We start from the raw sequence: 57671 nt of genomic DNA, 5'->3' as shown, positions 1-57671 counted from the left end.
GGAGCGCATGTACCGCACCGGCGACCTGGTCCGCTGGGACCGGCACGGCCGGATCGAGTACGTCGCCCGCGCCGACCAGCAGGTCAAGATCCGCGGCTACCGGGTCGAACTCGGCGAGGTCGAACGGCTGCTGGCCGAGCACCCGGACGTCGCCCGGGCCGCCGTCCTGGCCCCCGCCGACGCCGCCGGCCAGCGCCGCCTGGTCGCCTACCTGGTGCCCGCCGACGGCCGGCCGGCCCCCGGACCGGCCGAGTTGCGGGGCCACCTGGCCCGCTCGCTGCCCGGCCACATGGTGCCGGAGAGCTACACCGCGCTGCCGGAACTGCCGCTGAACGCCAACGGCAAGCTGGACGTCAAGGCCCTGCCCGCCCCCGCGGCCACCCCCTCGGCCCGCGCCCCGAGGGCGCCCCGCACCGAGCCGGAACGGCTGCTCTGCGCCGCCGTCGAGGAGGTCCTGGGCACGGGCCCGGTCGGCCCCGAGGACTCCTTCTTCGCCCTCGGCGGGGACAGCCTGAAGGCGATCCGGCTGGTCAACGCGGCCGGCCGGGCCGGGCTGCCGATCAGCCTCGGGGCGGTCTTCGAGCACCGCACCCTGGAGGCGCTGGCCGCGGCCGCCACCACCGGGGGCGGCGCGGTCGACCTGCTCGGGCCCGTCCTGCCGATCCGGCCCACCGGCGGGCGGCCCCCGCTGTTCTGCGTGCACGGCGGCCTCGGCTTCGCGATCCCGTTCGCGGCGCTCGCCGAGCACCTCGACCCGGAGCAGCCGGTCTACGGCCTCCAGGCCCGCGGCCTGTCCGACGACGGCCCGCTGCCGACCGACCTGGGCGACGTCGCCGAGGAGTACCTGGCCCGGGTGCGCGCCGTGCAGCCGCACGGCCCGTACCACCTGCTCGGCTGGTCCTACGGCGGCGTCGTGGCGCACGAGATGGCCGTCCGGCTGCACGCCGCCGGCGAGCGGGTGGCGTTCCTGGCCAACCTGGACGCCTACCCCGACGACGCCCTCGGGGCCCGGCCCAGCGACGCCGAGTTCCTCGCCGACTTCCTGGCCGAGGCCGGGGTCGACGCGGCGGAGCCGGAACGGCTCACCCCGCAAGGCGTCGCCGCGCACCTGGCCCGCACCGAAGGCCCCCTCGCCGCGCTCGAACCGGGTACGCTGGAACGGCTGCTGGGGGTCATGCGGAACAACCTGGAGCTGTTCCAGCGGTTCACCCCGGGCCGCTTCGACGGCTGCCCGATGACGCTCTTCGTGGCGGCCGGCGGCGACACCCGCCCCACCCCGGAGGAGCGCGCCCTCAAGGTCAAGAGCTGGGAGCCGCACGTCGGTTCCGCCGTCCTCGCGCACGACGTGGACAGCGGGCACCAGCAGCTGCTGCAACCCGCACCGGCGGCGGCGATCGGCGTGGTCGTCGAACACGCCCTCGCCGCCCTGGCCGCGGACCCGACCGGAACCCCGGCCGCACCGGCCGCCACCCCGACCACCTGACGCCCGATCAACCCGGCACGTCCCGAGATCCCGAGACCTGGAGAACAGTCATGGCGAACCCCTTTGACCGCGAAGACGGCACCTTCCTCGTCCTCGTCAACGCGGAGGGGCAGCACTCCCTGTGGCCGTCCTTCGCCGCCGTCCCGGAGGGCTGGTCGGTGACCCTGGAGGCCACCGACCGGGCCACCGCCGTCGCCCACATCGAGGGCAGCTGGACGGACATGCGCCCGCTCAGCCTCCAGCAGCAGGGCTGACCGGCCGGGCCCGCGCCCGGAATCCGGAAGAACGCCGCCGGACGGCTCCGACCCCGCCGCCCGCCGCACCCCCAGGGCCTTCGCCCGACGGTGCGGCGGGCGGCCGTTTTGTCCCCGACACCCCTCCCCACCAGGCACGCGACACCCCGCCAGGACCCGTCAGTGAGCGGTCAGTTGGACGTCATCGACCCGTCATCGGGCCTGACTAATTTGCTGCCCAGAGGCCCGGTTTCCGGGCACCCCAGGGCACCCCCACAGGGCGCCCGCGAAAACGGAGGAAAACGAGCATGACGACGGTAGCGCCGGAGCGTCTCACCCGGATCCGCGAGATCATCGCCGAGAACATCGACGTGCACACCGAGTTCGCCGACACCGCGCTGTTCGTCGACGAGCTGGGCGCCGACTCGCTGAAGCTCATCGACGTGCTCAGCGCCCTGGAGATGGAGTACTCCATCGTCATCGACATGAACGAGCTGCCGAAGATGGTGAACGTGGAGGCCACGTACCAGGTGACCGCGACGGCCGCCGGCTGGTGATCGGGGCGGGTTCCGGGACCGGAACCCCCGCCCGCAGGCATCCCACTGCTTAAGGAGTCCCATGTCCACCGCACAGTCACCAGCGGCACCCCGCGCCGGCGTGCCGGCCGACCGCCGCCGGGTCGTCCTCACCGGCCTCGGGGCGATCTCCAGCATCGGCACGGGTGTCGAGGAGTACACCGCGGGGCTGCGGGCCGGCCGCTCCGGTGCGCGGCCGATCACCCGGTTCGACACCGAGGGGTTCGGCCAGAACATCGCCTGCGAGGTCCCCGACTTCGAGCCGGAGCGCTGGATCCGCAACGTCCCCCTCGACGACATGGGCCGCGCCGGGCAGTTCGCCGTCGCCGCCGCCCGGATGGCCGTGGAGGACGCCGGGCTCACCGAGGCCGACCTCGGCGAGCGCCAGGCCGTCATCAGCGTCGGCACCACCGACGGCGAGGGGCACGACATCGGCGTGCTGGTCGAGCAGGAGCTCGCGGCCGGGGACCCTGAGGCCATGGACCCGGTACTGTCCCGCCGGATCAACGCCGGCCGGCTCACCACCGTCATCGCCCGCGAGCTGCGGATGCCGAACGTGGAGCCGACCACCATCACCACCGCCTGCGCGGCGGGCAACTACTCGATCGGCTACGGACTGGACGCGATCCGCTCCGGCGAGGTCGACATCGCGCTGTGCGGCGGCGCCGACGCCGTCTGCCGCAAGGCCTTCGCGCTGTTCAAGCGCTTCGGCGCGCTCACCCCGGACGTGGTCCGCCCGTTCGACAGGAACCGCCAGGGCATCCTGACCGGCGAGGGCGCGGGCATCCTCGTCCTGGAGAGCCTGGAGTCCGCCCTCGCCCGCGGCGCGCACATCTACGCCGAGGTGCTCGGGTACGGCCTCAGCTGCGACGCCGCCCACCCGACCGCGCCGAACCGCGACGGCATCGCGCGCGGCATCCGGCTCGCCCTGGACGACGCCGGGGTCGAGCGGGACGAGATCGACTTCATCTCCGCGCACGGCACCGGCACCAAGGCCAACGACAAGACCGAGTCGGCCGCCATCGTCGACGTGTACGGCGACGCACCGCCGCGCACCGTCGCGGTGAAGTCGATGCTCGGCCACTCGATGGGCGCGGCCAGCGCGCTCGGCGCGATCGCCTGCAGCCTCGCCATCGAGCACCAGTTCATCCCGCCGACCATCAACCACGTGGAGACCGACCCCGACTGCCCGCTGGACGTCGTGCCCAACCAGGCCGTCGACGCGGAGGTCCGGATCGTGGAGAACAACTCCAGCGCCTTCGCCGGCAACAACGCCATCCTGATTCTGGGCACGTACGGAGAGCGAGTCTGACGATGACCACCGCAGCCACCCCGGCGGCCCTGCCGCCGGAGACACTCGTCATCACCGGCTGGTCGGCCGTGTCGCCGTACGGCCTGACCCGCCAGGACTTCGCGTCCGGCGTGCGCGCCGGCGCCAAGACCGCCGTCAAGGCGGACGCCGCGCTCGGCACGCTGCCGTCGCCCGACGTCTGCCTGGTGCCCGGCTTCGACATCAAGGGCCTGCTCGGCCCCACCGGCACCGCCAAGATGGACCGGCTCACCGCGCTGGCCCTGGTCGCCTCCGACGGCCTGCTCAAGGACGCCGACGGCAACCGGGTGGTGGAGACCGACGACCGCACCGGTGTGGTCCTCGGCATCTCGATGGGCAGCCTGGAGAACGTCACCAACTTCCTCAAGCAGTCCTACACCAACGCGCTGCCCTTCCACGTCGACGCCGGCCGCATCCCCTTCGGCAGCCTCAACCACGCCGCCGGCGCCACCGCCATCCGGCACGACCTCAAGGGCCCCAACACCACCGTCGCCGGCGGCCGGGTCAGCGGCCTGCTCGCCCTCAACTACGCGCGGCGCCTGATGGGCCAGGGCCGGGCGACCAAGTACCTGGTCGGCTCCGCCGAGGAGTTCTCCGCCGCGCACGCCTGGATCGAGCACACCGCCGTCGCGGCCGGCGACTCCACGCCGCTGCTCGGCGAGGGCTGCGGCCTGTTCGTGGTCGAGCACGCCGGCACCGCCCAGCGCCCGGCGCTCGCCGCGGTGCTCGCGGTGGAGACCCGCGTCGACATCGACGACGACCCGAAGGCCGCCGTCACCGCGTGCGTGCAGCGCGCCCTGGCCCGCGCCGGCGTCACCGCCGACGAGGTCTGGGCCGCCGTCCCGTGCGCCGCGCCCACCGCGGCCGGCCGGGCCGAGTACGACGCGCTCGCCGCGCTGCTGCCGGCCGAGGCACTGGGCCGGGTCCCGTCCATGGAACTGCTCGGCGACACCGGCGCGGCCTCCGCGTCCTTCCAGATCCAGGCGGTGCTCGGCGTGGCCGGGACCGACCCGGCGGCCCGGGGCCGGATCGCCCTGGTGTCCGCCGTCGACCGTGACGGCGCGGTGGGCTGCGCCGTCCTGAGACTCTTCGGGGAGCACGCGTGATCGCCCTGGTCAGCGGCGGGTCCCGGGGCATCGGCAAGGCCATCGTGCTGCGCCTGGCCCAGGACGGCTACGACGTCGCCTTCTGCTACCGCTCCAACGCCGAGGCAGCCGAGCAACTCGCCAAGCAGGCAGGCGAGTTCGGCACCCGGATCACGGCCACCCAGTGCGACGTGGCCGACCCGGAGCAGGTCCGCGACTGGTACAACCGCACCGAGCGCGAGGTCGGCCCGGTGGACGCCGCCGTCACCTCGGCCGGCATCACCCGGGACCGCCCGGTCATCCTGATGCCGGAGGACGACTGGAACCAGGTCCTGCGCACCAACCTGGACGGCGTGTACCACGTGTGCCGCGCCGCCGCCTTCGCGATGAGCAAGCGCCGCAGCGGATCGATCGTCAACCTGTCCTCGGTGTCCGGCATCTACGGCAACCTCGGCCAGGCCAACTACGCCGCGTCCAAGGCCGGCATCATCGGCTTCACCAAGTCCCTCGCCAAGGAGTGCGGCCCGCGCGGCGTGCGCGCCAACGTGGTCGCGCCGGGCCTGATCGCCACCGACATGGTCGGCGACATGTCCGACGCCGCGGTCGAGCGGATGCTGAAGAACGTCGCCCTCGGCCGGGCCGGCAAGCCCGAGGAGGTGGCCGACCTGGTCTCCTTCCTGCTCTCCGACCGCGCCGCCTACATCAGCGGGTCGGTCTTCGAGATCCACGGCGGCGGCACGTTCTGATGGGAGCACGCATGCAGGGGGCCCAGGGACTGCGCGACCACTACGACGCGATCGTCGTCGGCAGCGGCATCGGCGGCCTGACCACCGCCGGCTACCTGGCGGCCGACGGGCGCAGCGTCCTCGTCCTCGAACAGCACGACATCGCCGGCGGCAACGCGCACGTGTTCCGCCGCCGGCGCAAGTACGAGTTCGACGTCGGCACGCACTACCTCGGCGACTGCGGCCCCGACGGGCACTTCCCGGCGATCCTGGCCGGCCTCGGCGTCCTGGACCGGGTGCGGTTCCGGCCGATGGACAACGAGCAGGGCTTCGACCGGATCATCACGCCCACCGCGACCGTCGACGTGCCGGCCGGCTGGGACGCCTACCGCGACCGGCTGCGGCAGGCCCTGCCCGAAGAGGCCGACCGGATCGCCGGCTTCCTCGAACTCGCCGAGAACGTGGCCGGCTCGACCCGCGCCGGCCTGAACGGCGTCTCCCTGGTCGACCTGTTCCGCAAGTCCCCGCAGACCATGCGCTGGTCCCGCCGCACCTTCGCCGACGCCCTGGGCCACTTCGGCCTCTCCGCCAAGGCGCGCACGCTGCTCGCGGCACAGGCCGGCAACTACGGCACCATGCCCGACGGCATCAGCCTGGCCCACCACGCCTCGATGATGGACCACTACCTGCGCGGCGCGTACTACCCCGAGGGCGGCGGCCAGGCGATGGTCGCCGCGTTCGTCGAGGCGCTGGAGGCGCACGGCGGCGAACTGCGCACCCGCTGCGACGTCCGCCGCATCCTGATCGAGAACGGGCGCGCCACCGGCGTCGAACTCACCGACGGGCAGCGGGTCTCGGCCCCGCTGGTCATCTCCAACGCGGACTACCGGCGCACCGTCCTCGACCTGTGCGGCGGCGAGGACGCCTTCCCCTCCGAGGTGGTGGCCCGCACCCGCGCGGCGACCATGCGCGGCTCCTTCGTCTCGGTGTACATCGGGCTCGACACCGAACTGCCGGGCCTGCCCAACGCCAACCTCTGGTGGCACGACAGCGACGACATGGAGGGCGCGCACGCCGCCATGCTGGAGCGGTACGCGCGGGACGGCTCGATGGACTCGGTGCCGGCGCTCACCTTCTCCTTCGCCTCCCTCAAGGACCCGGGCGCCGCCGCCGTCTGCCCGCCCGGCCACAGCAACTTCCAGCTCATGACGGGCCTGCCGCCCGGCTACGGGTTCTGGGGCCTGGAGAGCGGCCCGGCCGACGGCGAGCCCTACCGCCGCAACGCCGCCTACCTCGCCCGCAAGCAGCAGCTCACCGAGGTCATGCTGGCCACCGCCGAGAAGGTCATCGGCCCGTTCCGGGAGCGCGTCACCCACCTGGAGACGGCCACCCCGCTCACCCACGAGCGCTACATCCGGGCCACCGGCGGCACCCCGTACGGCATGGCCAGCTGGGGCGGCTCCAGCCAGCGGCCGGACGTGCGCACCGAGGTCGAGGGCCTGTACGTGGTCGGCCAGAGCGTGCGCTACGGCAGCGGCATCGCCGCGGTCGCGAACAGCGGCATGGCCGCCGCCTCCGACATCATCGGCCGCGCGCTGCTGCGCGAGGTGTTCGGCGGCGCGGTGCTCGGCGACCCCTCCCGGCTGCCCGAACGCGGCCCGGACTGGGACCCGCTGGTGGTCTCGCGCGGGCGGGCGCGGCAGCGTGCCAAGGGCCTGGCCCGCATCGGCTGACCCCTCCCCCTCCGTTTCCTCACCCTCCGATCCTCACCCCTCCGATCCTCACCCCTCCGACCAGGAGCACTGTTCCCATGAATCAGGTACCTCCCTTCGCCGTGGTCTCCGGCGCCCAGGTGCACGAGGCCCTCAACGGGCACGAGGACGAGGTCGTCGCCACGGTCGAGGCCGCGTACCGGCTGCACGGCGAGGGGCAGACGGTCAACCCGGACTCGTACTTCCTGCGCTTCCCCGACCGCCCGTCCTCCCGGATCATCGCGCTGCCGGCCTCGGTCAAGGGCGAGGTCGGCGTGCACGGCATCAAGTGGATCTCCAGCTTCCCGGACAACGTGGCGGCCGGCCTGCCGCGCGCCTCGGCCGTCCTGATCCTCAACGACGCCGAGACCGGCTACCCGTTCGCCTGCCTGGAGAGCTCGATCATCAGCGCGGCGCGCACCGCCGCCTCCGCGGCCCTCGCGGCGGCCCGGCTCGCCGACGCCCGCGGCGAGCGCCCGACCCGGGTCGGCTTCTTCGGCGTCGGCCTGATCGCCCGCTACGTGCACACCTACCTCGCCGCCAACGGCTTCGACTTCACCGCGGCCGGCGTCCACGACCTGTCCGCCGAACACGCCGAGGGCTTCTCCGACTACCTGCGCCGGGCCGAGGGCGAGGGCGTGGAGATCACCGTCCACGACAAGGCCGAGGACCTGATCCGCTCCAGCGACCTGGTGGTCTTCGCCACCGTCGCCGGCGAGCCGCACGTGACGGACCCGCAGTGGTTCTCGCACAACCCACTGGTGCTGCACGTCTCGCTGCGCGACCTCTCCCCCGAGATCGTCCTCGACTCGTGGAACGTCGTCGACGACATCGAGCACTGCATGAAGGCCGGCACCTCGCCGCACCTGGCCGAACAGCTCGTCGGCCACCGCGAGTTCGTCGCCGGCACGCTCTACGACGTGCTCACCGGCACGATCACCCCGCCGTCCGACCGGCCGGTGGTCTTCTCCCCGTTCGGCCTCGGCGTGCTCGACATGGCCGTCGCCAAGCACGTCTACGACCGCGTCCTCGCGGCCGGACAGCTGCACACCGTCCCGGACTTCTTCCACGAGCTCAAGCGCTACGGCTGAGCCCTCCCCGCCCCGTCCCGGAGGCCCGCCCGCGCTCCCGGCGCCGGCGGGCCTCCGGCCTTTCCCGCCGCCCCGCCCCCTCCACTGACGGCCAACTGACACCGCGCTGACCGAACGGCCCCCCGGCCCCCCGACGCCTTGTCCGCGCCATGGACGGCCGCCCAGAATCACCCGCATGAGATCCTTTGCCAACCTGGCCGAGTTCACCGGGGCGACCGGGGAGCACCTCGGCTACAGCGAATGGCTCGACGTCACCCAGCACAGCGTCGACCAGTTCGCCGACGCCACCGGCGACCTCCAGTGGATCCACGTGGACCCGGAGCGCGCCGCCACCGGCCCGTTCGGCGGGACCATCGTCCACGGCTACATGACGCTCGGCCTGCTGCCCGCGATGATGCGCGCGATCTTCGAGATCCACAACGTCGAACTGGGCGTCAACTTCGGTCTGGACAAGGTCCGCTTCCCCCGCCCGATCCCGGTCGGCGCCCGGGTCCGCGGCGGCGCCAAGGTCACCAGCGTCCGCGAGACCCCGATGGGTCACCTGGCCGCGGTCCGGATGACGGTGGAGGTCGAGGGCCAGCAGCACGCGGCCTGCGTGGCGGACACCCTGTCCCTCTTCGTCGCCGCCCCCGACACCGCCGAGGGCGCATCGGACGGCTTCTGAGCCCGCCCGCCGACGTCACCGCCGCCGCCAGGTAGAAGAACCTCCCCCTCCGGTCGCGCAAGAGGGGGGTTATTACTACCGATTTCGCCGCGCCGCCCCCGCCAGAATGGTCACACGGCCACCACGGCCGGGGCACAGCGAACGGCACCAGAGAGGAGCGGGCCATGGACCGCACGATGAAGCTCGGGGGAAGCCCCTCGGCGGTCGAGATCAGGGGATTCTCCGTCCCCGCCGGATTCACCGGACTGCGGCGGGCACTGGCCCTCTGCTGGATGTCCGTCGCGGCCTTCGGGCGCTCGCTCGGGGTCACCGGCGCGATCTCCCTGGTCGGCCCCGGCCTCGGCCTGGTGCCGCGGGCCATGGAGCGCGTCCGGGCACTGGCCGCCCGCCAGCGCGGCCTGTCCGAGCGCTGGTCCGGCGTGCAGATCCCCGGCCCGCCCAGCGGCCTGCCGGCCGCCCCCGAGGGCGCCTCGGGAGCCGTCGCCCGCTACCGCTGGATCATGAGCGACCCGCAGACCAAGCGGGAGTTCACCTGGGTGCTCACCGACCCGATCGTCGGCGGCTTCCTCGCCTTCATGCCGATCGCCGTCCTGCTCAGCGGCTTCTGGGGCATCTTCCTGGCCTTCTTCGGCGTCCCGCTGTCGACCCAGTGGGACGGCCTCTGGTACCAGTTCATCCCGATCGACGGCCAGGCCACCGCGGTGCTGGCCGGCGTCCTCGGCGTCCTGCAACTGCCGCTGGCCCTGTGGATGGCCCCCCGCGCCATCCGCAAGCACGCCCGGTACACCCACTCCATGCTCGCCCCCAGCGAGCAGGAACTGATGGCCAGCCGGATCGAGCACCTCACCACCACCCGCAGCACCGCCGTCGACACGCAGATGGCCGAGATCCGGCGGATCGAACGCGACCTGCACGACGGCGCCCAGGCCCGCCTGGTCGCGATGGGCATGACCCTGGACGCCGCCGAACACCTGCTGGAGACCAACCCGGAGGCCGTCCGGGCCCTGCTCATCGAGGCCCGCCAGTCCTCCTCCAAGGCCCTGGAGGAGATCCGCAACCTGGTCCGCGGCATCCACCCGCCGGTCCTCGCCGACCGCGGACTCGCCGACGCGGTGCGGGCGCTGGCCATGGTCTGCCCGGTCCCCACCGAGGTCGTCGTGGACCTGCCCGGACGCCCCGAGATGCCCGTCGAGTCCGCCGCCTACTTCGCGATCTCGGAGATCCTCACCAACGTCGCCAAGCACTCCGGCGCCGACCGGGCCTGGATCGACATCCGTTACGATCACGGCATGCTGCGCATCACCGTGACCGACAGCGGCCGCGGCGGCGCCGACGCCACCCGGGGCACCGGCCTGCGCGGCATCGAGCGACGACTCAGCACGTTCGACGGAGTCCTGGCCGTGAACAGCCCCGTCAACGGCCCGACCATGGTGACGATGGAGCTTCCGTGCGTATTGTCCTCGCCGAAGATCACTTCCTCCTGAGGGACGGCCTGATCCGCCTCCTCCAGGCCTACGGACACGAGGTGGTGGCCGCCGTCGACAACGGCGCCGACCTCCTCGCGGCCCTCACCGAGCAGCAGCCGGACGTCGCGGTCGTCGACGTCCGGCTTCCGCCGAACTTCACCGACGAGGGCCTGCGGGCCGTCCTCACCGCCCGCCGCACCATGCCCGACCTCCCGGTCCTGCTCCTCTCCCAGTACGTCGAACCGCTCTACGCCCGCGAACTCCTCGCCAGCGGCGGCCGCGGCGTCGGCTACATGCTCAAGGACCGCGTCACCAACGGCTCCCAGTTCCTCGACTCGATCCGCCGCGTCGCCGACGGCGGCACCGCGATGGACCCCGACGTCATCTCCCAGCTCCTCGTCCGCAAGGAACGCGACGAGAACGTCGGCAGCCTCACCGACCGCGAACGCGAAGTCCTCGAATGGCTCGCCCAGGGCCGCTCCAACGCCGGCATCGCCCAGGGCCTCTTCATCACCGAGAAGGCCGTCGCCAAGCACATCAGCAACATCTTCACCAAGCTCGGCCTCCTCCCCACCGACGGCGACAACCGCCGCGTCCTCGCCGTCCTCGCCTACCTCGACCAGTAACCCGCCCCACCCCGCCCGCCTCCGCCGGCCCGCGAGCGGCCGGTTCAACCGTGGCGGGCGCCCGAGTCCCAGACCCAGGCCGCGATGCCGACCCGGTTGTTCACCTTCAGCTTCCGCTGCACGTGGGTCATGTGGGTCTTCACCGTGCCGGCCGAGATGAACAGCGCCTCCGCGATGTCGGCGTTGGTCAGGCCGTCCGCGACCAGCCGCGCGACCTCTAGCTCACGCGGCGTCAACTGCTCGATCTTGGGCGCCTTCTTCTGCTTCGGGCCGGCCAGGCTTCGCAGCAGCCGGGTGGTGATCTGCGGGCTGATCAGCGAGTCGCCCTCGACGGCGGCGCGCACCGCCTCGATCAGCAGCGGCGCACCGGAACGCTTCAGCAGGAAGCCGTACGCGCCCGCCTTCAGCGCCGAGTGGACGTACTCGTCGAGGTCGAAGGTGGTGACGATGACGACCCGTACGCCCGGGCTCTCCTCGGCCAGCCGGCGGGTCAGCTCCAGCCCGTCCATCCGCGGCATCCGGATGTCGGCGAGCAGGACGTCCGGCCGCAGCGTCCGCGCGATCTCGAGCGCCTCGTCACCGTCGCCCGCGACCGCGAGCACCTCCATGTCCGGTTGCAGGTCGAGGATGTGTCGAAAGCCTTCCCGCACGGTTGCCTGGTCGTCAGCGATCACGATGCGTGTCGTCATGGGCTGATCCTCGCACGGGGTAGCATCCGAGCACATGACAAATCAACTGGCCAGGATCGGACGCCCAGTTGGCGCGGCGTTCCTCGCGGCGGTCGCCATCTCGGTTGCGGTGTGGGCGGGTTCACCGGTTTCGACACTGATCCGGGGCTCGACGACGGCGGCAGTGCTGGCCGCCGCGGTCCTGATCGTGTGGCTGCCGGGGCAACCGCGGACCCGAAACCTGGTGACCGTCCCGGTGGCCTGCGCGATCTCGCTGTACGCGACGTTCCGCTACGAGGGCCCCGCCGACAACACCTCGGGGCTCTGGATCCTGGTCGAGTCGGTCGCCCTGCTGGTCACCGTCATGCCCGCGGTGCGCGGGTCCGCTCCGGCGGTCGCCGCCCTGCTGGGGCTGCTCCTGCTGGTGACCGTGACCCTGCTGCCGCTGCGGATCGCGCTGACCCTCGACCCGCCGGCCGGGCCGCGCGAGACCATCGGGCTCTGCGTGGTCTGGGGCCTGGCCGCGGTGGCCGCGGTGGGGGCGTCCTGCTACCTGCGCTCACTGGACAGCCGGCGCAAGCTGGCGGTCACGGAGGAGCGGCGCGCCCAACGGCTGCACGTCGCCCGGGATCTGCACGACTTCGCCGCGCACGACGTGACCGGGGTGATGGTGCTGGCGCAGGCGGCCCAGATGCTGGCCAAGGAGTCGCCGGAGAAGGCGCTGGCGCTGCTCCCGCAGATCGAGAGCGCCGGCATCCAGGCGCTGAAGTCGATGGACCGGACGATCCGGATCCTCAGCGAGCTGGAGGAGGACCGCCGGCCGGGCCGGGGCGGGGAGGAGCCGGCGGCGGACGATCCCGAGGAGAACGCGGCGGCCCGGCCACACTCGCTGGACGAGCTGCCGGACCTGATGAACCGGTTCGAGCGCACCGGGATGATCCCGGCCCGGCTCGAACTCTCCCCCGGCGCCGTGGACGGCCTGCCGGAGCAGGTCGGCGCGGTCGGCTACCGGGTGGTGATGGAGGCGCTCACCAACGTCCGCCGGCACGCCCCCGCCTCGCCCAGGGTGACGGTCACCGCCGAGCGGGTGGCCGACGGCGGCGCCCTGCGGGTCCTGATCTACAACGAGCCGGTTCCGGCCGGCGCCCGGGCGGACGCCGCGGCGGCGGTCGACCGCGAGGGCGGCGGCACCGGCATCCGGGAGCTGCGTCCGCGGGTCGCGGGGCTGGGCGGCGAGCTCGCCGCGGGGGCCTGCGCGAACGGCGGCTGGCAGGTCGCCGTCCTCCTGCCGCTGGACGGCGTCCCGGCCGCCCGCGACGTCGGCGACGGGGCGGGCGGCCCGGCCGGGCACGCTCGGGGCACTCTCACCCGTTCGGGCGATCAGTCCTCTCCGGGTTGACCGACGTCCCTCACCTGATCGGCGGACGGCAGCCGCAGCGAGCCCGCCGCCGCGCCGGCCAGCCCGAGCATCGCCAGGCCGACGGCGCAGCCGAGCATCGCCTCGGTGCCGCTCAGCCACTGCGAGAGCAGCCCGCCCAGGGCCGCGCCGCCGGCCTGCGCGCCACCGTTGAACAGGTTGGTCGCCGAACTCAGCCGGCCGCGCATGCCGTCCGGGGTGAGCAGGATCTGCTGCGTACCGACGACGGTGTACGCGGTCGGCGCGAGGAAGGCCATAGCGGCCAGGAAGCCGCCCCAGACCAGCGCGCCGCTCGTGACGGACATCAGCGGGACGAGCACCGCGAGCAGCCAGATGATCCCGACCACGGCCTGGTAGGGCGTGATCGAGCGGGAGATCCGCGGCGCCGCGAGCGCGCCGATCAGGCCGCCGACGCCGAACATCGCGGCCATCGTGCCGACCTTCCCCGGCGAGGCCCCGTTCTGCTCGGCGGCCACGATGACGACCAGGTAGAGCGCCTGGAACAGCAGGTTGAGGCCGAGCAGCAGCAGGGTGGTCAAGCGCATGAACGGCTGGCGCACCAGGAAGGCGAAGCCGGCCACGATGTCACGCGGGATGGTCGAGATCGGGGAGGGCTTGCGCTCCTGCTTCGGCAGCCGGACGAACAGCAGCGTCACGAAGGCCACCAGGTGGGCGACGGCGTCGGCGAGGAATGGAACGGCCCGCCCCAGGCCGAACAGGAACCCGCCGCCCGAGGTGCCGACCAGCTGCCCGAGGTGCATCCGCGCGGTGTTCACCGAGAGCGCCGTGGGCAGTTGCCCGCGGGTCACCACCAGTGGCAGCGAGGCCCGCTCGGCCGGGTCGAACAGGCTGGTGGCCGCCCCGGCGACGGCCGCGGTGAGCAGCAGCAGCCAGGTGGTGACGTGCCCGGTGGCGGCGGCGAGCGCGAGCAGGCCGAGCATCACCGCCCGGACCAGCACGCAGACCACCATGATCTTCTTGCGGTCCCAGCGGTCCACCAGCGCACCGGCCGGCAGCCCGACGGCCACCTGGGCCACCGCGTTGACCGCGCTCACCGCGCCGGCCACCCCGGGGGAGCCGGTCGTGGCGAGGGCGAGCAGCGGGAAGGCGATGGTGGAGACGTTGAGACCGGTCTCGGAGGCCGTGGTGCCGATCCACAGCAGGTGGTAGACCCGGTTGCGGCGGAGCGGGAGCTCCGGTTCCGTGACGGCCACCGGGCGGTCGGCGGCGGGTGCGAGCTCGCTCATCCCCGCACCTCCCGGCACTCGTCGGCGATCGCGCGCAGCACGTCGGCGAACTCCGCGGCCAGCCGCTCCACCGTCCCGTGGTGGTGGACGGCCGGGGAGTAGTACCAGGTGAACTCCAACCGTCCGTCGTGGATCCCGCCGACGATCTCCAACACGTGCTCCATCCGGTCGTCCGGGCCGAGGTCCTGGCCGATCGCGCCGTGCACGGTGTGCACGAGCCCGCTGCCGGGCCCGCCGTCGCTGCGGTGCCGGCCGAGGAAGTTGAACACCACGTCCGGGTCCGGCCCGGTGAGCGGGGTGTCCGGGTGCAGGTGGCGCAGCGGGCCGTGGCCCAGGCCCTTGCCGGGGACGGCACGCAGCTGCCGCCGCACGACGCGGGTGAGGGCCCGCCAGTCGTCGCCCTCGGGCACGGTGAGGCGGACGGGGTGCACCGCGGTGAACCAGCCGACCGTCCGGGACAGGTCGACGTCGTCGAGCAGCCGCTCGCGGCCGTGGCCCTCCAGGTCGACGGTGACCTCGTCCTCGCCGGTCCAGCGGGCCAGCACCCGGGCGAGCGCGGCGAGCGCGATCTCCTCGACCTTGGTGCGGTAGACGGTCGGCGCGTGCTCGGCCAGCTGGGCCGAGTCTTCGGCGCCGAGCCGCACCCGCACCTCCCGGCCGCCGCCCACGGTGGCGACGCCGTCGAGGTCGCGGGGCACCGGCCGGGCGGCGCCGACCCCGTTCCAGTGGTCGAGCTCGTGGTCCAGCCCCCCGGAGCGCACGTGCTCGACCAGGCGGGCGGACCACTCCTGGAAGGTGGTGCTCCGCGGGCCGAGGTCGACCGGCCGACCGGCCGCCGCCTGGGCGTGGGCCGCGTCCAGGTCGTCCAGCAGGATGTTCCAGGACACGGTGTCGACCACCAGGTGGTGGACCGTCAGGAACAGTCGGTCGCGGCGGCGTCCACCGGACTCGAAGAGGACGGCGGCGAGCAGTGGGCCGCGGCCCAGGTCGAATCCGGCCTGGGTGGCGCGGGCCTCCCGGTCCAGCAGCGCGCCCAGTTCGCCGTCGGGGGTGGCGGAGGTGTCCACCACCCGCAGCAGCGGCTCGCCGGCCCGGTAGGGCGGGTTCTCCTGGGCCCAGCCGTCGCCGGTGCGGGTGTAACGCATCCGCAGCGCGTCGTGGTGCTCGACCAGGGTCTCCAGCGCGGCCGTGAGCGCCGCGCGGTCGGCCGGCGCGCCGAGCTCCAGCAGCACCGACTGGTTGAAGTGGTGCGGGTGGTCGTGGGTGTCGAAGAACCAACGCTGCACCGGGGTCAGCGGGACGGGCCCGACGGCCGGCGGCCGGCCCTCGGCCGCGCCGTCGCCGACCTCGGTGGCGACGGCGGCGAGTTCGGCCACGGTCTGGTGCAGGAAGACGTCCTGGGCGTCCAGCCGCAGCCCGGCCCGGCGGGCCCGGGCGACCACCTGGATGCTGAGGATGGAGTCGCCGCCGAGGTCGAAGAAGCTGTCTTCGACGCCGACCCGCTCGACGCCGAGCGTCTGCGCCCAGATCCGGGCGAGCAGTTCCTCCTTCCGGCCGCGCGGCGCCACCCGGGCCGCCACGGCGGTGTCCGGTCCGGTCGGCGCCGGGAGCCGGCGCCGGTCCACCTTGCCGTTGGTGCCGACCGGGAGCTGGTCGAGCACCTGGACGGCGGCCGGCACCATGTAGCCGGGCAGGGCGCGGGCCACCGCGTCCCTGAGCACCGCGGGCGAGAGCTCGGAGGCGCCCGACCGGGCGCCCGGGGCCACGTACGCGGCCAGCAGCTCGCGGCCGCCCTCCGGCTTGAAGACCACCACGGCGGCGTCCCCGACGCCGGGCTCGCGCAGCAGCACGGCCTCGATCTCGGAGGGCTCGACCCGGTGGCCACGAACCTTGAACTGCGTGTCGGTGCGGCTGACGAACTCCAGCTCGCCGCCGGCCACCCGGCGGACCAGGTCGCCGGTGCGGTACATCCGGCTTCCGGGCCCACCGAACGGGTTGGCGACGAACCGTCCGGCGGTCAGGCCGGGCTGTCCGGCGTAGCCGCGGCCGAGCCCGGGGCCGTCGATGTAGAGCTCGCCGGGCACGCCGTCCGGCACCGGCCGCAGGTGGCGGTCGAGGATGTGCAGGCCGACGCCGTTGAGCTCGGTGCCGACCGGCACGGGGGCGCCCTCGTGCAGCTCGCCCGGGCTCCACAGGGTCGAGACCAGCGTGGCCTCGCTCGGCCCGTACACGTTGAAGAACTCCCGGCCCTGTGACCAGGTGCGTACCAGGTCGGGCGGGCAGACGTCGCCGGCGGCGGCGACGGTGGGCAGCCGGCCGCGCAGCCGCTCGGCGTCTATCACCGCCAGCAGCGCCGGGGGCAGCACCGCGACGGTGGCGCCGGTCCGGATGATCTCCCCGGCCGGGTCGGGTGCGGGGCGCGGACTGGTGAGGCAGAGCGCGCCGCCTGCGGTGAGGGTGCAGAACAGGTCGCACACCCCGCCGTCGAAGCTGGCCGGCGCGTACTGCAGCACCCGGCTGTCAGCGGTGATGTCCCAGGCCTCGCGCAGCACCCGGGCGGTCCGGGCGATCGCGCCGTGGCTGATCACCACGGCCTTGGGGCGGCCGGTGGAACCGGAGGTGTGCACCACGTACGCGACGTGGTCGGCCTCCACCCGGTACGGGGAGCCCGGCTCGCCGGGCAGCGCGGTGCCGGCCGGGGCCGCATCGCCGTCCGACCCGTCCGACCCGTCCGACCCGTCCGACCCATCCATCCGCAGGACGGTGAACGGCCCCTCGGGGAGCCGCTCGGCCAGGTGCGCCTGGGTGAGCAGCAGCGGGACCGCGGTGCCGCAGATCATCGCGCCGATCCGGTCGGCCGGGTACTGCGGGTCCAACGGCACGTAGCCGCCGCCGGCCTTGAGCACCGCGAGCGCCGCCACCACCATCTCCACCCCGCGGTCGGCGAACACGCCGACCAGGGTGTCCGGGGTGACGCCCCGGGCGACCAGGCGGCGGGCCAGGTCCCCGGCCCGGGCGTCGAGTTCACCGTACGAGACCTCGGTGCCGTCGTCGGCGACCACGGCCACCGCGTGCGGGCGCTCCTCGGCCCGCCGGCCCACCAGCTCGTGGGCGAGCACGCCGGCTTCCTCGTCAGGCTCCCGGTGCCAGCGCCGGGGCTCCAGCACGAGCTCCTCGGCCGGGACGTAGGGGAGTTCGCGCAGCGGGTCGCACGGGCGCTCGGAGATGCCGCCGAGCAGCAGGACCAGGGCGTCGGCCATCCGGCGGGCGGTGCTCCGGTCGAACAGGCCGACGCTGTACTGGAGGGCGGCGTCCAGGCCGCGGTCGGTCTCCTGGAACTGGAAGGTGAGGTCGAACGCGGCGCCGCCGGTGGGCAGGCCGAACTCCTCGGTGTGGGCGCCGTCGAGGCGCACCGGGCCGCCCGGGGCGTCCTGCAGGACCACCATGGCCTGGAACAGCGGGGTGCGGCTCGGGTCGCGCTCCGGCCGCAGCGCCTCGACCAGCCGGTCGAAGGGCACGTCAGCGTGGGCGAAGGCGCCGTTGACGGACTCCCGCACCCGGCCGAGGAAGCCGTCGAAGCCCTCCTCCCAGTCCACCTCGGAGCGCAGCACCAGGGTGTCCACGAAGAAGCCGACCACCTGCTCCAGTTCGGGCCGGTCGCGACCGGCCGAGACGGTGCCCACCGCGATGTCGTCCTGGCCCGACCAGTGCGCGAGCAGCAGCTGGGTCGCCGCGACCAGCACGGTGAACAGCGTCGCGCCGCGGTCCTGGGCGATCCGCTTGAGCCGCTTGGCGGTCTCCGCGTCCACGGCGAACTCCAACTGCGCCCCCTCGCGGCCGCGCACCGGCGGCCGGGGCCGGTCGGTGGGCAGCTCCAGCGGCTCCAGGCCTGCCAGCCGCTCCCGCCACCAGTCGAGCAGGCCGCTCCCCGCGCTCTCCCAACGGGCACGCTGCCAGGCCGCGAAGTCGGCGTACTGGACGGGGAGTTCCGGCAGGTCGGCAGTACCGCCGTGCCGCCGGACGCGGTACAGCTCGGCGAGGTCGCGGACCAGCACGCCGGCCGAGCGGCCATCGGTGACGATGTGGTGCAGGACCAGGGTCAGCACGTGCTCGTCCTCGGCCAGCCGGACGAGGTGGGCCCGGAACAGCGGCCCGGTGCGCAGGTCGAAGGGGGTGGCGCCGTCGGCGCCGACGGCCTCCCGCAGCCGGCCCTCGCGCTCGTGCGCGGGGTGGCCGGACAGGTCGGTGCGGGCCAGCGCGAAGGGCCTCCCGGCCGGGGCGATCAACTGCCGCCCCTCGCCGTCGACCTGGCCGAAGAGCGTGCGCAGCGACTCGTGCCGGTCCACCAGGTCGGCCAGCGCCAGTTCCAGCGCGTCGGCGTCCAACGGGCCGTGCACCCGCAGGCCCAGCGGTGAGTTGTACTCGGCGCCGGTCCCGCCGAACTGCCCGAGGAACCAGAGTCGTTGCTGGCCGAAGGAGAGCGGCGGGGCACTTTCCCGGCCGACCGGCACCAGCGCGTCGGCGGGCGCCTTCCGCTCGGCGGCGAGCAGCGCGGCCAGCGACCGGACGGTCGGCGCGCTGAACAGGGCGCGCGGGGAGATCCCGGAGTCCACGTGCTGCCGCAGCCGGGACACCACCCGGATGCTCAACAGTGAATCACCGCCCAGCTCGAAGAAGTTGTCCTCGGCCCCGATCCGCTCGACGCCCAGCACCTCCGCCCAGATCCCGGCCAGCAGGGTCTCCGACGCGCCCTCGGGGGCCAGGTACTCGCCGCCGAGGGCGAGGTCCTCGGGCGGCTCGGGCAGCGCCCGGCGGTCGGTCTTGCCGTTGGGCAGCAGGGGGACGCGCTCCAGTCCGACGAAGGCCGAGGGCACCATCGCCTCGGTGAGGCCGACGGCCAGTCGGGACCGCAGCCCGGCCGGGTCGATCCCGGCGCCGGGCACGGCGGGCACCACGTACGCCACCAGCCGGTCCCGGCCGCGGTCGCGGCGGGCTACCACGACCGCCTCGGCCACGTCGTCCAGCGCGGTGAGCGCCGCCTCGACCTCGGCGAGCTCGATCCGGAAGCCGCGGATCTTGACCTGGTGGTCGGCCCGGCCGAGGAACTCCAGGACGCCGTCGGCCGTCCAGCGGCCCAGGTCGCCCGGCCGGTACAGCCGGCCGCCCGGGGTGAACGGGTCGGGCAGGAAGTGCTCGGTGGTCAGCTCGGGACGCCGCCAGTAGCCGGCACTCACGCCGTCACCGCCGATGTGGATGTGGCCGGGCACGCCGACCGGCACCGGCTCGCCCCGCTCGTCGAGGACGTACACCCGGGTGTTGCCGATCGGGCTGCCGACCGGCACGTAGGCGGCGAGGCGGGCCAGCCGCTCGGGGGTGGGGACGAACACCGTGGAGTCGACGGTGGCCTCGGTCGCCCCGTAGGCGTTGACCACCATGGTGTCCGGGTGGGCGTGTTCCAGCAGCTCGCGGCAGTCGTCGACGCGCCAGCCCTCCGAGCCGACCGACATCACCTGGAAGGCCGGCAGCCGCTCGCCGCGCCCCCCGACCTCCTCGACCAGTGCCTTGGCAAGTGAGGGGACCAGTTCGATCGCGGTACCGCCGACCCGCTCGACCAGCGCGAGCAGCCGGGCGGGGTCGGTGACCAGGTCGGTCGGCACGACGAGCATCGAACCGCCGAAGAAGACCGAGCGGAGCAGGTCGGCCAGGAAGAGGTCCACCGAGAGGCTGGTGATGGAGACGAAGCGCAACCCGCGTTCCGTCAGGTCGTACAGCTCGTCCCAGGCGCCGGCGATGTGGAGCAGGTTCCGGTGGGTCACCACCACGCCCTTGGGCCGGCCGGTGGAGCCGGAGGTGTACACCACGTACACCGGGTCGTCCGGCCCGGCGGCGACCTCCGGCGGGGTCTCCGGGCCGGTGTCGGCGACGGACTCGACGGACTCGACGGTGACCAGGGCACCGCCGTGGCCGGGCAGCCGGTCGGCGATCGCGGCGTGGCTCAGCACCACCGCCGGCTCGGCGTCCTCGAGCATGAACTCCAGCCGCTCGCGCGGGTACGCCGGGTCCAGCGGCACGTAGGCGGCGCCGGACTTCAGCACGGCGAGCACGGCGAGCACCATGTCGGTGGAGCGTTCCAGGTGCAGCGCCACCCGCTCGCCCGGCCGGGCGCCGGCGGCGACCAGTCGACGGGCGAGCCGGTTGGCCCGGCGGTCCAGCTCCCGGAAGGTCAGCGGAGCCCCGCCGTCCGCCTCCAGGACGGCCACCTCGTCCGGGCGGGCGGCGACCTGGGCGTCGAACAGCTCCTGGACCAGCGTCTCGGTGCGGCGCGGGCGCGCGGTGTCGTTCCACTCGACGAGCAGGGTGTGCCGCTCCCGCTCCGTGAGCCAGGGCAGCGCGGCCGGCCCGCGGTGCGGGTCCGCGGCCACGCCCTCCAGCAGGGTGCGCAGCCGGCCGCCGATCCGCTCCACGGTGGCGGCGTCGAACAGCTCGGGATCGTAGGTGAGTTCGATCCGCAGCGCGGTGTCGGCGTGGCTGCTGACGGTGAGCGGCACGGTGCTGCTGTCCGAGGAGCGCAGCACCTGGACGCCCACCCCGTCGCGGCCGGTGGCGCCCTCGGCGACCGGGTAGTTCTCGAAGACCACCACGCTGTCGAACAGCCGCTCCCCGGAGGCCAGTTCGGCGCAGCGCCGGATGTCGGAGAGGGCCAGGTAGTCGTGCGCGGTGCTCTCCGCCTGCGCCGCCTGCAGGGCGCGCAGCCAGACCCCGAGGTCACCGTCCGCCTCCGGTCCGGCCACCCGGGCCCGGACCGGGACGGTGTTGACGAACATGCCGATGCCGCTCTCGATCCCCGGCACCTCGGGGGTACGCCCGGAGACGACGGCACCGAAAACCACGTCCGGCTCGCCGGCGTGCCGCGACAGCAGGATCGCCCAGGCGCCCTGCATCAGGGTGTTGAGGGTGATCCGGTTCTCCCGGCACCAGTCGGCCAGCACCCCGGTGACCGCCGGGTCCAGGGCGAGCTTGTGCGAGCCGACGGCCCGGGTGCGGTGGTCGGCGGCGGGCTGGCGGTCCACCGGCAGCGCGGTGGGCTCGGCGAAGCCCGCCAGCACCTGCCGCCAGTGCGCCACGGCGGCCTCGCGGTCCTGCCCGGCCAGCCACTCCAGGTACTCGCGGAACGACGGCCGGCTGACCGGGAGGGCGGCCCGCCCCTCGACGGCGGCGACGTAGTGCTCCAGCACCTCCTCGAACAGCTGGGCGGTACTCCAGCCGTCCAGCAGCAGGTGGCTGAACGTCCACAGCTGGTGCACGGTCCGGTCGTCGACCCGGGCCAGGACGATCCGCATCAGCGGCCCGGCGGCCAGGTCGATGCCGCGCTCGCGCTCGGCCCGGACCAGCTCGTCCAGCCGTCGGCCGGGGTCGGGGTCCCCGCGCCAGTCGAGCAGCTCGACCGGCAGCTCCAGGTCCGAGCGGATCAGCTGGACCGGCTCGGGCACGCCCTCCCAGCGGACGGTGGTGCGCAGCACGTCGGTGCGCCGGAACACCTCGCGCCAGGCCGCGGCCAGCGCCTCGGCGGTGGCCAGTCCCTCCAACCGCAGGGCCAGCTGGTCGACGTAGGCGCCGCCGTCCGGGTCGGTCAGGGTGTGGAAGAGCATGCCGCCCTGCAGCGGGGTGAGCGGCAGGACGTCGTCCACGCCCCGGCCGTCGCCGACCAGCCGGTCGAGGGCCGCCTGGTCGAGCCGGGCCAACGGGTGGTCGGACGGCGTGCGGCCGCCGGCGCCGGGCTCGGCGCAGTGCGCGATGACGGCCCGCAGGTGCGCCAGCAGCGACTCGCCGAGCCGCCGGACGGTCTGCGGCCGGTGCAACGCCCGGGAGGTGAACCAGGACAGCGTGAGCACCCCGTCGGAGACGGCGCCGACCACCTCGATCTGCGCGCTCCGCTCGTGGTCGCCGTCCCACTGCGGCCCGCCGTCGCCCAGGTGGGCGCGGTAGAGGGAGCGGGCGGCGAAGGCGCCGTCCAGCTGCCCGTGGTAGTTGAAGGTCACGGCCGGCGCGGCGGCCGGGGTGAAGCCCGCCCGGTGGGCGGCCAGCGCGCCGTGGCCGAAGCCCTTGGCGGGGACGGCACGCAGTTGCTCCTTCACCGACTTCAGTCGCGCGGCGACCCCGTCGCCGGCCGCCACCGTCAGCGCGACCGGGTGGACGGCGGTGAACCAGCCGACCGTGCGGGAGAGGTCGGCGCCGGGCAGGACGTCCTCACGCCCGTGCCCCTCCAGGCCGACCAGCACCCGCTCGCGGCCGGTCCACTCGGCGAGCGCGCCGGCCAGGGCGGTGAGCAGCACGTCGTCCACCCTGGTCCGGTAGACCGGCGGGACGTCGCGCAGCAGCGCCTCGGTCTCCTCGGCGGTGAGGGCGAAGTCCGCGCGCTCCGATGAGGCCGCCGTATTGGGCCCCGTGCCGTCGGTGAGCAGCTCGAAGGACTCCTCGGCGATCCTTCGCCAGTACGGGAGTTCGACGTCCAGGCCACCGTCGCGGACGTACTCGGCGAGCCTGGCGGACCAGGCCGCGAACGGGGTGGTCGGGGTGCCGAGGTCGACCGGTCGGCCGGCCCGGGCCTGCTCGTAGCCGGTCGCGAGGTCGTCCAGCAGGATGCGCCAGGAGACGCCGTCGACCACCAGGTGGTGCGCCGTCAGCAGCAGCCGGGGGCCGGCCCCGGCACCCTCGTCGAACAGCACGGCGCGCAGCACCGGGCCGTGCTCCGGGTCGAGGGCGCGGCGGGCCGACTCCGCCTCCTCGCGCAGCACCGCCGCGCGCTCCGGCCCGCCCAGGCCGGCGGTGTCCCGGCGGCTCAGCAGCGGGCCGTCCTGGTGCGCCGCGGCCTCCTGCAGCCAGCCGCCGTCCGCGCGGCGCAACCGGGTGCGCAGCGCCGGGTGGTGGGCGACCAGGGCCTCCAGCGCCCGCACCAGTGCGGCCGGGTCGGTGCCGGGAACCAGCTCCAGCAGCAGCGACATGGTGAACCGGGGGATGTCGGCCGCGCCGGCCAGCAGCCGGTGCTGCATCGGGGCCAGCGGCGCCGGTCCCCGGTGCTCGTACTGCTGGGCGGTGTCGGCCGCGGTGGTGACGCCGGGGGCGATCCGGGCGATGGTCTGCTTGACCAGGATGTCCCTGGACTGGAGCCGGAACCCGGCGGCCCGGGCCCGGGATACGGCCTGGATGCTGAGGATGGAGTCGCCGCCGAGGGAGAAGAAGTTGTCCTCGGTGCCGACCAGGTCAGCACCGAGCAGCTCGGCCCAGATCCCGGCCAGAGCCCGTTCGACCTCGGTTCGCGGCGGCACGTAGCCGGTGGCCGGCTCCGGCTCCACGGCGCTCTCCGGCAGGGCCCGGCGGTCGGTCTTGCCGCCGGCGGTGCGCGGCAGCGCCGTCAGGAAGGCGAAGGCGGCGGGGACGAGGTAGTCCGGCAGCAGGCCGTGCAGGTGGGCGCGGAGCGCGGCCGCGCCCGGCACCGCGGCGCTCGGCACCACGAAGGCCACCAGCCGCTGGACGCCGGCCCGGCCGACCCGGGGCACCACCGCGCAGTCGTCCACCGCGGGGTGGGAGCGCAGCGCCGCCTCGATCTCGCCCGGCTCCACCCGGACGCCGTTGATCTTGACCTGGTCGTCGCCGCGGCCGGCGAACTCCAGCCGCCCGTCCGGCGTGCGGCGGACCAGGTCGCCGGTGCGGTACATCCGGGTGCCCGCAGGGCCGAACGGGTCGGCGACGAAGCGCTCGGCGGTCAGCGCGGCCCGGTGCAGGTAGCCGCGCCCGACCGGCAGACCGGCCAGGTAGAGCTCGCCGCGCACGCCGACCGGGACGGGGCGCAGGTGCGCGTCCAGCACGTAGGCCCGGGTGCCGCGCACCGGCAGGCCGAGCTCCGGCGCGCGGGCGGTGTCCACCCGGGCGGCGAGGGTGTCGACGGTGCACTCGGCCGGCCCGTAGAAGTTGTGGGCGGTCAGCCCCGGGGTCGCGGCCAACTCGCGCCACAGCTCCTCGCCGACCGCCTCCCCGCCGAGCACCAGCACGGCGGGCCGGTGCGGCGCGGCGGGGGCGAGCAGACCGGCGTCGAGCACCGGGCGGGCGAAGGACGGCGTGAGCTGGAACAGGTCCACCTGCTCGCGCCGCGCGTAGGCCACCAGGTCGTCGGCGTTCAGCCGGGTCTCGCTGTCCACCAGGTGCAGGGTGTGGCCGTCGGCCACCGCCATCAGTGGGTTCCAGGACGCGTCGAAGGTCGGCACCGTGGTCAGCGCGACCCTCAGCGGGCGGCCGAGCAGGGCCGCTGCGGGCCGGAACAGATCGTCCCGCTGGCGGGCGAACAGGTTGGCCAGCGAGCGGTGTTCGACCACCACGCCCTTGGGCCGGCCGGTGGAGCCCGAGGTGTGGATGACGTACGCGGCGTCCCCGGGGGCCGGGGCGGCCGCGGGCTCGTCGTGCCCGTCCCGGGCGGCGACGGCGGCGACCACGGCGGGCTCGTCCAGCAGCAGCCGGGGCAGTTCGGCGGGCACCGCGTCCGCGAGCTCCCCGGTGCCGAGCACCAGCGCGGGCCGGATGCCGCGCAGCAGGTCGGCGATCCGCTCGGCGGGCTCCTCGGAGTTCATCGGCACGTACACCGCGCCGGCCTTGAGCACCGCCCAGAGCGCGACCACGAAGTCGGTCGAGCGCGGCAGCACCAGTGCCACCAGGCTCTCCGCGCCGATCCCCAGGGCCCGCAGGTGGCTCGCCAACCGGTTGGCCCGGCCGTTGAGTTCGGCGAAGCCGAGCCGCTCGTCCCGGAACACCAGGGCGGGCGCGCCGGGGGTGGCGGCGGCCTGCCGCTCGAAGGCCCGGACCAGGGTGGCGGGGCCGTCGTCGGCGGTGGCAGCCGCCGCGTCCCAGCCGCGGCGCAGCTCGGCCGCCTCCTCGGCGGAGACCAGCGGCAGCGCGCGCAACGGAGTGTCCGGCCGCTCGCCGACCGCCTCGAACAGGGCGACCAGCCGCTCGCCGAGCGCCCGGACGGTCCGCTCGTCGAACAGCGCGGTGCTGTACGACAGGCCGAAGTCCAGCTCGCCGTCGCGCTCCTCGAACTCCAGCCCGAGGTCGACGGTGGCCTCCCAGCGCGGCAGCTCCAGCTGCTCGACGGCCACCTTGGGCAGAGCGAGCGGGGCTCCGAACGCGTTCTGCAGCACCATCATGGTCTGGAACACCGGGGTGCGGCTCGGGTCCCGGACCGGCTCCAGCAGCTCGACCAGCCGGTCGAACGGCACCTGGTCGTGCTCGAAGCCGTCCAGCACGCCGTCCCGCACCCGGGCGAGCAGCGCCGCGAACGGCTCCTCCTCGTCCACCGCGGTGCGCAGCGCGACGGTGTTGGCGTAGAAGCCGACGGCACGCTCCAGTTCGGGCCGGCCGCGGCCGGTGGTGACGGTGCCGACGGTGACGTCCGGCTGCCCGGAGAGCCGGGCGAGCAGCAGCTGGTAGCCGGCCAGCAACACCGGGAACAGCGTGGTGCCCTCGCGCCGGGCGAGGTCCTTGAGCCGCGCGGTCGTCGCGGCGGGCACGGCCAGCCGCAGCACGGCGCCGGCCGTGTCGCGAACCGGCGGGCGGGGGCGGTCGGTGGGCAGGCCGAGCGGCTCGGCGCCGCGCAGCCTGCTCTCCCAGTAGTCGAGCCCGGCCTTCACCCCGGGCCCGGTCAGCCACTCGCGCTGCCGGAGCGCGTAGTCGGCGTACTGGACCGCGACCGGCTCCGGGCGCGGCGTCCGTCCGGCGGCGAACTCCGCGTACGCCGAGCCGAGTTCGTCGAAGAGCACGCCCGAGGACCAGCCGTCGATGACGCTGTGGTGGGCGGTGATCAGCAGCACGTGCCGCTCCGGCGCGGACCTCAGCAGCAGGGCACGCAGCAGCGGACCCCGCGCGAGGTCGAAGGGCGTCGCGAGCTCGGCCCGTACGACGGCCGCAACACCGGGCTCCTCGGCACCGGGCTCCCGGGCATCGGGCTCCCCGGCATCGGCGGCGGGCTCGGCGAGGCGCAGCACCCCGGACGCCGCCGGGTGGACGACCTGGCGCACCCGGTCTCCCTCGACCCGGTAGCTGGTGCGCAGCACCTCGTGCCGCTCCACCACCAGGTCCACCGCCCGGGCCAGCGCGTCCCGGTCGAGCGGACCGGTCAGCCGCAGGCCGAAGGCGCTGGTGTACTCGCTACCCTCGGGGGCGAGGCTGCTGAGGAACCAGAGCCGCTGCTGGCCGGAGGAGAGCGGGACCTCCTCCGGGCGCGGACCGGCGCCGATCGCGGCGTCCGCCGCGGCGGCGGGCGCTCCGGGCGCGTCCGGGGCCGCTCCCCGGCCGGCCAGCCGCCGCAGCAGCTTCTCGCGCACCTCGGGCGGCAGCGCCGACAGTCGGTCGGGCCGGGACGTGGGACCGTTCATGCTCATGCTCCTCATGCCTCGCTGCTCGTGCCGGTGTCCGCCAGTCCCTCGGCGGCCAGGATGTCCGCCAGGACCTTGTCCTCGATGAGCGCCGCCAGCTCGGAGACGGTCCGGGCCGTCATGACCTCCCGCGGCGACAGGGAGATCCCGAACGCCCTGCGGACGCTCGCCATCACGCCCAGGCTCCGGATGGAGTCCCCGCCCAGGCCGATGAAGTCGTCGTCCGGGCCGACCTGCGCCACCTCCAGGACGTCCGACCAGATGCCCGCCAGGGCCTGCTCGGTGGGCGTCAGCAGCTCCCGCGGTTCCGGTGCCGCGGGCTCGGCGGGCCGTTCCGCGGGTCGGCCGAGCGCCGCCCGGTCGACCTTGCCGTTGGGGGTGAGGGGCAGCGCCGGGACGAAGACGAAGCCCGCCGGGACCATGTGCTCGGGCAGCAGCCCGGCCAGGAAGCGGCGCAGCTCGGCCGCGTCCGGCGCGTCCGGGCCGCCGGTGGTCACCACGTGCCCGCCGAGCACCCCGTCGGCGACCGTGGCAGCGGCCGCGGCGACGCCCGGGTGGCGGGTCAACGCGCTCTCCACCTCGCCGAGTTCGATCCGGAAGCCCCGCACCTTCACCTGATCGTCGACCCTGCCCAGGTACTCGATCACGCCGTCGGCGCGGCGCCGGGCCAGGTCGCCGGTGCGGTAGAGCCGTCCGCCGGGCGCACCGAACGGGGCGGCGACGAACCGCTCGGCGGTCAGCGCCGGACGGCCCCGGTAGCCGCGGGCCAGGCCGTCGCCGCCGAGGTACAGCTCGCCGGTGACGCCGTCGGGCACCGGGCGCAGCGTGCCGTCGAGCAGGTGGACCCGGGTGTTGCGGATCGGCCGGCCGATCGGGACGGCGCCCGGGGCGAGCGGCTGCCCGGGCTCGGCCCGGTACACGATGCAGCCCACGGTCGCCTCGGTCGGCCCGTACTCGTTGATCACCGCGCTGCCGGGGTGCCGGGCCCGCCAGCCGGCGAGGCTCTCGCCGGGCAACTGCTCGCCGCCGACCACCAGGTCGGCCGAGCCGGCCGCCACGTCGGGCAGGCGCTCCAGCAGCGGGAGGTGACTGGGCGTCGCCTTGACGAAACCCACCGCGGTGCCGGCGGCGGCCAGTTCGGCGAGCGCGTCCGGCTCCAGCGGGGACACCACGACCGTGCCGCCCTGGGTCAGCGGGGTCCACAGCGCGGTGACGGTGAGGTCGAAGGCGATCGAGGAGTGCAGCAGGGCCGAGGTGCGCAGGCCCGGATACGCGTCGGCGGCGTGGGCCAGGTAGTGCGCCAGCGAGGCGTGCTCGACGACCACGCCCTTGGGGGTGCCGGTCGAACCGGAGGTGTAGAGCACGTACGCGGTGTCCGCCGGGGCGGGTCGGACGACCCCGGTGTGGTCGTACGGGCCGGCCAGGCCCGCCAGGTCCACCAGGTCCACCAGGTCGACCGGGCAGCCGGCCGGCGCCTCGCCGTCCAGAGCCGCCGCGCCCTCGGCGTCCGCCAGCAGCCGCACCGGACCGCACTCGGCGAGCAGGGCGCCGAGCCGCCGGGCCGGGTGCTGGAGGTCCAGCGGCACGTATCCGGCGCCGGCCTTCCACACCGCGAGCAGGGTCACCACCAGCAGCACGGAGGGCCGCATGGCGACGGCCACCACGTCCTCGGTGCCGACCCCGGCGGCGCGCAGCCGGGCGGCCAGCGCGTCGGAGCGCGCGGCCAGGTCGACGTAGTCGAGGCGGCCGTCGGGGCCGGTCAGCGCGAGCGCCGCGGGAGTGCGCCGGGCCTGGGCGGCGATCCGCTCCGGCACGGTGGTGCGGTCCACGGCGATCGCGGTGTCGTCGTGGCCGGTCAGGTGCCGCCGCAGCTCGTCCTCGGTCAGCCAGGGCAGGTCCACCAGCCGGGTCGGTGCGTCCCGCTCCGGCTCGGCCATGCCGCCCAGCAGCAGACCGAGCCGGTCGGCGAAGGTCCGCACCGTCCGCTCGTCGAACAGGGCGGGGTCGTAGGCGAACGAGAAGGTCAGCCGCTCGGTCGGGTAGACGCCCACCGCCACGGGATAGTTGGTGGTCTCGGCGTCGGCGCTCACGTCGCGCAGGGCGAGGCCGCCGACGGTGAGCGCGGCGTCGTCCACCGGGTAGTTCTCGAAGACCAGCACGCTGTCGAAGAGCCTGGCCGGGGCGGCGATCCCGCTGCGGGCCTGGATCGCGGTGAGCGGCAGGTGCTCGTGGACGCGGGCCCGCACCTGCTCCTGCTGGAGCTCGCGCAGCCAGGGCCCGAGCTCGGCCCGCGGGTCCGCGAGGGCACGGACCGGCAGGGTGCCGATGAACAGCCCGACCATGTCCGGCGCGCCGTCGAGGTCGTTGGGGCGGCCGGAGACGGTCGCGCCGAAGCAGACGTCGCCCTGCCCGGACAGCCGGGACAGCAGCAGCGCCCAGGCGCCCTGGACCACCGTGTTCACGGTGACCTGCCGGTCCCGCGCGGCCCGGTAGACCCGGGCGGACAGCTCGGCCGGCAGTTCCACCCGCAGCCGCGCGGAGGACCTGACCCGGTGCTCGCCGGTCGGCCTGCGGTCGAAGGGCAGCGGGGTGGCGGTGGTCAGGCTCGCCAGCCGCTCGGTGAAGTACCGCTGCGCCTCGTCGGTGTCCCGAGCGAGCTGCCAGGCCACGTAGTCGCGGAACGGCGGCCGCTCGACGGCGGCGGACGGCCGGCCGGCGCGCAGCGCCGCGTACTCGGCGAACAGGTCGGAGAGCACCTGGTAGAGGCTCCAGCCGTCCAGCAGCGCGTGGTGGAAGGTCCACAGCAGGTGGAACGAGCCGCTGTCCAGCCGGGCCGCGGTGAGCCGGGTGAGCGGGCCGTCGGCCAGGTCCACGCCGAGCGCGCGGTCGGCGGCGAAGAGCCGTTCCAACGCCTCGGCCCGTCCGGCCTCGTCCAGTCCGCTCCAGTCCAGCACGGTCAGCGGGGTGGGGACGGTCCGCAGCACCCGCTGGACGAACCCGCCGGCCCCGGTGTCGGCGACCGTGGTGCGCAGCACCGGGGTTCGGTCGACGGTGCTGCGCCAGGCGCGTTCCAGCAGGTCGACGCGGTCCACGCCGTCCAGCACGAAGGCGAACTGGGCGAAGTAGGCGTCCTGACCGCCGGTCTCGGCGGCGGCCTCCAACGAGTGGAAGAGCATGCCGGCCTGCATCGCGGTGAGCGGGTAGAGGTCCGCCACCGCTCGGCCGTCACCGGCCAGCCGGTCCACCGCGGCCTGGTCCAGCCGCAGCAGCGGGAAGTCCGAGGGGGTCCGGCCGCCGGCTCCGGGTTCGCCCGCGTGCGCGGCCAGCGCGCGCAGCGCGTCGGCGGTGGCCTCGGCGAGGCGCCGTACGGTGGCCTCCTCGTGCACCTGGTCGGAGTACTGCCAGAGCAGCTCCAGGGCGCCGCCGTCGCCGAGGACGGCGATGACGTCGAGCAGGTGGGGACGGACCGACTCCGGGGACTGCCGCAGCCACATCCGTGGCCGGGTGCCCGCCTCGAACGGGCCGCCCTCGGGCAGTTCCTCGAAGCGCCCGAGGTAGTTGAAGCTCACCTCGGGCGCGCGGTCGCGCTCGGTGCGGTGGGCGGCCGCGTCGCGCAGCGCGCCGTGGCCGAGGCCGCCGCCGGGGACGTCCCGCAGTCGCTGCTTGACGGACTTGAGCACGGCCGGCCAGCCGGCGGCCGGGTCGGGCAGGTCGAGGGCGACGGGGTACACGGCGGTGAACCAGCCGACGGTGCGGGACAGGTCGGTGCCGTCCCGTTCGGTCCGGCCGTGGCCCTCCAGGTCCACCAGCACCTTCGGCAGGCCGGTCCAGGCGGCCAGCGCGGTGCCGAGCGCGCTCAGCAGGACGTCGTCCGGGCCGCCCCGGTAGCGGGCCGGGAGCTCCCGGAGCACCGCGTCCGTCTCGGCGGCGGTCAGCCGGACGGTCAGCGTGCGGGTCGAAGCCGCGGTGTTGGAGCCTGCCCGGTCGCGCGGCAGCCGGGGCGTCGCCGGGTCCGGCACGCCGTCCCAGTACGCCCGCTCGGGCTCGAACTCTCCGGCGGCGGTGCGGGTTTCGAGGTCGAGCGCCCAGGCCCGGAACGAGGTGGTCTTGGCGCCGAGCCGCACCTCCCGGCCGACCGCGGCCTGCCGGTAGGCGTCGGCGAGGTCCTCCAGCAGGATGCGCCAGGAGACGCCGTCGACCACCAGGTGGTGGGCCGCCAGCACCAGCACGTCCGGGCGCCCGGTGTCGCCGCGCAGCAGGGTGGCACCGAACAGCGGGCCCTCCGCGAGGTCGAACTCCTCGACCCGCTCGGCCGTGTCGTCGATCCGGCGGTCCTGCTCGTCGACCGGCAGGCCGGCCAGATCGACGACGTGCAGCAGGGGGCCGCCCGGGCCGGGCGCGTGGTGGCCGACGGCCCCGGTGAAGCGCAGCCGCAGGGCGTCGTGCTGCGCGAACAGGGCGCGCAGCGCCCGCTCCAGGGCCGACTCGTCGACTCCGGGGGCCAGTTCGACCCGGACGGTCTGGTCGAAGTGCCCGGGCCGGGCCGGGTCGGTGCCGTGGAACCAGCGCTGGATCGGGGTGAGCGGCAGCTCGCCCTCGACCGGGCCCTGTTCGGCGGCGGGCGCCTCGTCCCGGGCCCAGACCGCCACGGCGGCGAGTGCGGCGACGGTCTGATGCCGCATCACGTCGCCGGAGCGCAGGGAGAGCCCCTCGGCGCGGGCCCGGGCGGCGACCCGCATGGTGAGAATGGAGTCCCCGCCCAGCTCGAAGAAGTTGTCCTCGACACCGACCTGTTCCACGCCGAGCAGTCGGGCCCAGGTCTCCGCGAGCAGCCGCTCCTTCTCGTCGCGCGGCGCCAGGTAGGCCCGCCCGGCGTCGGCCTCGGGCACCGGCAGGGCGGCCCGGTCGAGCTTCCCGGCGGCGTTCAGCGGCAGCGCCGGCAGCGTGACGAAGGCGGACGGCACCATGTACGAGGGCAGGTGCTGCGCCAGCGCGGCGCGCACCGCGGCGGTGTCCGGGCGCTGCTCGGCGGCCCGGGGCACCAGGTAGCCGACCAGGCGCTTGGAGCCCGCGCCGTCCGGCAGTGCCAGGACGGCGGCGTCGGCCAGCTCCGGCAGCCGCAGCAGGGCGGCGACGATCTCGCCGGGCTCGATCCGGAAGCCGCGCACCTTGACCTGGTCGTCGGCCCGGCCGAGGAACTCCAGCACGCCCTCGGGCAGCATCCGGGCCAGGTCGCCGGTGCGGTAGAGCCGCTCGGCCGGGTCGAAGACCGCGGGGCCGAACCGCTCGGCGGTCAGCTCGGGCCGGCCGAGGTAGCCGATCGCCAGGCCGTCGCCGGCCAGGTACAGCTCGCCGGGCACGCCGTCCGCCACCGGCCGTCCGTCCTGGTCCAGCAGGTGGACCCGGGTGTTGGCCAGCGGGCGGCCGATCGGCACCGAGGCCCGCTCCAGGTCCCGCTCGGTGATCCGGTGGGTGGTGGCGAACACCATGGACTCCACCGGTCCGTAGCCGTTGACCAGGCGCAGCCCGGGGTGGCGGCGCAGCACCCGGCCGACGTGCTCGACCGAGACCGCCTCGCCGCCGGTCAGCACCTGGCGGAGCGTCCCGAAGACGCCCGGGTACTCCTCGGCCATCACGTTGAACAGGCTGGAGGACAGCCACAGGGTGGTGACGCCGTGCCGCTCGACGAGCTCGGCGATCGCCTCCGGCTCAGGCGTGGGGGCCGGCTGGAGGACGCAGCGGGCGCCGTGCAGCAGCGCACCGAACAGCTCCAGGGAGAACGCGTCCCAGGAGATCGGCGCCGACTGCAGAACCACCTCGTCCGGCCCGAACCGGGCGTAGTCGGTGCCGACGAAGGTGCGCACGGTGGCGCGGTGGGCCGCCAGCACGCCCTTGGGCCGACCGGTGGAGCCGGAGGTGAACATCACCGTCGCCGGGTCCTCGGCGCTGCCCGGGACGGCCGGGTCGGAGTCGTCCTCGGCGTCGGTGGCCGGGTCGGTGAGCGACAGCAGGACCGGGTCGCCCGCGGCGGGCCAGGCCGCCCGGACGGTCGCCTCGGCGTCGGCCCCGACGAGTGCGACCGGCGCGGCCAGGTCCTCGATCATCAGCCGCAGCCGCTCGACCGGCAGGCCGGTGTCGAGCAGCGCGTAGGCGCCGCCGGCCTTGAGCACCGCCAGCAGCCCGACGACCATCCCTGGCGAGCGCCGGGCGCAGACCGGGACGAGCGTGCCGCGCCCGACCCCGGCGGCTGCGAGTCGGCGGGCCAGCCGGTTGGCCCGGGTGTTGAGCTCGCCGTAGCGGACGGCGGTCTCCTCGTGCACCAGGGCGACGGCATCCGGGCGGAGCCGGGCGACGTACTCGAACAGCTCGTGGACCCGGGCCTCGCGCGGGTAGGTGGTCTCGGTGTCGTGCCAGTCGGCCCGGGCCCGCCGGGCCCCGGCGTCCTCCGCGCCGACCAGGGCGAGCTCCCCGGCGGGCGCGCCGGCGTCGGCGACGGCCGACCGGAGCAGGCCGAGCAGGTGGTCCGCCAGCCGGGCGACCGTGGCAGCGGTGAACAGGTCGGTGCTGTACTCGATGCCGGCGCCGAGCGTGTCGCCGTGGTTCCAGAACTCGAAGAGCAGGTCGAACCGCGAGGAGGATCGCGGGAGTTCGGCCTCGGCCAGGTCGAGCCCGGCGGCCGCCGCCCCGGGGCGCAGCAGCGGTTCCTGGTAGGTGACGGCGGTCTGCACCAGCGGCATCCGGCCCGGTTCGCGGACCGGACGCAGCGCCTCGACCAGCCGGTCGAACGGCACCTCGCCGTGCTCGACCGCGACCAGGGTGGACTCCCTTACGGCGTCGATGAGTTCACCGAACGGCCGGGCGGGGTCAAGCGCGGTGCGCAGCGGCACCAGGTTGGCGAAGAAGCCCTGGGTGTCGTCGTCCACGCCGTCGCGGCGGCTGGCGGTGGCGATGCCGAGCGCGAAGTCGCGCTGGCCGCTGTGCCGGGCCAGCAGGACGTGCACGGCGGCGGTCAGCGTCATGAAGACGGTGGCCCGACGGGCCCGGGACAGGGCGCGCAGCCCGGCGGCCAGCTCGGCCGGGACACGGAACCGGTGCAGGGCGCCGGCGCCGGTGCGGGCCGCCGAGCGCGGCCGGTCGGCGGGCAGGTCGAGCGGCGGCAGGTCCGCGAGCCGCTCGCGCCAGTACGCGATGTCGGCGTCCCAGGCGCCGGCCCGGGCCCGTTCGCGCTGGTCGGCGGCGTGGCGGGCGAACTGGTCGGGCGCCGGCGCCACCGGGCCGAGCGGCCCGTGCACGGCCCGGCCGTAGAGCTCGAAGAGCTCCCGGAGCAGGGCGCGGGTGGACCAGCCGTCGGTGACGATGTGGTGCTGGTCCAGCACCAGCACGTGCCGCTGCCCGGGCAGACGGATCAGCAGGGCGCGCAGCAGCGGCCCGGCCACCAGGTCGAACGGACGGGCCGTCGCCTCGGCGAGCAGTCGCTCGTGCTCGTCCGCCGCCTTCCCGGCCGACAGCGCGGTGAGGTCGACCACGTCGAGCGCGGGCTCGCCGGGCTCGTGCACCACCTGCACGCCGCCGTGCTCGCCGGCCCGGAAGGTGGTGCGGAGCACCTCGTGCCGGGCGAGCACCGCGCCCAAGGCGGCGCGCAGCGCCTCGTCGTCCAGTTCGCCGGCCAGCTCGATGCCGACCGCGGCGCCGTACCCGGCCAGGGCCGGGGCGGCGTCGTGGAGGAACCAGAGGCTCTCCTGGGCGAAGGACATCGGCACGGTGCCGCCGCGGCCACGCGGCGCGCCGTCGCGCGCGACGGCCCCGACCGGGGCGGGGATGTGCCCGGCCGGTCCGACCAGGGCGGCGACCGCGCCCGCGGTCGGCGCGGCGAACAGCTCGCGCAGGCTCGGTGCGGTGCCGAACTCCACCTTCAGCCGGGCCAGGACGCGGGCGCCCAGCAGCGAGTCGCCGCCGAGGTCGAAGAAGTCGTCGGTGGTCCCGACACCGGTGGTGCCGAGGGCCTCCTCCCAGATCCGGACCACGGCCTTCTCGACCGGGCCGTTCGCCGGCACGTGGGCGACCCCGCGGCCGGTCCAGTCCGGCGCGGGCAGTTCGGCGCGGTCCACCTTTCCGGAGGGGTTGAGCGGGAAGTGCCCGACCGGGACCACCGCGGAGGGCAGCAGGTGCTCGGGCAGGGTGCGGCGCAGGTGGGCGGCGAGCTCGGCCCGGGTGGGCGCGGCCAGGCCCGCCTCCGCGCGAACGTGGACGACCAGTCGGCGGTGGCCGCGCTCGTCCTCGGGTGCTCCGGCGGCGGCCTCGGCGACGGCCGGGTGGGTCAGCACGGCGGCCTCGACCTCGCCCAGCTCGACCCGGAAGCCCCGGATCTTGACCTGGTCGTCGGTCCGGCCGCGGTAGCGCAGCACGCCGTCCGCGGTCCACTCGGCGAGGTCGCCGGTGCGGTAGAGGCGGCCGCCGGCCGGTCCGTACGGGTCGGCGACGAAGCGCTCGGCGGTCAGACCGGGGCGGCCCAGGTAGCCGAGCGCCAGCCCGTCCCCGGCCACGTACAGCTCGCCGACGGCGCCGGGGGCGACCGGCCGCAGCCACTCGTCGAGGACGTGCACCCGGGTGCCGGTCACCGGGCGTCCGATGTCGGGGGCGGTGCCGTCCCCGGGGATCGGGTCGCTCATGGTGGCGCAGACGGTGGACTCGGTCGGCCCGTACCCGTTGACCATCAGCCGGCCGGGCGCCCAACGGGCCGCGACCGCGGCGGAGCAGGCCTCGCCGGCCGTGACGACGGTGACGCCGGCCGGGACCGCCCCGTCCGGCAGGGTGGCGAGCACCGCCGGCGGCAGGGTGACGTGGGTGATCCGCAGTTCGGCCAGCAGGTCGGCGAAGGCCGGACCGGGTACCAGCCGCGCGGCATCGGCCAGGACCAGCGTGCCGCCGGTGAGCAGCGCCATGGAGAGTTCGAACACCGAGGCGTCGAAACTGGGGCTGGCGAACTGCAGCACCCGGGAACCGGGGCCGGCCGCCAGCTGGGCGACGTGCTGGGCGGTGAGGGCGGCGAGGCCGTGGTGGGGCACGGCCACGCCCTTGGGGCGCCCGGTGGATCCGGAGGTGTAGATGACGTACGCGGCGTCCAGCGGGTGTCCCGGCCCGACCTTCCCGGCCGCGGCCGGGTCGGTGTCCGGGCAGCCCGCCAGCGCCTCGGCGACGGCCGGGTCGGCGAGGTCCAGCACGGCCGGCGGGCCGTCGACGGCCCGGACCGAACCGGCGCCGTTGGTGAGCAGCAGCCGCGGCGAGGCGTCGGCGAGGACGTAGGCGACCCGCTCGGCCGGGTAGGCCGGATCGACCGGCAGGTAGGCGGCTCCGGCCTTGGTGGTGGCGATGGCCGCCAGCACGAGATCCGCGCCGCGGGCCATGCCGAGCGCCACGATGCTGCCGGGGCCGACGCCCCGGTCGATCAGCAGGTGCGCCAGCCGGTTGGTCCGGCTGTCCAGCTCGGCGTACGAGAGGGTGCCGACCCCGGACACCAGGGCGGGCGCCCTCGGGGCCCGCTCGACCTGCCGGCGCAGCAGCTCGGGCAGGGTGCCGGCGGCGGGCGCCGGCGGTCCCGCGTGCCACCCCGCCGCCTCCGCCGACGCCGGGTCGGTGCCAGTGATGAGCCGTGCGTCCGGGGAAGCCGCCTCGTGCGACATGGTCGTGTCTCCTGCCCTTCGGTCTGCTCTGCCCGTTCAGCCGCCCGGCCGTCCGGTCCGACGACGGCTTCGGACTCCCGCGGGTCGCGGGAGTCCGGAACACGCTGGTTACTGCCGTGCGCCGCCGCTCACCACCGGGCCGCCAGGCGCCCGCCGACCTGCATGCGGTCGATCCGCCCGGTGTCCGGGTCCCGGTGGAAGCGGCCGGTGTAGCCGGTCCGCTCGGTGGTCAGCTCGACGACCGAGAACGCCAGGTCCGACCGGACGGCGAGCCGGGCGAACGGTCGGCCTCCCTGGTCGAGCCGCAGGCCGTCCGGGTCATGGACCAGGCGGTACTCGGTGGCGCCGTTGCGGTAGGTCCCCGCGCAGTCGGCGAGGAGGTGGTCGGGGGCCGGCGGCGCGTCGCCGCGCAGCCGGGTGAACGGGTGACTGCCGACCTCGATCCCGGCCTCGCCCAGTTCGGCCAGCAGGTCGTCCCAGAGCGCGAGTCCGGTGCCCGCGTTGGTGGTCAGCGCGACGACCGTGCCCTCCTGCGGGTCGACCCTCAGGTGGCAGGAGGTGCCGTCGCCGGTGCCGTCGTGACCGACCCAGGTCCGGCCGTCCGGGGCCAGGTAGTGCGCGAGGCCGAGGCCCCAAGCGTCGGCCAGGCCGAACGCGTCGGTGTTCGGCTCGATCCGGCGCATCGTCTCGGTGACCCGGGGCGGCGGCAGCAGCGGCCCTCGCGGGCGCACCGGTTCGTCCGCGAGCAGGGTGCCGAACCGCAGCAGGTCCGCGGCGGCGAGCGCGAGCGCGCCGGCCGGCGCCTCCACCGGCGGCAGCAGCTGGGCCACCGGGCGGGCGGTACCGTACGCCGGCTGCGCGGCGTGCCCGGGGACGTGCCCGGCGGCGGCGCCCGAGCCGGTGACGAAGGCCGCGCGGATGCCGAGCGGACGCAGCAGGACCGAGGTGACGGCCTCCTCCCACGGCATGCCGAGGGCCAGTTCGGCGACCCGGCCGGCCGCCACCAGCCCGACGTTGGAGTAGGAGAAGGCCGTGCCCGGCGGGCAGACCACGGCCGCCGCGGCCTCCCTGAGGTACTGGTCGCGGTCGGCCGGCGGCTGCTCGGCGGGGTGGCTCCCGGGCAGTCCGCCGGTGTGGGTGAGCAGGTGCCGCAGCGTCAGTTCGCTCCCGAGCGCCCCGGGCAGCGCCGCGAACTCGCGGAACTGCCCGCCGAGCGGGGCGTCCGGGTCCACCTCGCCCTCGTCCGCCAGGGTCGTCAGCAGCGCGGCGGTGAACGGCTTGGTGAGCGAGCCGACCGGGAACCGGGACTCCGCGGTGACCGGCCGACCGCTGTCGTAGCACTCCTCCCCGGCCGTCACGACCGAGGTCACGCCCTGGTGCAGGAGGGCGAGTTGGGCTCCGGGGACGGTGTGCCGGCGGATCAGTCGGTGCAGCAGCCGGCCGAGCCCGCCGGCGCTGGCCGGGTCGACGCTCCTGGTGGGGGGTGCCGAGGTGGTCGTCATGGTGTCGGGGTCACTCCAACTCGAAGACGACGGAGGCGGCGGGCGACTCGATCCGCTGCTCGCCGGCCAGCTTCCAGCCGGTCTCCTCGAAGACCCCGTACCACTCGTCCAGGGTGGGCACGTACACCCCCATCAGGTCGTGGGCGGACTCGAAGCCGAGGTTGAACAGCGGGATCCCGCGGTCCGGGTAGCCGACCGTGCGGGTGGTGTCGCCCAGCAGGAAGCGGCGCACGTTGGGGAACCGCTCGCGCAGGGTGCGCATCGACTTGACGGCGTTCTCGCGGGGCCAGAAGTCGTGGCCCATCATGAAGCAGGTGAGCAGCTCGACCTCCGCGAAGACGGGATGCGGGGCCAGGTCGCGAGCGTCCGCCTGGAGAGCGGTGATGCGGTCGGACAGGCCGGCCCTGGCCACCTCACGGGTGGTCATCTCGACGGCCGGGAGGCCGATGTCGAGGCCGAGGCCGCGGGTGCCCGGGTAGCGGTTGGCGATCTGGATGAGCCGCTCGCCGCTGCCGCAGCCGAGGTCGGCGGCGACCTTGAAGTCGAACGGCAGCCGGTCCATCGCGGCCCAGAACGCCGGGTCGAACGAGAACGAGGACAGCTCGCGGCAGGCGTAGCCGATGGCCGCGCCGTCCCGGTGGTAGAAGGAGCCGACCCGGTTCTCTTTTCGGAGCACCGAGGGCATTTCGGTGTAAAGACCGGAGCAGCCCCGGCTGAGCCAGTGGAAGTACGACCGGTAGGTGTTCACCTCGTCGAAGATCGGGCCGGGGCTGATCGTGCCGCCATCACGGGTGACGACTCCGACCGAGGCGAGCGCCTGGAACATCCCGCGGGACGCGACCGGATCCAGCCCGAGCTTTTCCGCCAGTTCCTCCGCATCCAGAGAGGCGGCGCCGTTCAGCTCGTCGAGCGCGCCCACCTCCCAGGCTGCGGCAATTGCCCAGGATGCCACCGCCGAGTTGTAGATGTCGGCCGATGTCAGTTTTGCTCCGGGTATCGCCACTTCAGTGATCGACATGGATGCCTCCTGTTCGGTTTCCGGCAGGTGACATCAGTTTCGACCGGAACCAACAGCAGGCTCCAGCTCCTTAAGCAGGGCACGATAACCGCAGGTCAGCGCGATTTACCGGTCCGCCGCAGGCATTCGGCGAAGCGAAGTCGGAGGGTCCGTTTTCCGATTTAAGGCCTGGCTTAACGAGCTTGTCAGCACGCCGAACCGCTTCCCAGCATGAGCGGTGCCAGTGCCGGCCCCACACCAGTTCAGGGAGAGACGAATGGGAAACCCGTTCGAGAATGCCGAAGGCACCTTCCGGGTTTTGGTCAACCAGGCGAACCAGCACAGCCTCTGGCCGGATTTCCTCGACGTTCCAGACGGTTGGTCGTCGACGTACGGACCGGACTCCAGGGAGGACTGCCTGCATTACATCGAGAGCAACTGGAACGATCTCCGCCCACGCTCCACCGCGTCCTGACCGGAAACCCCCAGGGCGCACCGACGCGAAAGAAAGGAAAGCGGTGTCCACGCTGCGGTTGCACGATGAAGAGCGCGACGAGATCGCGGTTCTCGCCGATGAATTCCTGGAGTCCCTGAACGGCGACCAGGACCCCTCGCGGATGTCCGCGGCTGCCACCGGCGCCGCCCAGCGGCTGCCGGAGCGGCTGCGGACCTTCCTCGCCGCGACCCGCACCGGCGGGGAGGCCATCACCGTGGTCTCCAACCTTCCGGTCCGGGCCGACCTGGAGCCCACCCCGCTCGGCTGGGAACCGGCCGCCAAGCTCGGCGCGGGCTGGCACGAGGAAGGCGTGCTGGCCCTGGTCGGCGCCGGGCTCGCCGAGCCGTTCGGCTGGACCAGCCAGCAGGCCGGCCGGCTGGTCCACGACGTCTGCCCCACCCCCGAGGACGACAACTCGCTGACCAGCGCCAGCAGCACCAGGGAACTCAACTTCCACACCGAGGACGTCTTCCACCCCTGCCGCAGCGACTACGTGGCCCTGCTGTGCCTGCGCAACCCCACCCAGGTGGGCACCACCTACGTCCGCGCCGAGGCACTCGACCTGCCTCAGAACGTCCGCGAGGTGCTGTTCCAGGAGCGCTTCCTGTTCCTCCCGGACGACTCCCACAACCTCGGCTCGCTGCCCGACAGCGCCGGCGACGGCTCGCAGCTCGGCGCCGTGCTGTTCGGCCCCCCGAACGCCCCCTACCTGCGCTTCGACATCGACTTCATGCGCCCGCTGCCCGGCGACGACGCGGCCGCCGAAGCCGTGGAGACCGTCCAGGCCGTCCTCGGCGAGCACGTGGAGCGGATCTCGCTCGCCCCCGGCGACCTGGTCTTCGTCGACAACTTCCGGGTGGTGCACGGCCGGGAGTCCTTCCGCTGCCGCTTCGACGGCACCGACCGCTGGCTCAAGCGGGTCAATCTCACCCGCGACGCCCGGCGAATCAGCGCCGTCACCGGAAAGCGGACCGTGCTGATCTGAGGTCGGAGCCGACGGCCCGCGACAACCGCTTCCGAACACCCCTTCCCCGCCCGCCCGGCACGGCCTTCACCGGCCCGTGCCGGGCGGGCGCTCTTTCCCCGGGGAATTCGTATAGTGAACCCCCGGTCCACCCCCGTCCGTTCATCCGTGCCGCCCCGGCCGAAAGAACGAGAGCGCGTCCTCGGCCAAAGGAACGAGACGCCCCGCCGATCTCTCCCGAAAGGCGGATGTCGCCGCCCCGGCCCCGCCGGGAGCATGACGGGTATGAAAATGTCGACCGCCAAGCTGGCCTGGGTGGCCCCGATCTCCGCACTGGCCATCGCACTCACGGGCTGCGGTGTGAGCGACGACCTGGACGCCCAACCCCGCAACGATTCCAAGGACTTCGGCTTCCAGGGCACGCACCTCACCGTGGACACCGACAAGGATGTGACCCTGGTGCCCGCCGACGGCACCACCCTCAGGGCCGACCGCAGGCTCGCCGGCCAGGCCGCGAAGGACGGCAACGCCGCCTGGACGCTGGAGGGCGAGACCCTCAAGCTGTCCGGCAAGTGCAGCGGCATCGTCCTCAACTGCAAGGCCCAGTACACCGTGCACGTCCCCAAGGGCGTGGCCGTGACCGTCCAGGGCAGCGGATCGGCCGGCATCACCGCCAAGGGCATCGACGGCAAGCTCGACGTGAAGACCGAGCAGGGCTCGGTGGACCTCGACGGCCTCGCCGCGCCGCTCACCGTCCGCACCGACAAGGGCAAGGTCGACGCGAGCGGCCTCTCCTCCGCCGACGTGGACGTCGCCAACGAGAACGGCAGCGTGAAGCTGACCTTCGTCAAGGCGCCCGACAAGGTCAAGGCCGAGTCCGACACCGGCAGCATCACCGTGCGGGTCCCCGAGGACGGCACCCGCTACCACGTCGAGGCCAAGGCCGGCTCGTCCAACCCCCACGTGGAGGTCGGCGAGGACCCGAACTCCGCCCACGCCATCACCGTCGCCTCCAAGGTCGGTGTCGTCCGCGTCAACACGAAGGACTGAGCGATGGAACTCCAGATCACCGATCTGACCAAGGAGTACCGCGGCGGCAAGCGAGCGGTGGACTCCTTCTCGCTGACCCTGCGCCCCGGCGTGCTCGGCCTGCTCGGCTCCAACGGCGCCGGCAAGTCCAGCCTGATGCGGATCCTGGCCACCGTCACCAAGCCGACCTCCGGCCGGGTGTTCTGGAACGGCACCGACATCGCCGAGAACCCCGGCCCGCTGCGCCGCACCATCGGCTACCTGCCACAGGACTTCGGCGTCTACCCGCAGCTGACCGCCCGCGAGTTCCTCTCCTACCTGGCCTCGGCCAAGGGGCTGCAGGGCCGTTCCGCGAACGCCCGGATCACCGAGCTGCTCGACCTGGTCAACCTCTCCGGAGCCGCCAAGCAGCGGCTCGGTTCGATGTCCGGCGGCATGCGCCAGCGGGTCGGCATCGCCCAGGCGCTGCTCAACGACCCCCAGCTGCTGATCGTCGACGAGCCGACCGTCGGCCTCGACCCGGAGGAACGGATGCGGTTCAGCAACCTGCTCACCGGCCTCGGCTCCGAGCGGATCGTGATCCTCTCCACCCACATCGTCTCCGACGTGGCGGCCACCGCCGACCGGATCGCCATCATGGGCAAGGGCCGGCTGATCCACCACGGCACCCCGGAGGAGCTCCTGCGGCTCGCCGAGGGCTCGGTCTGGGAGCTCACCGTGGCCTCCGACCAGATCCCGGCCCTGCGCTCGCGGTTCGTCCTCGGTGGCACCACGCGCACCCCGCAGGGCGTCCGCGCCCGGGTGATCTCCCCGCACGCGCCCGCCCAGCACGCCGAACCGGTCCCGCCGGGGCTCGACGACGCCTACCTGCTGCTGACCTCCGCCCCGGCTCCGGCCGTCCCGCAGGCGGTGGTGCGCTGATGGCGGGCACCGTCACCGCGCTCGCCCTCGCCGACTTCCGGGAGCGCCGACGCCGTCCCGCCTACCTGGTGGTCCTGCTCGGCACGCTCGCCCTGGGCCTGCTGGCCGCCCCGGTCGGCTCCTCGACCTGGCAGGTCTTCCAGATCAGCGGCTACCGGGGCCTGTACACCAGCGGCTACGTCGGCACCGTCACCGCGCTCGGCGGCGCTGTCTGGTTGGCGCTGGCCGGCTTCAACATCACCCGCGGCACCGTCCCCAAGGACGAGCGCAACGGCGTCGGCCAGATCCTCGCGGCCACGCCGATGACCCGCCCCTCGTACCTGTTCGGCAAGTTCTGCAGCAACCTGCTGGTGCTCGGCTCGATGCTGCTCGCCCTCGCGGTGACCGCGTTCGGCGTGCAGCTGGTCAAGGGCGAGTCGTACCACGTCGACGTCGTGCGCCTGCTGCTGCCCTTCGTCCTGATCACGCTCCCGCTGCTGGCCCTCGTCGCGGCCTGCGCGGTGCTCTTCGACACCCTGCCGGGCCTGCGCGGCGGCGTCGGCGCGCTGATCTGGTTCGTGGTCTGGCTGGTCGGCATCATGGCTTCCCAGGCCTCCGGCGCGTACGACCTGCTGAGCATGGAACGGATCAGCGAGTCGATGCGCCGGGCGATCTCGGCGGCCGGGCACCCGGCCGAGGCGGTGCGCTTCGGCGTCGGCCTCACCTCCGACGACAAGACCCCGGTCACCTTCGACTGGCAGGGCCTCGGTCTCGGCGATCTGGGCGGCGGCCTGCTGGCCAACGCCGCGTTGCTGGTGGCCGGTTCGCTGGTGGCCGCGCTGCTGTCGGTGCTCTGGTTCCGCCGCTTCGACCCGTCCGCCGCCATCGGCGCGGTCGGCGCGCTGGTCCCGGGCGCCAAGGGCGCGGCCGACCGGACCGGTGCCGAGCACGCCGACCACGCCGAGGAGCCGGCCGCCGGCGCGGGCACCTCCTTCGGCCTCGACCCGTCCCTGTTGACGCCGCCCCGGATGGGCTCGTCCTTCCTGCCCACACTGGTCGGCGAGGTACGCGTCCTGCTCCAGGGCATGCGCTGGTGGTGGCTGGGCACGCTGGCCCTGGCCGTGCTCGCCGCGTTCGTCCCGAGCGGGAACGTCCTCCACCCGGTGCTGCCGCTCACCGTGCTCTGGCCGGTGCTCATCTGGTCCCGGATGGGCAACCACGCCGGCGCCGGGAGCATCGACGACCTGCTCGCCGCCTGCCCGGCCGCAGGCCGCCGGCTGCTGGCAGGACTGCTCGCCGGGATCGCCGTGGCACTGGCCGTCACCGCGGTGCCGATCGTCCGGCTGATCGCCTCCGGCGACACCGGCGCGGCGGTCGCCGCCCTGGTCGGCGCCCTGGTGGTGCCCGCCCTGGCGATGCTCTGCGGGATCGTCAGCCGCGGTCCCCGGCTGTTCCAGGCGCTCTACCCGCTGCTCTGGTACGCGATGTTCAACCGCATCCCCGAGGTCGACTTCCTCGGCGTGGCGGAGGGCAAGGGCCCGGGCACGGCCGCGGTGGCCGCCGCCGCGGTGCTACTGGCCGCCCTGGCCCTCGGCGTGGACTCCGTACGGCGCGCCAACCGCTGAACCACCGCCCTCCGGGACAGGCCCGGCCAGCCCCGGCCCCAGGCCCGAGCGGCGCCCGGCACCCCCGTCCGGGCGCCGCTCCGACCGTCCCCGTCCAGCCGACGGCACCGACCGCCCGACCTACCCGCTCCCCCGCGACCTTCCGGCCTCCCGTTCCCTGATCGACCGTCCGACTCCACCGACCCGAAAGGCCGGCCCGTGCGGCTCCCCAGCCTCCGAGACCTCCTCGCCCAACCGGCCCCGGACCAGGCGTCCCCGGCGACGCCGGTGTCCACCCTGCCGCGCGCCGCCCGGGCCGCCCTGGCGGTCGGGTTCGGCGTGCTGTGGCTGCTGGACCTGGCCATGAGTCTGGACACCGCCGGACCACTGCTGCCGCTCGCCGGGCTGGTCCCGGCCGCCCTGGTGCTGTTCGGCCCGCGAGGCCGGCCCGAGCTGCGCGCCGGGGCGGCCGCGCTCTGGTCGCTGGTCTGGTCCGCCGTGGGCTTCGTCCGCGGCACCGAGCAGGACTCCCCCGGGCTGATGGAGCTGCTCGCGCTCAGCCTCCTGCTGATCACCACCGCCCGGCACATCCGCGCCCGCGCCGCCGTCATCGGCACCTGCGCCGCCCTGGTGATCGCCCTGCTGGGGCTGGCCGCACGGGTCTCCCGCAGCGCGTCCGGGACGGTGCTGACCGTCGTGCTGCTGGCCATCGTCGCCGGCGTCGCGATCGCCCTCGGCTGCTACCTGCGCGCGGCCGACACCCGCCGGCTCCGGGCCGTGGAACAGGTTCGCCGCGACGAACTGATCGACCTCGCCAACGACCTCAACGACTTCGTCGCCCACCACGTCACCGGCATCATCGTGCTGGCTCAGGCCGGCCGGGCGATCTGGCAGACCGCGCCGCAGGAAGTCGTCCCGATCTTCGACGACATCGAGCAGGCCGGCAGCGAATCCCTGGAGTCGATGCGGCAGTTGGTCACCATGTTGCGGGAGGGCACCGACCTGGCCGCCGCCTCGCCGCTCTCGGGGCAGGGCATCGCGCACATACCCGTCATGGTGGAGTCCTTCCGCCGGGGCGGCGCCTCGGTGGACCTGCAACTGGACGAGGCCGCGCTCACCGCCCGGCTCGCCCCCGAGATCGCCACCACCGCGCACCGGGTGATCACCGAGGGCCTGAGCAACGTGCGCCGGCACGCCCCGGACGCCACCGGGGTCACCGTACGGATAGGCCTCGGCCCGTCCACCCTGGAGGCCACCGTGCGCAGCGGACCGCCGCGCGGGGGAACGGCCCGCAAGGGTCTGCGTGTCCCCCACCTCGGACAGCAGGACCTCGGCCTCCTCGGGCTCCAGGAGCGCGTCCGGGCGGTCGGAGGAACGCTCACCGAGCGCCCGGACGATGCGGGAGGATGGGAGCTGACGGCCCTGCTCCCCGTGAGGAACACGGACCCCAGCACTCGGAGGATGCCGGCATGACCATCAAGGTGCTCATCGCGGACGACCAGGACATGGTCCGCACCGGCTTCCGGCTGATCCTCGACAGCCAGCCCGACATCGAGGTGCTCGGCGAGGCCGCCGACGGCGCCACCTGCGTCGAACTCGCCCGCCGGCTGAGGCCCGACGTCTGCCTGGTCGACATCAGCATGCCCCGGCTGAACGGCCTGCAGGTCACCCGGCTGCTGGCCGGCCCCGGGGTGAGCGACCCGCTGCGGGTGGTCGTGGTCACCACCTTCGACCTGGACGAGTACGTCTACGGCGCGCTGCGCGGCGGCGCCCAGGGCTTCCTGCTCAAGGACAGCGGATCGACCCTGCTGATCGAGGCGGTCCGCGCGGTCGCCGCCGGCGACGCGATGGTCTCCCCCGCCGTCACCGTGCGGCTGCTCAAGCGGCTCTCCGCCGCCGGGCCCGGGGCGGCCCAGGCCGCCGCGACGACGCTCTCCCCGACCGTCCTGACCGACCGGGAACTGGACGTGGCACGGCTGGTCGCCCGCGGCCGCACCAACCAGGAGATCGGCGAGACGCTGGCCATCTCCCTCTCCACCGTCAAGTCCCATCTGGCCAGCGTCCAGACGAAGTTGAAGGTTCGCAACCGGGTCGAGATCGCCGCCTGGGCCTGGGAGGGCGGCACCATGCAGCGGGGTGAGGGATAGGAACGACACCCAGGTAGAACACCCTCTGTTCGCCGCACCTCCACCGCCCCCACCCTTCCTGTCACCGAGTGCGACCCCCTGGCCCGATCCTGCGGATCTCCCGAACGGGGGATACCCCGGCGCGCCGGCGAACGGCGATGATTGCCCCCAGTCGAATGAGGGGGAACTTCGGCCGAACGTCCGCGTGGCCGAGTTCTCTTCGGGGGAAGGGGAACACGTTCGTGAGCCGCATCGTCTTTTCCATGGAGGACCTCGTCCGCGTCCGGGTCGCCGGACCACCGACAGCCGAGGCCGAGGCGGCGTTCGCCTTGGACAACTGGTCGAAGAACTCGGGTGGTTACTTCCGAAGATGGCATCAGACAGTCACCAACAGCGTACGGAGCCGAGAAGAGCTCCAGCGTCTGATACACCGCTTCGACCTTTCCGGACGGACCATCTGGGATCTACTCGGCGCTCCGCCACCGCAGGTGGACGATCCGTCCGACCCGTTACCGCGGCTTCCGGAACGAACCACCGGTGAGGACCTCCCCTCCGGACCGGACGGCCTGGTCCAGGAGTTCGGCACGATCGCCGTCCTCCCGTACTGGCAGGCCATCCACGCCCGGCTGGTCCGCGACACCGACGCCTACCGGCAGATCATGAGCGCCTCCGGAGTCGAGACGCTGCTCCAGGCCCTGCACCCGCGCGTCCACTGGCGGGCACCGGTTCTGGAGGTCGAGGACGACCGGGACGAGACCATCGAGCTCAGCGGCCGCGGCCTGCTCATCACGCCGTCGCTGTTCCTGACCGCGCCCGCCCTGGTCCCGCCGCACGCCACCGTGGTCAAGGCCGAACCGGCCCCGGCCCTGGTCTTCCCGATACGCCCGGACTCCCGCGGGGACGCCGTGCTCGGCACCCGTGAGGCCGAGCGGCCGCTCGACCCCGCCCAGGGCGAGGCCCTCGCCAGCCTCGTCGGCAAGACCCGGGCCGCCCTGCTGGAGGCCCTGCTCAACGGCAGCACCAACGGCGAACTCGCCGACCGCGTCGGCGTCTCCAACGCCGCCGTCAGCCAGCACACCTCGGTCCTGCGGGCGGCCGGCCTGATCGCCACCCGTCGCACCCGCAACCTCGTCCTGCACACCGTGACTCCCCTGGGCCGTTCCCTGCTGAACGGCGGCACCCGTCTCCTGGCCCACCCCCCGGGCACGGCGCCGCACCGGAACGCGCCCCACGGCCGGTCCGTCCTGGCCGGCCGGTAGCCCTCGGCCCACCGCCGGGTCCGCGGCCCCACCGCGGCCCCGGCCCCGCGTTCGCCAGACGTTTTCGGGCCTCTCTTAATCGCCTGTCCCCGGCAGCGGCCAGGCGGCGAAGATGACAGCGTTCCCGATCCCCGACACCACCGCACAGACGAGGTGAGCCGCCGTGACGAGATCGCGTACGGACCTTGAAGTGTCCTTCCTCGAAGAGAGCGGGACGGTGCAGCCCGTCGCCACCGTTCCCGACCGGACGGAGCGCGGCGAGTGGCTGCTCGCCCACCGCCCCGAACTACGCCGACTGACCCTGCGCCACGGCTCGCTGAGGCTCATCGGCGCCGCAGTCGCCTCCACCGACGAGCTGGCCGGCGTGGCCGCCGTCCTCGGCGGCGGCGCCCTGGAGTACACCGAGCGCTCCACCCCGCGCTCGCGGGTCGCCGGCAGCGTCTACACCTCCACCGAGTACCCGGCCGACCAGCGCATCCCCCAGCACAACGAGAGCTCCTACTCCTCGCGCTGGCCGGACCACCTCTTCTTCCTCGCCACCCGCACCCCGAGCACCGGCGGCCAGACCCCGGTCGCGGACAGCCGCACCGTCCTCACCGAGCTCCCGGCCGAGCTGGTCGAGAAGTTCTCCGCCCTCGGCGTGCGCTACACCCGTGCCTACCACGACGGCATCGGCCTCTCCTGGCAGGAGGCCTTCCAGACCGAGGACCGCGGGCACATCGAGGCCTACTGCCGCGACAACGGCATCGCCTGGGAGTGGGAGGGCGACCTACTGCGCACCAGCCAGGTCCGCCCGGCGCTCACCCGGCACCCGGTGACCGGCGAGACCGTCTGGTTCAACCAGGCCCACCTCTTCCACATCGGCTCACTGCCCGCGAAGACCACCGAGGCCCTCCTCGCCGTCTTCCCCGAGCAGAACCTGCCGCGCAACGCCTACTTCGGCGACGGCAGCCCCATCGACGCCGACACCCTGGCCGAGATCCACGCCGCCTTCGACCGCACCACCCTCGCCCCCGACTGGACACAGGGCGACGTCATGGTCGTCGACAACATCCTCGCCAGCCACGGTCGAGCCCCCTACAAGGGCGACCGCACCGTCCTGGTCACCATGACCTCCGCCACCTGGGCCGACTGGCCCGCCCCCTGATCCCCGCCCCACTCCACCCCACGCACGCAAAAGCCCCAGGTCACGGCGAGTGAGTCCTGGGGCTTCTACAGAGCCGCCTGCGGGATTCGAACCCGCGACCTACGCATTACGAGTGCGTTGCTCTGGCCAGCTGAGCTAAGGCGGCGCCGTTGTCACGCGTGGTGGCAACGCGGGCCAGTCTACACAGGTTTCGCGGGTGATCCACACCCGGTTGGCGGGGGTGGGGGTCAGGCGGAGGAGACGGCGAGTTTGGCGGCGAAGCCGGCGAAGAGGACGGCGACGCCGCTGGTGAGGGTGGCGGAGAGGCGACGGCGGCGGCGGAAGGCGGTGGCGAGGGTGGTGCCGGCGAAGATCAGCAGGGAGAGGTAGAGCACGCTGAAGGTCTGCAGGATGCCGCCGAGCAGGCCGAAGGAGAGGGCCGGCTGTCCGTAGGCCGGGTCGACGAACTGGGTGAAGAAGGAGAGCAGGAAGAGGATCGCCTTCGGGTTCAGCAGGCTGATCACCAGGGCGCGGCGGAACGGGCGCTCGACGGGTTCGGCGGCCGGTTCGGCGGTGGCGGCGGGGTTGTCGGGGTTGTCGGCGGTCCGGCGTTCGCGCCAGAGCTGGCGGGCGGCGCGGAGCATGCCGTAGCCGATCCAGAGCAGGTAGGCGGCGCCGCCGAGCTTGACCACGGCGAAGACGGCCGGGTTGGCCTTGAGGAGGGAGGCGGCGCCCAGCGAGGTGAGGCTGATCAGGGTGAGGTCGCCGACGAAGACGCCGGCGGCGGCCTGGTAGCCGGTCCGGATGCCCTTGCGGGCGGCGACGGACAGCACGTACAGGGAGTTGGGGCCGGGCAGTAGGACGATGACGAGGGCGCCGAGGACGTACGTCGCCAGGTCGTTGACTCCGAGCACGGTGCGCTCCGGGGAGGGGAGGGGATGAGGGCGGGGGGCGCTCATCGTAACGTCGCACCGGCGGTCGGTTGAAGCGGAAACCATCCCGCCTACCGGGTGCAGCGCGCGCCCGGCTCCGGTGCCTCGCCCGCCAGCAGGTAGCGGTTGACCGCGCCGTCCACGCAGGCGTCGTGGTGCGCGTACGCGGTGTGGCCGTCCCCGTCGTAGGTGAGCAGGCGTCCGGACTCCAGTTGCCCGGCCAGCGCCTGGGCCCACGCGTACGGGGTGGCCGGGTCGCGGGTGGTGCCGACGACGACGATGGGGGCGGCGCCGGCGGCCCGGATGGTGTGCGCCGTGCCGGTGGCCCGGACCGGCCAGTAGGTGCAGGCCAGCGCCATCCACGCCATGTCGCGGCCGAAGTGCGGCGAGGCCTGTTCGAAGTCCGGCACGGCGCGCTGGACGTCCTCCGGCCCGGCGAACGGGGCGGGCAGGTCGAGGCAGTTCACCGCCGTGTTGGCGAACATCAGGTTGGGGTACGAGCCGTCCGCCTCGCGCCCGTAGTAGGAGTCGGAGAGCCTCAGCAGGCTGGTGCCGTCGCCGGCCTTGGCGTCGGTGAGCGCGGTGCGCAGTTTGGGCCAGAGGAAGTCGGCGTACATGGCCTGGATGACGCCGGTGGTCGCCTGGGCCTCGGTGAGTCGCCGGCCGTGGTCGGTGCTGGGCAGCGGGTTGGCCTGGACGGTGACGAGCAGGGCGGTGAGCTGCTCGCCGATCTGCTGTTCGGTGCGGCCGAGCGGGCAGTCCTCGTGCTTGGCGCAGTCCTTGGCGAAGGCGGCCCAGGCCGTCTCGAAGCCGCCGGCCTGGGTGCGGTTGCCGGTGACCGAGTCGAGCGACGGGTCCACCGCGCCGTCCAGCACCAGCCGCCCGACCCGGCCGGGGAAGAGCCCGGCGTAGGTGGCGCCGAGGAAGGTGCCGTAGGACTTGCCGACGTAGTTCAGCCGCTCGTCGCCGAGCAGGGCGCGCAGCACGTCCATGTCGCGGGCGGCCTCGACGGTGCCGAGGTGGCCGAGCGCCGCCCCGGCGCGCTGGCGGCAGCCCTCGGCGAACTCCTTGTCGGCGGCGACCAGGGCGTCGATTCCGTGCTGGTCGCCGGGGGTGAGGTCGACGGCGGTGTAGGCGTCCATCCGGTCGCCGCTCAGGCAGGTGACCGGGTTGCTGCGGCCGACCCCGCGCGGGTCGAGGCCGACCAGGTCGTACCGGGCGCGCACGCCGCTGTCGTACGTCCGCGCGGTGGCCTCCAGGTACTCGACCGCCGAGCCGCCGGGCCCGCCGGGGTTGAGCAGCAGCGAGCCGAGCCGGCCTCCCCCGGCCCCCTCCTCGGAGCCCGAGCCCGAGCCCGAGCCCGCCGGGACGGCGGTGGCGCGGGCCGCCACCAGGGTGAGGTCACCGTCGCCGGGGCGGTCGTAGTCCAGCGGCACCCGGAAGGCGGTGCACTCGAATCCGCCGTCGCACGGCTGCCAGTCGAGCCGCTGCGCGTAGTACGGGGCCAGCCCGGCCGGGACGGCGGCGGGCAGCGGCTCCAGCGGCGTGACCCCGGGCGCGGCCGGGCTGGACGGCCCGGCGCCCCCCGCCCCGGACGAACCCGCTGAACCCTCTGAACCCTCTGAACCCGAGGAACCCGAGGAACCCGAGGAACCCGACGAGCTCGTCGAACCAGACGAACTCGAGGAACCCGCACCGCACCCGCCCGCCAGCAGCCCGACGGCGAGCGCCGCCGCCAGTACCCGCCCGGTGGCCCTCATCCGACCCCTCGCGATCATCCGAGCCCTCTCGATCGTCACCCAGGGTCGTCGCCCGGCGACCCGACTCGCATTGCACCACAGCACGCCGCCCGGCACCCGCTACGGGCACCGGGCGGCGACGCCCCGTCCGGGACGGCGGCTCAGGACGCCTTGGCCAGCGCGTCGGCCAGGTACTGCGCCGCCTGCCGGACGAGCCGCATCCGCTCCCGGTCGGGGGTGTAGTCCTGCACGTTGTCGGAGATCTTCACCTCGGCCTTGGCCGCCGGTCCGGCCCCGGCCGTGAGCGCGGCCTGGAGCTTGCGGGCCGCGTCCAGCCCGGCCGTGTCGGCCTTGGCGGCGGCCAGCAGGAGCTTCGCCGCGCTGCCGGCCGGGGCCTCGGCGCCGGCCTGGGTGAGCGCGGCGGCGTCGTAGCGGCCGGACACCGCGGCGGCGGCGCCGTACAGGTCGGGGCGGGACAGCACGGCGGCGGCGGCGCACGGCGCACCGCCCTCGACGCCGAGGGTGCCCCAGGAGGCCGGGCCGGGCGCCAGGATGCGGAACGAGGCGGCGATGGCGGCGCGCAGCGTCTCGTCGTCGGCGACGGCGGCCGGCGCGGCGGCGACCAGGTCGCAGGGGTGCGCGGTGCCGTTCGGCGCCTCGGGGGCGACCAGGATGAAGGGGCGGGCGCGGCCGGTCTGCAGGGCTGCGGTGAGGCCCTCGAAGACGTCCGGGACCTCGGCGTCGGCGGTCTTGCGCGGGGTGGCCGCCTGCATCACGACGACGGGGAAGCGCGCGTTCGGCTCCTTGGCGTACTGCGGCGGGAGCCAGACCCGGACGGTGCGCGGCTGCCCGTCCGGGCCGGGCACGGCGGACTGCAGCAGCTCGCCGCCGCCCGGCTGGCCGACACCGTCGAAGTGGTTCACGGCGGCGGAGGCCGCGGCCGGCTCCGCCACGACGGGCGGCGCCGGCTGCTGCCGGACCGCCGGTCCCCCGCCCTGGCCCGCACCCGCCGCGTCGACCACCGGCTCGGCCCGGTCCGATTCCTGGCCGCGGGGGGTCAGGCCGCCGAACGCCCCGAGCGCCGTGAGCAGCGTCAATGCGGTGACGCAGACCCCGCAGATCATCGCTCCGGCCGCCCGCACCAGCATCGGCCAGCGTTCACCGGCCAGTTCGTACGTCGCGGCGGCGCGCAGGTCGCGCCAGCGCTGGAGCGCGCCGCGGGCCAGCCAGATCCCGCCCAGCGCGGCCATCAGCAGAGGGATGACGAGGAGCGAACGAACCATGGGACGCACCGCCTCGGGAGGAGGGCCGGCGCCGGACGGGACCCGGTGCCGTACGGGGGCGACGGCCCCGGCACCGGGGCACAGTCGGCCCCCAGCGTGCACAACGGGCGGACGGTCACACGCGGGTGTGCCCGGCGCGTATCGATCATTCACTCGAAGGTGGGACAACGGGACGGCTCCGGGAGGCCTACGCCGGGCGTTCAGCCCGACGGGCCCACCCCGGAACGGCCCGGCGGCGCGGCAGCGCGGCAGCGCGGTTCAGCTCAGCCCGCGCGCAGCGCCACCGTCATCGCCTCGACGGCGAGCAGCGGATCCACGTTGCGGTCCAACGCCTGCCGACAGGCGAGCACCGCCTCGATCCGGCGCAGCGTGCTCTCCGGCGGGCCCTCCTGCGCGACCCGGTTCAGGGCCTGCCGCTGGTCCTCGTTGGCGAGGGTGCCGCTGGAGCCGAGCTGCAGCGCGAGCACGTCCCGGTAGAAGCCGAGCAGGTCGAGCAGTGCGACGCCGAGGGTCTCCCGGCGGGTGCGGGTGGCCCGGCTCTTCTGCCGCTTCTCCAGTTCCTTGACCGCCCCGGCCATGCCGCGCGGCGCCTTGCTGCCCTCGGTGGCGCCGTAGGCGGCCTTCAGGTCGTCGGTCTCCTTGGCGTCCTGGGTCTCGGCGAGCGCCTCGGCGTCGGCCTTGGCGGTGTCGACGAGGCGCTGGGCGGCGGCCAGGCAGCCGCCGATGTCGGCGACCTCCAGCGGGATCCGCAGCACCTCGGCGCGGCGGGTGCGGGCCTGGTCGTCGACGGCGAGGCGGCGCGCGCGCCCGACGTCGCCCTGCCCGGCGAGCGCGGCCAGCCGGGCCGTCTCCGGGTCGACGCCGTCGCGGCGGACCAGCATGTCGGCGACGGCCTCGGCGGTGGGCGTGCGCAGGACGAGCAGGCGGCAGCGCGAACGGATGGTCGGCAGCACGTCCTGGACGGAGGGGGCGCAGAGCAGCCAGACGGTGCGCGGGGAGGGCTCCTCCACGCCCTTGAGCAGCGCGTTCGCGGCGGCCTCGGTGAGCCGGTGGGCGGCGTCGACCAGGATCACCGACCAGCGGCCGCCGGTCGGGTAGCTGGAGGCGCGCAGCACGAGCTCGCGCATGTCGCCGACGCCGATGGACAGGCCGTCGGTCCGGACGTACTTGACGTCGGCGTGGCTGCCGGCCAGCACGGTGTGGCAGCCGTCGCAGAACCCGCAGCCGGGCGTACCGCCGAGCGCGAGGTCCGGGCTGGTGCACTGGAGGGCCGCGGCGAACGCGCGCGCAGCGGTGACCTGCCCGGCCCCGGGCGGGCCGGTGAACAGCCAGGCGTGCGTCATCAGGGAGGCGTTCCCGCCCGGCTGCGGGCCGGCTCCGCGGCCGGCCGCGATCGTCGCCCCGGCCGACCGGGCGGCGGCGGTCAGCTGCTCGACCACCCGCTCCTGGCCCACCAGGTCGTCCCAGACGGCCACTGCTGCTCCCAAGCTCCGTACGGCAGCGCTCCCGGCGCCTCTTCCCCGCCGTCGAGCATACGTGTCCGCTCCGACAGCCACGGCGCCCTCCGGGGTGCCCACCACCGAAGGAGGCGCCCCGACGCCGAAGGCGACGGGCGGCGCCGCCGGAGCTCTCCACCCCGACGACGCCGCCCGTCGTCCGTACCGCTGTCCTGCCGGCGTCCGTACCGCCGCAGCCCGAGGTCAGCCCCGACGGCCCCAGCGACGGCCCTTGCCCTTGCCGCCGCCCTCGCCCTGGTCGCCCCCGGGGGCGGGCCGGTCCTGGCCGCCACGCGGGTCCTGCGGGGCTGGGCCGCCGTGATTCCAGCGCGACCACTCGTCACGCGAGCCGAGCAGGGTGTCGGTGAGGCTCGGCAGGTCGTCCATCGGCGTCTCCTCGGCCCACTCCGGCCGGGGTCGCTCGGCGGTGGCCTGCGACTCGTCGGCGGGCTGCGGCTCGTCGCCGACCACCGGCAGCTCGCGGGTGCTGTCCACCGGCTCCTCGCGCCACAGCCCCGGCGGCACCCGGTCCTCGGTACGGCCCGCCTGGGTACGACCCGCCCCCGCACGGCCCGGCTCCACCCGGCCCGGTGCCGGGCGCTCCGGGGCAGAACGCTCCGACACAGGACGCTCCGACACAGGACGCTCCGGCGCCGGACGCCCCGGCTCGATCCGCGGCAGCACAGCGGCCCGGTCCGCCTCCTCCGTGATCTTCGGCAGCACGGCCGTCTCGTCCACGGCGGTCGACGGGACGACCGGCAGCTGGGCGGTCTCGTCGGCGGCCTCCGCCGCCCGGACGGCCGCCCGGCTGTCCCGCAGCGACAGCTCCCGCGTCGCCTCGTCGGTCCCACCGGGCCCGGGAGTGCCCACGGACCCCGCCCCCGGGACGTCCCGGACGGCCCGCAGCTCGGTGGTCACGGCATCACCAGGAGCCGAACCAGCAGCCTGACCAGCAGCCGAGCCTGAGGCCGGACCGGCCGGACCGGCCGAACCCGCCAGGCCCGCCGAACCCGCCGCCGCCCGATCCGCCGTCGTCTGCGCCGCCGCAGCCGCGGCCGCGAGCGCGGCGGCCTGCGCCAGCCGGGCCTCCTCGGCCCGCTGCAGCGCCTCCTCCGCCCGGCGGCGCTGCTCCTCGCGCTGGAGTTCGCGCTGCCGCTGGAGCTCCGCCTGGGCGGCCGCCTCGTCGGCGAGGCGCTTGCGCTCGGCGGCCTCCGCCGCCAGCCGGGCGTCCTCCTCGGCCTTCCGCTTGGCCTCCTCCTCGGCGCGGCGGCGGGCTTCCTCCTCCGCCCGGCGGCGGGCCTCCTCCTCGGCCTTGCGCCGGGCCTCGGCGGCGGCCCGCTCGGCCTCCTCCTTGGCCAGCCGCTCCTGCTCGGCCTGTTCGGCCCGCAGCTGCGCCAGCACTTCCTGCCGCTTGCGCTCGGCGGCCTCGGCCTCGGCCTTCTTGCGGGCCTCCTCGGCGGCGCGGCGCTCGGCCTCTTCGCGGGCGAGCCGCTCCTGCTCCGCGCGGGCGGCCTTCTCCTGCTCGGAGAGCGGCAGCTCGCGGTCGAGCCGGTGCCGGATCGCGGTGGTGACGAAGCCGGGGGCCTGACTGCCGTCGACGACCAGGTAGCGCGCCGGGTCGGCGGCCGCGAGGGCGAGGAAGCCGGCCCGGACCCGCTGGTGGAACTCGGTGGGCTCGGACTCCAGCCGGTCGAGCGCCTCGGTGAAGCGCTCCCGGGCCCTGGTCGGGTCGACGTCCAGGACGACGGTCAGGTCGGGCAGCAGCCCGCCGGTCGCCCAGCGGGAGATCCTGGCGACCTCGGTGGCGGCCAGGTCGCGCCCGGCGCCCTGGTAGGCGATGGAGGAGTCCATGTACCGGTCGGTGATCACCACGGCGCCGCGGGCGAGGGCCGGCCGGATGACGTTCTCGACGTGCTCGGCCCGGTCGGCGGCGTAGATCAGCGCCTCGGCGCGGTGCGACAGGCCGGTGTTGCCGACGTCCAGGACGAGGCCGCGCAGCCGCTGGCCGACCGGGCTGCCGCCGGGCTCGCGGGTGAGCACGACCTCGTGCCCCTTGCCGCGGATCCACTCGGCGAGCGCCTGGGCCTGGGTGGACTTGCCGGCGCCGTCGCCGCCCTCCAGGGCGATGAAGAAGCCGGTGCCGGCGCCCTGGCGCGGGGCCGGGCCGACGGCGCCGCGCACCGCGTCGACCAGGTCCCGGCCGAAGGGCGCGGTGCCGCGCCGGTCGTCGGTCCGCAGCAGGACGACGGCGGCGAGGACGAGCGTGAGCAGCCCCGAGGTGGCGACGGCGAGAGCCGCGCCGCCGTGGATGAAGGTGAACGAGCCGGGCTCGACCGTGCCGTACTCGACGTCCCCGTACGCCGCGGCGATCAGCGGGACGACGACCAGCGCGGCGCCGACCACGACCCGCAGCACCGCGTACAGGTGCTCGGTGACCTTCGGCAGCCGGGCCTCCTCGACCTCCTGGCCGAGCAGGGTGCGCCCGGCGGAGACGACGATCCCGGCGGTGAGGCCGGCCAGCACGGTGAGGGCCAGGACGAGGACGAAGTCCAGCACCAGCCCGGCCAGGATCAGCGCCACGCCCTCGGTGAGCAGCGCCAGCGCGAGCAGGCGGCGGCGCGAGAGCGCGGGCAGCGTGGCCCGGGTGAGCCGGGAGCCGAGGGCGGGCGCCGCGGTGGCGGCGAGGACCAGCAGGCCGTAGCCGATCGGCCCGGCCCGGTGCTCGGCGGCGGTGAGCAGCGCGAGCGCGGCGACGCCGGCCATCGAGGCGTACCCGGCGGCGACGGCGAAGGTGAAGTACGGGGCGCTGCCGGTTCGGCCCTTGCTCAGCGCGGGGCCGGGGGTGGCGTCGGTGGGGGCGCGCAGGCCCTGCAGCGGCGAGTGCGGGGCGACGGCCACCGGGCCGACGGGCAGCTGCTGGAGGTAGTCGCGGGCGGCCGAGGCGGCGAACAGGCCGGCCGCGCCGAGCGCGGCGAGGGTGAGCTGGTGGGCCCGGAGCCAGTCCGAGCCGAGCGCCGCGCCGATGTTGTTCAGCAGGGTGAGGGCGACCAGGCCGGCGGCCGCGAGCGGCAGGGTGGCCCAGCCGGTGAAGCGGTCGATGCTCCGGACGGTGTCCAGGTGGGCGGCGGCGGGCCGCTGCTCGGCGGCGGGGGCGTACGGATCGGCGGGCGGCAGCAGGCCCGGGACGGCGGCGGCCTTGGCGATCCCCCGGACCCGCTCGGCGGCACCGGTGACGAACACCGTGGCGAGCAGGACGTAGGCGGCGCCGACGGAGGGCTTCGGGCCGGAGCCCAGCCAGACGGTCCACCAGGGTGCGAGGCCGATCAGCAGGGCGCACAGCGCGTCGGCGCCGAACAGCGTCCAGCGCCGGTCCAGCCGGCCGGCGACCAGCCGGTGCACCGGCCCGAGCAGCGCGACGCCGACCAGCCCGGTGGCCGCCAGCCGGACGGCGAGGACCGCCGTGACGGCGAAGGCGAGGCTGCGCGGCAGGTCGCCGAACCGGCCGCCGAGGGCGACGGCGATCACGGTGAGCGCGAGCATCACCAGCAGGCCGAGCCGGTCGGCGGTGCCGCCGATCAGCTGGGTGGTCCACAGGCGCCGGTAGGGGCGCGTCCGCAGCAGCGCGCGAGCCCGGTCGACCGGGGTCCCGGCTGGCGCGACCTCGGGCAGCCCGGACGTGGCGTCGCGGGCGGCCGGGGCGGCGCTGGGGGTGGGCTGCTCCTCGCTCGTCATACGGTCAGCGTAGCGGGCTGAGG

At 74.6% G+C, this 57671-nt stretch carries 32 protein-coding genes and 1 tRNA gene (1 of these 33 only partly in view); 21 read left to right on the top strand and 12 right to left on the bottom strand.

Annotation, left to right across the window (positions count from 1 at the left end):
* The 11 genes from AC07AL_RS10630 to AC07AL_RS10580 form a co-directional block, all read left to right on the top strand.
* Positions 1–1483: the 3' end of an amino acid adenylation domain-containing protein gene (locus AC07AL_RS10630; RefSeq protein ID WP_478317327.1), read on the top strand. Its footprint begins 5843 nt before the window's first position; the window shows 1483 of its 7326 coding nt (coding positions 5844–7326); its start codon lies off the left edge, out of view; its stop codon occupies positions 1481–1483.
* Between the two features lie 50 nt (positions 1484–1533).
* Positions 1534–1737: an MbtH family protein gene (locus tag AC07AL_RS10625; protein WP_350882087.1), complete on the top strand. Its 204-nt coding sequence runs from the start codon at positions 1534–1536 to the stop codon at positions 1735–1737.
* 287 nt (positions 1738–2024) lie between these two features.
* The gene (locus AC07AL_RS10620) at positions 2025–2273 is read left to right on the top strand and encodes an acyl carrier protein (RefSeq protein WP_063348726.1); all 249 of its coding nucleotides are present in this window, start codon (positions 2025–2027) and stop codon (positions 2271–2273) included.
* A gap of 61 nt (positions 2274–2334) precedes the next feature.
* Entirely contained in the window at positions 2335–3603 is a 1269-nt protein-coding gene (locus tag AC07AL_RS10615) for a beta-ketoacyl-[acyl-carrier-protein] synthase family protein (RefSeq protein ID WP_478317326.1), read from the top strand.
* 2 nt (positions 3604–3605) lie between these two features.
* Positions 3606–4727, top strand: coding sequence for a beta-ketoacyl synthase N-terminal-like domain-containing protein (locus AC07AL_RS10610; RefSeq protein ID WP_363587384.1), 1122 nt, complete (start codon positions 3606–3608; stop codon positions 4725–4727).
* Positions 4724–5452, top strand: a complete 729-nt coding sequence (fabG, locus tag AC07AL_RS10605) for a 3-oxoacyl-ACP reductase FabG (RefSeq protein ID WP_400803867.1) — start codon at positions 4724–4726, stop codon at positions 5450–5452. Before AC07AL_RS10610 ends, fabG begins: the two co-directional genes overlap by 4 nt.
* Positions 5453–5463: 11 nt before the next feature.
* Positions 5464–7164 carry a phytoene desaturase family protein gene (locus AC07AL_RS10600; RefSeq protein WP_363587388.1) on the top strand — a complete coding sequence of 567 codons (1701 nt, stop codon included), beginning with the start codon at positions 5464–5466 and terminating at the stop codon, positions 7162–7164.
* A 77-nt stretch (positions 7165–7241) separates the two neighbouring features.
* A complete protein-coding gene (gene sbnB / locus AC07AL_RS10595; protein ID WP_363623139.1) occupies positions 7242–8273 on the top strand; it encodes a 2,3-diaminopropionate biosynthesis protein SbnB in 1032 nt (343 codons plus the stop codon).
* A gap of 175 nt (positions 8274–8448) precedes the next feature.
* Positions 8449–8937 carry a MaoC family dehydratase gene (locus AC07AL_RS10590; protein WP_387808023.1) on the top strand — a complete coding sequence of 163 codons (489 nt, stop codon included), beginning with the start codon at positions 8449–8451 and terminating at the stop codon, positions 8935–8937.
* A 164-nt stretch (positions 8938–9101) separates the two neighbouring features.
* On the top strand, positions 9102–10421 hold the full coding sequence (locus tag AC07AL_RS10585; protein ID WP_363587394.1) for a sensor histidine kinase: 1320 nt from the start codon (positions 9102–9104) through the stop codon (positions 10419–10421).
* Positions 10385–11029, top strand: coding sequence for a LuxR C-terminal-related transcriptional regulator (locus AC07AL_RS10580; protein WP_063348719.1), 645 nt, complete (start codon positions 10385–10387; stop codon positions 11027–11029). The genes AC07AL_RS10585 and AC07AL_RS10580 overlap by 37 nt, the downstream gene beginning before the upstream one ends.
* 44 nt (positions 11030–11073) lie before the next feature.
* Here the strand turns inward: AC07AL_RS10580 and AC07AL_RS10575 are convergent, their stop codons facing one another.
* Entirely contained in the window at positions 11074–11718 is a 645-nt protein-coding gene (locus AC07AL_RS10575; RefSeq protein ID WP_478317325.1) for a response regulator, read from the bottom strand.
* A gap of 34 nt (positions 11719–11752) precedes the next feature.
* On the opposite strand from AC07AL_RS10575, the gene AC07AL_RS10570 reads away from it, so the two are divergent.
* The gene (locus AC07AL_RS10570; protein WP_478317324.1) at positions 11753–13096 is read left to right on the top strand and encodes a sensor histidine kinase; all 1344 of its coding nucleotides are present in this window, start codon (positions 11753–11755) and stop codon (positions 13094–13096) included.
* Here the strand turns inward: AC07AL_RS10570 and AC07AL_RS10565 are convergent.
* From AC07AL_RS10565 to AC07AL_RS10545, 5 genes are all read right to left on the bottom strand, one after another.
* A complete protein-coding gene (locus AC07AL_RS10565) occupies positions 13078–14361 on the bottom strand; it encodes an MFS transporter (protein WP_478317323.1) in 1284 nt (427 codons plus the stop codon). The two genes, AC07AL_RS10570 and AC07AL_RS10565, sit on opposite strands and share 19 nt — an antisense overlap.
* Entirely contained in the window at positions 14358–26783 is a 12426-nt protein-coding gene (locus AC07AL_RS10560) for an amino acid adenylation domain-containing protein (protein WP_478317322.1), read from the bottom strand. The genes AC07AL_RS10565 and AC07AL_RS10560 overlap by 4 nt, the downstream gene beginning before the upstream one ends.
* 11 nt (positions 26784–26794) lie before the next feature.
* Positions 26795–36463 (bottom strand): amino acid adenylation domain-containing protein, encoded by a 9669-nt coding sequence (locus tag AC07AL_RS10555; protein ID WP_478317321.1) that lies wholly within the window; start codon positions 36461–36463, stop codon positions 26795–26797.
* 128 nt (positions 36464–36591) lie between these two features.
* The gene (locus AC07AL_RS10550; RefSeq protein ID WP_400986190.1) at positions 36592–37965 is read right to left on the bottom strand and encodes a serine hydrolase domain-containing protein; all 1374 of its coding nucleotides are present in this window, start codon (positions 37963–37965) and stop codon (positions 36592–36594) included.
* Positions 37966–37975: 10 nt separating this feature from the next.
* Positions 37976–38983, bottom strand: coding sequence for an SAM-dependent methyltransferase (locus AC07AL_RS10545; protein ID WP_363623121.1), 1008 nt, complete (start codon positions 38981–38983; stop codon positions 37976–37978).
* A 256-nt stretch (positions 38984–39239) separates the two neighbouring features.
* On the opposite strand from AC07AL_RS10545, the gene AC07AL_RS10540 reads away from it, so the two are divergent.
* The 9 genes from AC07AL_RS10540 to AC07AL_RS10500 all read left to right on the top strand — a co-directional run bounded on the left by AC07AL_RS10540 (position 39240) and on the right by AC07AL_RS10500 (position 48487).
* Entirely contained in the window at positions 39240–39437 is a 198-nt protein-coding gene (locus tag AC07AL_RS10540) for an MbtH family protein (RefSeq protein ID WP_400803893.1), read from the top strand.
* 43 nt (positions 39438–39480) lie between these two features.
* A complete protein-coding gene (locus tag AC07AL_RS10535; protein WP_400986189.1) occupies positions 39481–40443 on the top strand; it encodes a TauD/TfdA family dioxygenase in 963 nt (320 codons plus the stop codon).
* A gap of 264 nt (positions 40444–40707) precedes the next feature.
* Positions 40708–41472 carry a DUF4097 family beta strand repeat-containing protein gene (locus AC07AL_RS10530; RefSeq protein WP_400326935.1) on the top strand — a complete coding sequence of 255 codons (765 nt, stop codon included), beginning with the start codon at positions 40708–40710 and terminating at the stop codon, positions 41470–41472.
* 3 nt (positions 41473–41475) lie between these two features.
* Positions 41476–42372 (top strand): ABC transporter ATP-binding protein, encoded by an 897-nt coding sequence (locus tag AC07AL_RS10525; protein ID WP_363623113.1) that lies wholly within the window; start codon positions 41476–41478, stop codon positions 42370–42372.
* Positions 42372–43976, top strand: a complete 1605-nt coding sequence (locus tag AC07AL_RS10520) for an ABC transporter permease (protein WP_478317320.1) — start codon at positions 42372–42374, stop codon at positions 43974–43976. Before AC07AL_RS10525 ends, AC07AL_RS10520 begins: the two co-directional genes overlap by 1 nt.
* Before the next feature lie 198 nt (positions 43977–44174).
* On the top strand, positions 44175–45428 hold the full coding sequence (locus AC07AL_RS10515) for a sensor histidine kinase (RefSeq protein WP_478317319.1): 1254 nt from the start codon (positions 44175–44177) through the stop codon (positions 45426–45428).
* A complete protein-coding gene (locus AC07AL_RS10510) occupies positions 45425–46102 on the top strand; it encodes a response regulator transcription factor (protein ID WP_363623107.1) in 678 nt (225 codons plus the stop codon). Before AC07AL_RS10515 ends, AC07AL_RS10510 begins: the two co-directional genes overlap by 4 nt.
* 242 nt (positions 46103–46344) lie before the next feature.
* The gene (locus tag AC07AL_RS10505) at positions 46345–47340 is read left to right on the top strand and encodes an ArsR/SmtB family transcription factor (protein WP_478317318.1); all 996 of its coding nucleotides are present in this window, start codon (positions 46345–46347) and stop codon (positions 47338–47340) included.
* A 190-nt stretch (positions 47341–47530) separates the two neighbouring features.
* Positions 47531–48487, top strand: coding sequence for a TauD/TfdA family dioxygenase (locus AC07AL_RS10500; protein WP_400326951.1), 957 nt, complete (start codon positions 47531–47533; stop codon positions 48485–48487).
* A 71-nt stretch (positions 48488–48558) separates the two neighbouring features.
* Here AC07AL_RS10500 and AC07AL_RS10495 read toward each other — a convergent pair.
* The 6 genes from AC07AL_RS10495 to tmk form a co-directional block, all read right to left on the bottom strand.
* A tRNA-Thr gene (locus AC07AL_RS10495) sits at positions 48559–48632 on the bottom strand.
* 82 nt (positions 48633–48714) lie between these two features.
* Complete coding sequence (gene leuE / locus AC07AL_RS10490) at positions 48715–49380, bottom strand: leucine efflux protein LeuE (protein ID WP_400326991.1); 666 nt, start codon at positions 49378–49380, stop codon at positions 48715–48717.
* Positions 49381–49469: 89 nt separating this feature from the next.
* Positions 49470–51158 (bottom strand): alpha/beta hydrolase, encoded by a 1689-nt coding sequence (locus AC07AL_RS10485; protein ID WP_478317317.1) that lies wholly within the window; start codon positions 51156–51158, stop codon positions 49470–49472.
* A gap of 140 nt (positions 51159–51298) precedes the next feature.
* Complete coding sequence (locus AC07AL_RS10480) at positions 51299–52420, bottom strand: alpha/beta hydrolase (RefSeq protein WP_478317316.1); 1122 nt, start codon at positions 52418–52420, stop codon at positions 51299–51301.
* 263 nt (positions 52421–52683) lie between these two features.
* A complete protein-coding gene (locus AC07AL_RS10475; protein WP_363627900.1) occupies positions 52684–53895 on the bottom strand; it encodes a DNA polymerase III subunit delta' in 1212 nt (403 codons plus the stop codon).
* 225 nt (positions 53896–54120) lie between these two features.
* Positions 54121–57648, bottom strand: a complete 3528-nt coding sequence (tmk, locus tag AC07AL_RS10470; protein WP_478317315.1) for a dTMP kinase — start codon at positions 57646–57648, stop codon at positions 54121–54123.
* Between the last annotated feature and the right edge of the window lie 23 nt (positions 57649–57671).

Source organism: Kitasatospora sp. NPDC043949, from assembly GCF_056435365.1.
The sequence above is the reverse complement of the archived record's forward strand: the minus strand, read 5'-3'. Positions and strand labels throughout refer to the sequence as shown.

Coding starts and splice junctions, on each gene's coding strand:
- AC07AL_RS10625 (WP_350882087.1), top strand. CDS start 1,534: ATGGCGAACCCCTTTGACCGCGAAGACGGCACCTTCCTCGTCCTCGTC.
- AC07AL_RS10620 (WP_063348726.1), top strand. CDS start 2,025: ATGACGACGGTAGCGCCGGAGCGTCTCACCCGGATCCGCGAGATCATC.
- AC07AL_RS10615 (WP_478317326.1), top strand. CDS start 2,335: ATGTCCACCGCACAGTCACCAGCGGCACCCCGCGCCGGCGTGCCGGCC.
- AC07AL_RS10610 (WP_363587384.1), top strand. CDS start 3,606: ATGACCACCGCAGCCACCCCGGCGGCCCTGCCGCCGGAGACACTCGTC.
- AC07AL_RS10600 (WP_363587388.1), top strand. CDS start 5,464: ATGCAGGGGGCCCAGGGACTGCGCGACCACTACGACGCGATCGTCGTC.
- sbnB (WP_363623139.1), top strand. CDS start 7,242: ATGAATCAGGTACCTCCCTTCGCCGTGGTCTCCGGCGCCCAGGTGCAC.
- AC07AL_RS10590 (WP_387808023.1), top strand. CDS start 8,449: ATGAGATCCTTTGCCAACCTGGCCGAGTTCACCGGGGCGACCGGGGAG.
- AC07AL_RS10585 (WP_363587394.1), top strand. CDS start 9,102: ATGGACCGCACGATGAAGCTCGGGGGAAGCCCCTCGGCGGTCGAGATC.
- AC07AL_RS10575 (WP_478317325.1), bottom strand. CDS start 11,718: ATGACGACACGCATCGTGATCGCTGACGACCAGGCAACCGTGCGGGAA.
- AC07AL_RS10570 (WP_478317324.1), top strand. CDS start 11,753: ATGACAAATCAACTGGCCAGGATCGGACGCCCAGTTGGCGCGGCGTTC.
- AC07AL_RS10565 (WP_478317323.1), bottom strand. CDS start 14,361: ATGAGCGAGCTCGCACCCGCCGCCGACCGCCCGGTGGCCGTCACGGAA.
- AC07AL_RS10560 (WP_478317322.1), bottom strand. CDS start 26,783: ATGAACGGTCCCACGTCCCGGCCCGACCGACTGTCGGCGCTGCCGCCC.
- AC07AL_RS10555 (WP_478317321.1), bottom strand. CDS start 36,463: ATGTCGCACGAGGCGGCTTCCCCGGACGCACGGCTCATCACTGGCACC.
- AC07AL_RS10550 (WP_400986190.1), bottom strand. CDS start 37,965: ATGACGACCACCTCGGCACCCCCCACCAGGAGCGTCGACCCGGCCAGC.
- AC07AL_RS10545 (WP_363623121.1), bottom strand. CDS start 38,983: ATGTCGATCACTGAAGTGGCGATACCCGGAGCAAAACTGACATCGGCC.
- AC07AL_RS10540 (WP_400803893.1), top strand. CDS start 39,240: ATGGGAAACCCGTTCGAGAATGCCGAAGGCACCTTCCGGGTTTTGGTC.
- AC07AL_RS10530 (WP_400326935.1), top strand. CDS start 40,708: ATGAAAATGTCGACCGCCAAGCTGGCCTGGGTGGCCCCGATCTCCGCA.
- AC07AL_RS10525 (WP_363623113.1), top strand. CDS start 41,476: ATGGAACTCCAGATCACCGATCTGACCAAGGAGTACCGCGGCGGCAAG.
- AC07AL_RS10520 (WP_478317320.1), top strand. CDS start 42,372: ATGGCGGGCACCGTCACCGCGCTCGCCCTCGCCGACTTCCGGGAGCGC.
- AC07AL_RS10510 (WP_363623107.1), top strand. CDS start 45,425: ATGACCATCAAGGTGCTCATCGCGGACGACCAGGACATGGTCCGCACC.
- AC07AL_RS10505 (WP_478317318.1), top strand. CDS start 46,345: ATGGAGGACCTCGTCCGCGTCCGGGTCGCCGGACCACCGACAGCCGAG.
- AC07AL_RS10485 (WP_478317317.1), bottom strand. CDS start 51,158: ATGAGGGCCACCGGGCGGGTACTGGCGGCGGCGCTCGCCGTCGGGCTG.
- AC07AL_RS10480 (WP_478317316.1), bottom strand. CDS start 52,420: ATGGTTCGTTCGCTCCTCGTCATCCCTCTGCTGATGGCCGCGCTGGGC.
- tmk (WP_478317315.1), bottom strand. CDS start 57,648: ATGACGAGCGAGGAGCAGCCCACCCCCAGCGCCGCCCCGGCCGCCCGC.